This is a genomic window from Paenibacillus pabuli NBRC 13638, from assembly GCF_001514495.1.
Lineage (GTDB): Bacteria > Bacillota > Bacilli > Paenibacillales > Paenibacillaceae > Paenibacillus > Paenibacillus pabuli.
Window position 1 is genome coordinate 1 of record NZ_BCNM01000029.1, and the last position, 57,671, is coordinate 57,671.

Below are 57,671 nucleotides of genomic sequence, written 5' to 3' on the forward strand. Positions count from 1 at the left end.
ATATCATTTTGTCATGCATGAAGAAGAAATAGAGCCGATTGTGAGTAAGCTGCCAATTACGGAAGTTTCGTGGATGGATGCTATTGCTTTCTGTAATGGGTTATCGAGAAAGCTTGGCAGGATGGAATGTTACACAGTTACAAACGAAAGTGAGAACACAATATATAACAAAATAGCGAATGGATTTCGATTACTGTCAGACGCTGAATGGCAGTATGCGTGCAAAGCAGGATCAAGGGGATATCGGTATGCAAGAATTGATCAAATTGCATGGTATCAAGGAAATTCCAATGGATCTGCTCATAAAGTAGGACAGTTGCTTCCTAATCCATGGGGACTTTATGACTTGATCGGTAACGTCTGGGAATGGTGCTGGGATCTATATGATGCTGAACGATATGGGAACTATAGAGTTTTCAGGGGAGGCAGTTGGGCTGAAGTGGAGAACAATTGTGGTTCTACGAGTAGAAGGAAAAGCATGCCCAATTTCAAAATAGATGATCTTGGTTTTAGAATAGCACTTACAAATCCTTGAGAAAACGACACATCGAGTATGCTCAAGTCGTTGAGCTGACGGTAGGTGTTCAACTATGGGGAACTATAGCTTACTGATGACCCGAAGGCAGCCGACGACTAAGATCGGCTGCCTTCGCTGCGCTAACGGGGGCAGGGTAATTTAATATCTTTGTCTTCATAATGCTTATCCACTTTAACAAAGATGAGAAAACAGTTTAATGAGTAAATATTGTCAATGCAAGTCGCTAGCCCGTTAGGCAATCCTGCACACATGAGACTTATGAAAAGTAAATTTGAGGTGGGAGATAGTACCATCAGGACATTAGATTATTCACGTTAATTTTTGTTTTAATCTTTTACGACTACTTATGCTAGGATATTGAACTAACGGAAAACGTTAGTTCAATAAACCAAGGAAGCAGCTGACCATCGTGATCGGACGCTTTTGTTCAACTAACGGGTAGGATAGTTTTAAAAACATGTACAATAATTTTGATTCAAGGTTCTTGACTATGACGTTAGGTCATAGTGCATAATTCTCTCTAAGAATACATAACTAGGAGTGAGAGAGATGAATATAAAATCACTGCGTTCAGATCATATTTATCAAAAAGTTGCCCAAGCTTCGCCCGAGGAAAAGGTTGAATTATTCAGAAACGAAATGATGGCTCCCTTTATGAAACAATGGAAAATTCAACAAATCCCTTTTAGAGCTGAAGAAGCGAATGATTTTGACGTTATTACGTTTAATAGTATGATGCATCGATCCCCTGATCAGATTACCCAGCAGATTTCACCTGAGATAGAGTTGATTTCTTCAGATTCTTTTTGGTTAGAGTGTGAGCACGCTGTAAGGAAAAGCCTCCGTTTATTTATAGAACATGAAATAAGTCTCCCCGTATCTGATTATTTGTTTACCATTCAACTAGGGAATCCGGAAAACCGTGCCTTAACAATAAATGAAGGATATAGCGGCTTTGGGGGAATTCCCGGGTTTATCTGGGGTACACTCTTGCCAAATGAGTACACGGTTCCTCGAATGAAGGTTGCGCTGGCGCACGAATGCAACCATAATGTGCGATATCAATTTATTCAGTGGGATCACACCATTAATTTGGGCGAGCTCATTGTAAGTGAAGGGTTAGCTGAAAACTTTGCTACGTTCATGTTTGGAGAAGAATTGCTCGGCCCTTGGGTAACGAAAACAAATGCAGAAACACTTAACAGGTGCATTAAGCCTGTGCTCCGGAAGCAATTGCAATTAACGGGGTTTGATCAAATTGCCCCTTATCTTTACGGTGACGAGATCGCAGAACTTCAGAGCTTTAAACCGGTCAATATGCCTTATAGCGCCGGCTACGCTTGCGGATATTATTTAATTCAGTATTATTTAAGAAAAACAGGAAGAACGATCTTTGAGGCAACGATAACGCCTGCTGCTCAAATACTAGACGAAGTAAAAGGGTTTTGGGATGAAGAAACCATTATTAGCGGTTAAAGATATTATTCAGATAACAGGCATTACAGCTCGTACCTTGCATTATTACGATAGAATCGATTTATTTAAACCGACACATCTGACGGAAAAAGGGTATCGTCAATATGATCGAAGCAGTTTGGAAAAACTTCAAACCATTTTATTATTAAAGGAATTGGAATTTTCATTGAAAGATATTGCGGATATTTTAAAGCTGAACAAGCAAGAACAGAAACAAATATTAAAGAAGCAGAGACAAACTTTATTATCGAGAAAACAAAGACTGGAAAACATCATGACTGTTCTCGATGAATTCGTTTCGGGGAATGATATTAGTAATTTGAACATTTTAAACCGTTCTTCCATTTTGCCATTGAAAGAACAGTACGCCAATGAGGCAAGATTCATTTATGGCGAAACAGAGGCGTACAAAGTATATAGTGAAACGATGGGAAATTTATCAGTAGATGAAAAAGAGAAACATTTTTCCGACATTGAAGAAATATATAAACAAATTGCGTGTTGTATCCATCAGGATCCTTCCTCCGATGAAGTGCAGCGATTAATCGAAGAGTGGAAAGAAAATCTAATGCAATTCATGACATGCGATGCAGAGTTACTGGCTTGCATTGCCCATACCTACAAATTTGATGCACGGTTCAAAAGCTACTTTAATCAATATGGTCATGGGGATTTAGCAGATTTTCTTTACAGCTCAATTATGCTAAATATCAATCGGGAATCATCTCAATGAATGGTTAATGCTCGATAGTCACTCCCTATGGTAGGTTGGACCATGACGATCGTCTATGTGGCATGGTCAGCTGCCTTTATTCAACTAAAGGGCAGGGTAGCGTAATAAATGAATATATCTATAATCGACCTTTTTTCGATTTTTCTTATCAACTATTATGTTTATATAATAACTTAAAGGAGGGTGGTTTTACGTTAGTGGAAAATCCAAACATCATACTCATTACAGGAATAATGGCCAGTGGAAAATCTACCGTAGCACAATTACTGTCCGAACAATTTGATAAATCGGTGCATTTACGAGGTGATATTTTTCGAAGAATGATTGTAAATAACCGCAAAGAGGTTCGTCCAGATTCAGAAAGTGACGAGTTTGATCAGTTGAGGTTGCGATACCAGCTCGCCGCCCAATCAGCGGAGATGTATTATAAGGCGGGATATACAGTCGTTGTTCAAGATGTTGTCATCGGACCATTACTTACTGATTTCATCTCGTTTATTAAGAGCCGGCCATTTTACTTAGTCGTGCTTTGTCCAAACTCTACAGTGGTTGCAACGAGAGAGGCTACGCGGGCAAAGAAGGGTTATGGGATTTGGAGCGTAGATGAGTTGGATCGCGTATTGCGAAATGAAACTCCACGCTCGGGTCTTTGGTTGGATTCATCTGATTTGTCCCCTAAAGAGACGGTTAAAGAAATAATCATGCGACTACAAAACGAGGCGTTGATAACATAAACGATGACGCTAACGGGAAACGATAGCGATATGAAACAAAAAGCAGCCGACCAACGTGATCGGTTGCTTTTATTTCAAACTAAAAGGTTAGCCCGCCGATTCACTCCCGGCGGGCTTTATTATTGTACAGATATTCGGCACAACAAACTCAACGGAACTCAGATATACGATAGGTCAATGACCGGGAACCATCCGTGAGATAACCGGAAGTGCTTTGGCACGGTGAAGTACATGCAAATCTTGTTGTGTTTTGATGATTCTCACTTATATCCCCCTCGAATGAAAAGACCTGTAATAACCTTAAGACAACAGATGGGCGTGTTGTTGTGGCAAGAAACTAGAGCGAACTGCCATCCTTCCCGCAACAGCTCGCCATTCGTCTGGACCATTCATGACCGGCTATGCTCTGAGATTCCTTAGCATTCGCGTAGGAGATGCGCGTTGCAAGGGGCATGACCAAATTGGTAGTGAGTCTTAAAATAACTGGGCAGACAATAATGAACAACATCGCCGGTAAAACCAATCAATATGCCCAGTTCATCTATCGCCTGGCTGCAACGTTTGTCGTGTCAAGGGAAGATGAGTTGCACGGGAATGACGGCGTTCTTAGGAGAATAAATATCTTCCATTTGTTCACGTAACAGCTTTACGGCTGTTCGTGCCATTTCCTGTTCATCCTGCTGCACATAAGCTACGCCTGAAAGATGTGGATTATCGAAAGATAGCAAATCGATATTTGAGTGACCGTTCAGACGACTGATAGCGGCCGATGTAAGGCGTGCGGTTTCTTCAGTCAAGGAGAAGACTGCCGAGATTCCACTGTGGTCCTGCAAGAAGTCGCTTACATAGTCCAATGCTTGCTCGCCGCGTAGAATGTCGAGAGGGATGTGACACCACAAGCTCTTGTCAATCGATATGCCTTGATCTGTGTACGCCTGCTCGAAGCCGAGCGTGCGATCCTCGACGGCTGTATTGGCATTCTCAGGTGAGATGAGCGCAATCTGCTGATGACTCTTGGATAGCAAATGGGAGACCGCCATGTACGCACCGCCGTAATTGTCGGATGTAATGGTGTACGTCTCAATGTTGCGCAGATAGCGGTCGATGAACACGCACGGGAATTTATCGAGCGACAGACGCAGTAATGATTCGTTGTACTTCTCATCTTCTGTCGGAAAAACGATCAGCCCCTTCACACCGAGCTCCGTTAGTGTACGAATGGCATTGGATTCGATAGAGGAGGACTCGCGCGTGATGCTTAGTACCATGCTGAGGCCGGCTTCTTGCAGGAATTGTTCCGTGTAGTCAACGAGGTTCTGAATGACACGGGTTCTCATCGTCGGAATGATGAAGCCGATGAGTGGCATGGACGACGCGCTGCGGGATGGCAGAGAATTGATGCTAAAAACATCAAGACTAGAGGAGACGAATGAGCCTTTGCCTTGTACGCGTATAATTAATCCTTCGTCAGCTAGTAGGGTTAGGGCGTTCCTGACGGTTATTTTACTTACTCTGAATTCATCCATTAGTTCTTGCTCAGAAGGAATGCGGTCCGTTGGCCGAAGCTGCCCTGATTTAATTTTCTGTATGATATCTTCTCGAATTTGTTTGTAGAGCGCCAGTTTTTTCAAAAAGGTGCATCTCCCCATCAATTTTATGATTTTATAATCAATTGGTTATATAAAGCATATTTCATATATATTATAATACGGCATGTAAAGCGCTTACAATATGGAATCTGAGAAATTGTTGCGAAGGGGTCTTTTCTTTGAACGGTTAGAATTATGTTAAGGATGGTGGTGCCAAGGTAGATTGAACCCGCTTAAATTAACAGAACTAACTAGTCAGCCGACTTTTCAAATGCATAACAAAAAAAGAGAGGATGACGAACAAATGAAAAAACGCAGTACTATAATCTCCATCGTTACAGTCCTTATTATGTCACTTGTTTTTACAGCATGTGGTAATCCTTCTGATTCAAAAACCGAAACACAGCAATTAGGCGCTGATGCCGGTGAGAATGCAACAGAATTGTCATTTTGGACATTCGTAGATTTGCACGGCAAGCATTTAGATAAAATGCTGGGGTTATGGAACCAACAGAACCCAGACAAACAGATTAAGTTAAATGTAACGGTTATGCCTTACGATGATATGCACAACAAGCTCTTATTGGCAGTTACAAGCGGAAAAGGTGCGCCTGATATCGCGGATATCGAGCTTGGTCAATTCCCTAAATTCTTGGAAGGTGACAACGTTCCACTGGAATCTTTGAATGATGTATTTGCACCATACAAAGACGTTGTTGTTCCTTCACGTGTCGAGATTTACTCCAAAGCCGACCAGGTTTATGGCTTTGATTATCACGTAGGTGCTACGCTTGCTTTCTACAACACTGAAATTCTCGAACAAGCAGGTGTTGACTACAAGACAATCAAAACTTGGGAAGATTACAAACAAGCAGGCATAAAAGTTTATGAAAAGACTGGCAAGTACTTAGGTACTGCTGATACATCAGCTACGTGGCAAGCATCGCTGCTGCTAGCTCAGCAAAACGCTGATTTTACAGATGAAAATGGTAATCCAAAAATTAACTCGCCTGAAATGATTAAAGCGTATGAAATGTTAGTCGATCTGCAGAAGAACAATGTTATTCATACGATCCCTGGCGGACAACCCGACACAGAAGAAGCAAAAGGCGAATACAACAAAGGCAACTACGCAAGTGCATTGATGCCTGAGTGGTACATGTCCCGCTTTGTAAACGAAATGAAGGACCTTAAAGGTAAGTATGCAATTGCTCCATTGCCTGTATTTGAAGAAGGTAATCCTCGTTCCGTTGGCTTAGGCGGTACTGGCACAGTTGTTACTAAGAATGGTAAGGACGTTCAATTGGCCAAAGAATTTGTAGCCTTTGCCAAGCTTTCGAAAGAAGCTACTACTGAAATCTGGAATACACTTGGATTTGACCCAATCAACATGGAAGTATGGAAAGATGATGCAGTAACGAAAAACCCTGATAATGAATACGTCCAATACTTTAAAACAAATGCATTTGATACTTTGAATGAAATCAAGGACGAAATTAGAGCGATCAAGTCCGTTAAAGCTTCACCGACCATTGGCAATATATTCAATACGGTTACCTTGAATGCGATCTTTGAAGATGGCCAAGACGTGAAGGAAGCGCTGGATGAAGCACAAGAAGCAATTGAACAAGAATTGAAATAAATATAATAAGTAAATGATTTGATTAAACCTGTCGGCAGGTATAGTAGTCGGCAGGTTTAACCATAGTCAAGGGAGATTGAGAATATGATAAAGAAATTTGTATACTCTCAAAAAGTTGCGCCTTATGTTTTTGTATTGCCATTTATACTTATATTTTTGATATTCTGGTTTTTCCCGCTTGTAAATTCATTCGTAATGAGCTTTCAAGATAGGATGTTGGGACAGGATCCTAAATGGATTGGTGAAGCGAATTATTCGAAATTATTTACAGATAAAGTGTTTTTGACGTCGATTAAAAATAGCGTTGTGTACATGTTAGGAACCTTAGTGCTGTTAATTCCTTTTCCAATGTTATTCGCCGTTATGATAAACAGTAAGTTAATGATGGGAAGAGAGTTTTTTAAATCTTCGTTCTTTCTCCCTGCATTGACATCTGTCGCAGTTGCGGGTACCATTTTCCGCCTTACATTCGGTGAAATGGAAGGTTCATTAATGAACAGTTTCCTAGGTCTATTTGGTGTAGAGCCTATTAAATTCTTGAAAGACGGAGAATGGAGCATGGCAGCACTGTTAATCCTCGCATGTTGGAGATGGACAGGTGTTAATATGCTTTACTATCTATCCGGTTTGAAAAGCATTGACAATGAATATTATGAGGCTGCTTCAATTGACGGGGCATCTGCTTGGCAGAAGTTTAGAACAATCACAATGCCATTATTGAAGCCGACCACGGTGTATGTTACGACAATTAGTGTTTATGCAGGTTTAGCAATGTTTACCGAGAGCCTGATGATGTTTAACGGTAACAATTCACCCAAAAATATTGGCTTAACCATTGTTGGATATCTGTATAGACAAGGGATTGAGAAGAATAAGCTGGGTTACGCAGCTGCAGTTGGTATCGTTCTGTTAGTCATTGCTATGGTTATCAATTTAACGCAGTTGAAATTTAGTGGAATGTTCAAAAAGGAGGAGGATTAAAGTGGGCAAAAGTCAGACGAGGAGTGACTTCATTTCGAGAATAGTAATTATTTGTTTATTCATTATACTATTCGTTATCATTATGATTCCATTCTATGCAGTGGCCCTATCTTCCTTTAAACCAGGTGAATCATTAGTTAGATATGGTCTTAACCTAAGTTTGGATTTTAATATCATGAGTTTTGACAATTTCATCTATCTGTTTACTGGAGAACATGATTACTTTCTATGGTTTTGGAACAGTATGACTTTAACCATCGTTCAAGTGATTTTAACACTTTTTGTAAGCGCATTTGTTGCATATGGTTTTGCAGCATATGATTTTAAAGGGAAGAACTTCCTCTTTATATGTGTTTTGCTCATTATGATGGTGCCTTTCGAAATACTGCTGGTTCCTTTGTACAGCCTAATTAATGATTTGAAAATGGTGAATAGCTATTCGGCAATCATTCTGCCGGGTATAGCCAATGCCGCGACAATATTTTTCTTCAGGCAATATCTAAGAAGCATACCCAAAGAGATTATTCAATCTGGACGGGTTGATGGCGCAAACGAGTATGCGATTTATTTCAGACTAATTATGCCGATTATGAAGCCATCCTTTGCGGCAATGGCCATTCTGAATGGTATGAATAGCTGGAATAATCTGTTGTGGCCTTTCATGGTGCTCGGAGATCAGAGTAAATTTACACTTCCAATCGGTTTGAAAACGTTGTTAACTCCTTATGGCAATAACTATGACCTATTGATCGTGGGTTCCTTCTTCTCCATCATTCCAATTTTCATACTGTTTATTGCTTTCCAGAAATATTTCATAGACGGTATGACTGCAGGTGCTGTTAAAGGGTAGTATATATTATGATGAAACAGGTGATAAGATGGAATTCCAACAAAGAGTGTTACACGACATTCAACCATGGATTGAGCAGAAAGCTGATCCTTTTATTTACCGACATTTGGACGGTTATTATTACTTCATAGCATCGGTTCCAGAGTATGATCGGATTGAAATCCGTAGAGCCCAGAACCTTGAGGGGCTTGTTACATCAACTCCGGTAGTGATATGGAGAAAGCGCGAGACTGGTATCCTTAGTGCCAATATTTGGGCACCTGAACTGCATTTTATTGATGACAAATGGTACGTGTATTTCGCTGCCGCACGCACAACGGAAACGATTGAAGGCTTGTTCGACCATCGGATGTACGTGCTAGAGAATGAAAATGCCAATCCACTCGAAGGCAGTTGGACGGAAAGAGGGCAGGTTCGTACCGCGTGGGAAAGCTTCGCCCTCGATGCCACTACCTTTGAGCATAATGGCAGCCGTTATTACGTATGGGCACAAAAGGATCCGAAAATCGAAGGTAACTCTAATCTGTATATATCTAAAATGAGCAATCCGTGGACGCTGACTGGGCCGCAAACGATGATTTCGATGCCGGAATATGACTGGGAGATCATTGGTTATAAAGTGAACGAAGGCGCGGCATTTCTTCGCAAGGGTGATCGCGTATTCCTCTCTTACTCGGCTAGCGCCACTGATTTCAATTATTGCATGGGCCTGCTTGAAGCCGATGCGGATGCTGATTTGCTCGATGCCGCTTCATGGCGCAAGTCGCAAGCAGCGGTTTTCTCGACAGATGAGAGCATCTCGATGTATGGTCCCGGTCATAATTCCTTCACGGTGTCAGAGGGCGACGAAAAGACGCTATTTGTGTTTCACGCAAGAACGTACAAGAATATTATAGGAGATCCGCTGTACGATCCGAATCGCCATACATTTGTGACAGAGCTTTTGTGGACGGCTGACGGCAGACCCGATTTCCGCGGCTCTGTTGCAGCACTTGCACGTTCTTTACAGTGAACGAGTGTCCCAACAAGGTTGGTTGATGGATTTGAGTTCGTTTATCCAACTTGCCAAAGAGAGACAGTAAGAACATCGAAGGCACCCTACTGGGTGCCTTCGATTTCGCACTACAGATAATACGCCGAACCGTACCACAAGAGTGGTAAGTTGCCTTAAAACTTGCCGCTCCAGTTATCCCGGAAAATCATATCATAAATAAGTGAGTTCTTGAAAAATATATAAGAGGAGGCCGCTCATTTGAAAGCACTCGTATTTAATAAATTCCGGGGACCGGAAGTACTAGAATATCTTGAAATTTCGGATCCGGTTATCGGGTGACGAAACATGAGTAAGGATGAAAGCAATCGGACTGAATTTTGCAGGTATTTATAGAAGGAAAGGGAACTATCATCTTACTGGGAATTCCCCGTTTAGGTTATGAAGGGGCAGGAGTCGTTGAAAAAACGGATGTTGATGGATACGTCAAAGACTTTGACTGGTGGCGATCTTTGGAATTTCCTTACTTCGAGAAAGAATCACGATAAGCCACACACAACACACACATCTGTCTGGGGACAAGAACATACTCCCATTAAAGTCGCTATTATAGGGGCTTTTTATTTTATCGGTACAAGTTCTTGTCCTTAGCTTGGGACAAGAACTTGTACCGATTGCCGGAATGGACAAGAACATAGTCCGATTGCCGATTAGATGAATATCTAAGTGTGAGTAGTGAGTCTCTTGTGAGCGACTAACAGGCTAAAGGATGGATTATGATCAAGAGACCAACATCAATTCTGGGGAGAGTTTCCCCTGGAACTGTATTCCCATTTGAAATGGATAAAATAAACTCGTCAATAAGCACTTTAGCAAATAAAAGGGTAGGATACAGAATGCAATTTTGGATAAAGGGAGGGGAAACATATGCAGATAGATTACTTTGTGCTGATTGTCATTGTTAGGGACAAGAACTTGTTCCTAATACCGATTAGTCATATATCTAATTTGATATTTTGCCCGTTAATCCATTAAGCTAACGGGCAGGTTAGTTGAATAAATGTTAGATCAGTTAATTACTACTATTAAAATCATAAAAGTAATAATATAAATATGAGTTGCATAGTTCAAACAATATATTGAGACTATGTTAATTTCAGAGCAAATCACCAAGTTATCCGCTTTTTCAGCCCGAATTTGCGATGGATATTCTTTAGAGCCCCTCACTATTCAACTCTATTGTGTAGCATGTTCTACAAATGCTATTAAACGACAGTTATAGTTCCGTATACATATACATGCTACAATTGAATTGATATGTTCCAGGTTTCAAATCGAGATCATGTTTGATCACTACATCTGATAGTTCTGTTTTTTCATCAAGCTATGACTAACACGAAACCTAAGGTTTTGCCCAAAAGGGCAATCAAACATTACCCACGATGTAGTGAATGGATTATAGTACTATAATTAGATTGCAGGCAACTTTTCTGCAATCAAATGAAGTGGAAATCTATATTTAACTCAGTCAGCAGTTATATGACTAAAATTTTGAAGAAATATAACTATTCGATGCTTAAATACGGCGAGGATGTAGTATTAGAACTATCAGGGTACACATTAGCTGGAGGTTGGACGGGCGGTTTTACGTCGAAATGTCTGCTAACAGGAAACGATAGCTCAATAAAATCAAGGAGTCAGCTGTCGAGGGACAAGAAGATAGTTTCATCTTCAGTCGCTAAAATAGCGGCTTTTTTTATTTCGAGAACTCGTTCTTTACTTAGTTTTTATAGTGAGCATTATTATGAAGTAAATTGATAATTTCAAATTAATATTCGGAACAAACTTCCCTTTTGCAATGGAACGACAGTGTACTCGCACATTACCCTCGGCAGGAACCAAATGAAAGTAACATCAGGACCACTCCTTGTAGCCTTTGTGGACGTAACGGTCGCAAACTTTTACCTCTGCTATCAACATATATAGAAATCACTCATTTCTGAATCGATATTGTCTCGGCGAGATGCCAACAAACTTCTTGAACTGACGCATGAAATGAGTGTCATTCTCGTAGCCGCATGAGTTAGCAATCTGAGTTATTGACATCTCACTATGATCCAAAAGGTACTTCGCGCGTTCAAGCCTTCCGTTAATAATATCTATCATCACAGAACAACCAAATAACTGCTTATATATATGTTGGAAATAGGATTTACTTAGATTTAGTCGTGCAGCCAATTCCGTCACAGAAACGTTCTGATGGGGAAAGCGGTAGAGATCATTACGTAGTTCCGTAAATCGCATATAATAACGATTCAGTTGGTGAGGAGCAGTTCGTTCACGTAAATCGGTTAATTTCATAAAAAAAGACCGAAGGTCGCAATCCATAATTCGCTCACGTAACGGTCCGTCAAGCCGATAGATGTTCTGTAATTCCATGATGCACCTAGAAATAAGCAACGGATCAGATGCTTCCACGGGCGTATCCAAAGGGAAATTCAATTCCGCAAGAAATTCCGGTAAATCATCTCCATTACAATGAAACCAGTCATTTATGAAAGGGCTTTCGATTTCGCGATAAGAATGGGGGGTCCGGGGTTGAAAAAAGATAAAAGTATTCTTTTCAATGATCATCGTGTCATTCTGTAGCTTCACCTCTGCGTTGCTATTAAAAAATACAAAAGTGTAGTTACCGGAGCCATACGGACGATTCCTTATGATTCCTTCATGGTGAATAGTATGGAACCCGCATGAGAACAACTGCAGCATACTTTAACACTCCTCAGCACAATAGGTCAGTTTTTGATCATTATAGTTTATTGTAGCAGAGGTTACAACCGACTATAATTCTTTTAGACAACTGTCAGGTTAAGGGGGTAGCACGATGACGGGCGATAGGAAGTATTGGGTGGAAACCTTGGTTCGAATTGCATATCCTGTTCTTCATTCTTTATCGGAACGTCGGTTGGTTAATGATATGCCTGTTGAAGCAGGGGAGGGGGATCGGGCTAATTACACATACTTGGAAGCATTGGGGCGTACGCTTGCGGGAATTGCACCTTGGCTTGAGCATGGACCGCGTTGTGGAGACGAGGGAGAGATTCGAGCTAGAATCGCAGGTATGGCCAGGCTGGCCATCGAGGCTGCTACGGACCCTAATTCGCCTGACTTTATGAATTTCACGAAAGGCGGACAACCCTTGGTTGACGCAGCCTTTCTCGCTAACGGAGTTCTCCGTGCTCCAAACGAGCTATATGAATTGCTGGATGAGAAAGTGAAGGCTAATTTAGTTATAGCTTTGAAGGCAACGCGTATTATCCGTCCCGTATTCAGTAATTGGCTATTGTTTAGCGCCATGATTGAAGCCGCTCTGTATCGGATGGGAGCAGAGGATTGGGATCGTATGCGCGTCGATTATGCGCTAAGGCAACACGAGCAATGGTATAAAGGGGACGGGGTATACGGAGACGGTCCCGCATTTCATTGGGATTATTACAACAGTTTTGTCATTCAACCCATGATGATTGATATTTTGGATGTGATAGGAGATCAATTTGGCGATTGGAGTACACTTCGGAATAAAGTGATGAAAAGAGCAGTACGTTATGCAGCTGTTTTGGAACGGATGATATCACCTGAAGGAACGTTCCCACCAATTGGACGATCACTTGCCTATCGTTTCGGTGCATTTCAGCATCTGTCTTTAATGGCTCTAAGGGATGAGCTCCCTGATGAACTGCTACCGACTCAAGTACGCTGCGCGCTTACTGCCGTGATCAGGAGGCAAATCGAGATGCCGGGTACGTTCGATGATTCCGGTTGGCTTCGCATTGGTTTTGCTGGCAGTCAGCCTGATATCGGAGAAGGATATATTTCGACAGGTAGCTTGTACTTATGCACGACGGTATTTCTCGCCTTGGGCCTGCCATCGGACGCTGAATTCTGGCAAGGAGAGGCAGAATGGACGTCACTAATGATATGGTCAGGTAGAAACCTCAAGTTGGATAAAGCAATGTCGAACGACATATAGGAGTTCACCTAAAAGGAAGGAGCAATTATGAATGACGGTCAAAACGGAATGGGTGCAAGAAGCTTGGGATCAGACGAAGGCAAAAGTAAAGCGTATTCATCATCGAATCGGAGATGGATTCCCGCATGCAAGTATAAATGGAGAGTATCAGCTTGAGCCAGCATCTTGGTGGACCTCTGGTTTTTGGCCAGGATTGATGTGGCTTGTTTATCGAGATACGCAAGATAATGAATTAAAGGAATCATCAGAATCATGCGAAAGCCAGTTGGATATATTGCTGACCGATTCAAACAAGATTGATCACGATATCGGTTTTATGTGGACCTTAACAAGTGGAGCAAGATACAAGATTCTCGGAGCAGAGGATTCTAAACGAAGGGCGCTGCTTGCTGCAAACCTACTTGCTGCGCGCTTTAATGCCCAGGGAAACTTCATTCGTGCGTGGAATGGGGAAGAACTTGCAGGTTGGGCCATTATCGACTGTATGATGAATCTGCCGTTACTTTATTGGGCATCCAGTATAACCGGAGATCCACGATATAAGCACATCGCAATCAAGCATGCTGATACGGTGTTGAAGCATTTTTATCGGACTGACGGGTCGGTTGCTCATATCGTGGTTTTTGACCCCGATACCGGCGAAAAGCTTGGAGTGAAGGGAGGACAAGGATTCGCACCGGAATCTGCGTGGTCTCGTGGGACGGCATGGGCGATTTATGGAATGAGCCTAAGTTACCAGTACACAGGTGACCCCAAATATTTGAATGCAGCCAAACAAACAGCTCATTTCTTTATGGCCAATTTACCGGAAGACCATGTTCCTTACTGGGATTTCCGTTCGTCAGAAGGAATTCCTGCGATTCGTGATTCCTCGGCTGGAGCTTGCGCTGCTTGTGGACTTTTGCTCCTAGCGGAACAGGTTGACGGACTGGAGGCAAGAATCTATCGCGAACGCGGAAAGCAAATTCTGCATTCATTGTATACGAATTATGGAGCCTGGGATTCGGAGACAGAGGAAGGACTCATTTTACATGGGACGAGTCATTTCCCTGAAAAGCATAATGTTAATGTTCCATTGATTTACGGTGATTATTACTTTGCAGAAGGTATTTCGTTGTTAATGGGACATCAAGAACGGTTCTGGTAGTGTTAATATGTTCTGCATGATGATGTAATAAATAATCTAATGAAGCTTGCGGTGCATCAAGCAAAGCCTGAGCATGAGCTGAAAATCCCCTTCACGTAAACAGGGCGGCAAGAGATCACGTAGTTGTGAACTCTTCCTGTAACAGGGGGGATTTTTCGTTATGGTGTAGAGAAACCCTCGATCAGATACTAGAGATTCAGTGAAGGAGAAAAAGTTTGTTGCGATGTCTTACTGCGTAAATGCTTCTTATAAGGTTCCAGCTGGGGATCGGACACTCCTTCAATTCTCCATTCTCCATTTCTCGTATGAAGGGCTGTATTCAAAAGGGTCCGTGACCAGATTGGAGAGCGCATTAAAACGTTCGCTGAAACTGGCAAGTAACAGAAAATGACCAGAAGTATGATCACCGACTTTCTGAAAAGACCTCCTCTATAAATATTAAGGAGGTCTTTGTGGCTCTCTAGTGGAGATCACGATTCTTTCGGTTCCTCTTCTTGTGAGCAGAATAGGCTTAATTAGTTAAAAAAGTATTCACATTAAACTCGGTAGTAAGATTTTTTGCGCTTGCAAGAAAAGTCAATGCATGGAAATTCGCAGGAGGGTCAGCTTATTTCCGGACTTTTTCTTCTTGGTTTTCGTTAGCGCACACAAGTTATGATACGCCTTTACTTCGTTAAAGAGATTGCCGCAAAAAGCGTCGATTGCCGGAAACCGTCTCAGCCCCTATGCTGACATTAACCGCTCCGAGCATGCAGGAACACGGATGATTGGGGAACGGTAAACCAGCAGATGGAGGTGTGGGGATATGTCTTCCCAAATGGACACAGCCGCCAAAAGAAAAATAGAAAGCGTATACAAAAAGAACCTGGCTGCGGAGCGAAGACGAAATATCTGGAACGGCGTCAAGCGCGATCGCTTTTTGTATCTGCTTGCGCTACCGGGCATCGTGTTCTTTATCTTATTTAAGTATGTGCCAATGTGGGGAATTGTGATCTCGTTTCAAGATTATTCGCCTTATCAGGGCATGTGGGCGAGTCCGTGGGTCGGTTTCAAACATTACATCCGTTTCTTTTCGAATCCCGACTTTCTGATCTTGTTCCGAAACACGATGGCGATCAATTTGCTGTCGCTGATCTTTTTCTTCCCACTGCCAATTTTGTTATCGGTCATGATGAACGAGTTGCGCGGCAACAAGTTCCGTAAAACGATCCAGTCGATCGTCTATCTGCCGCATTTTCTGTCTTGGGTCATTATCGTGGGCATTACATTTCTTCTTCTGTCTACCGGCGAAGGCATTATCAATCAGCTTCTGGTGGCGGCCGGTCTAAACAAGATCGACTTTTTGACCAATCCCAATTACTTTTGGGGTCTGCTGACGGTCCAGTCGATCTGGAAAGATGCAGGCTGGGGTACGGTATTGTTCCTTGCCGCAATGGCTGGGATCGATCCGCAGTTGAATGAAGCAGCGAAGATCGACGGAGCGGGACGCTTCCGGCAGATATGGCATATTACACTGCCGGGCATCCGTTCGGTCGTAATCATCCTACTTATTCTGCGGATTGGACATATTATGGACGTCGGTTTCGAACAGGTTTTCCTGATGATGAACGGCGCCGTATCCGAAGTTGCAGATGTATTCGATACTTATGTGTACCGGCTAGGTATCAAGCAAGGCCAACTCAGTTTCAGTACTGCCGTCGGCGTGTTCAAATCGGTTGTAGGTCTGATCCTGGTTATCGGAGCGAACAAGCTAGCCAAGAAATTCGGCGAAGAAGGTGTTTATTAAAAAAGGTTCATAGGAAGTTCCAACCAGTGTGAAGAAACGAAAGGAGGCGCGAGTTTTTATGCTCCAGTCCAAAAGCGATCATCTATTCAATGCGACCAATCTATTTTTTCTGACTGTGATTGGTCTGGTCACGCTGTTTCCTTTGTATTACGTGCTGGTCGTGTCGTTCAGCGACCCGGCAGAATTCATTCGCAACAAAGCGACGCTTTTCCCGAAAAAGTGGAGTCTTGATTCTTACCGGTATTTGTTGTCCACCGATTCTTTTATCCGTGCCATGGGCAACAGTGCATTTCTGGCTACCGTCGGCACGGTGTTCAGTTTATTTGTGACATCCTGTCTCTCTTATGCCCTGTCGCGAAGACGGCTGCAAGGGCGGCGGGTGATGATGCTGTTGATTCTGCTGACGACGCTGTTCAATCCTGGTATTATTCCGCCCTACCTGTTAATACGCGATCTCAATTTGATCAACAGTATCTGGTCGCTGATTCTGCCGGTGCTGACCAGCGGGTGGTATGTATTATTGATGAAAGGTTTCTTTGATAGTATCCCGCCCAGCTTGGAAGAAGCGGCCCGTATCGACGGCTGTAACGATATCGGCGTGTGGTGGCGTATCATTCTGCCGCTGTCGCTGCCATCGCTGGCCGCATTCGGCCTGTTTTACGCCGTAGCCTACTGGAACACCTTCTTCACGGCGCTGCTCTACATCAACGATTTCAATAAGCAGCCTCTTCAAGTCCTCCTGCAAAACATGCTGATAGACTCGTCGACGGCGTCGGGAGGAACGGCAGCGGCCGAGATGACCGCCGAGCAGCAGATTCCGTCGGAAACGTTGAAAATGGCTGCCGTTGTAATCGCAACCATTCCGATTCTGATGGTCTATCCATTTTTGCAAAAGCATTTCGCAAAAGGCGCGATGGTCGGTTCGGTGAAAGAGTGAACGCAAGTACAGGCAGCAAGTATAGACAGAATGGGTTATCTATCCGAAGAAAAGGAGAGATTCAGAATGCGAAAGAAAATGGGAGCAAAATTGGGATTGGTGTCCATTATGGTACTGTCCCTGGTTACAGCGGCCTGCAGCAGTCAAAATGCAGCATCCGGCGTGCCGGAAGATGGAAAGCCGATGCCGGTCAGTATCATGTCGATGTATTTTACGCCTGAACCGCCCGGAGCGGACAATGTAATCGTTCAAGAGATCGAGAAGAAAACGAATACCGATCTCAATATCACGTGGGTATCGCCGAACAGCTATGGCGACAAGGTGAACGTTACGCTGGCGTCGGGCGATATTCCCGATCTGATGCTGGTCGACGAGCCCTTCTCGGCCCAGGTACGTACCATGGTGCAGCAGGGAGCATTCTGGGATCTGACGCCTTATATTCAAGACTACGCCAACCTGGCGAACTTTCCGGCAGAGTCTTGGATCAACACCAAGCAGGCAGACGGCAATAACTACGGGATCCCCCGGGTGCGGCCGGTCGAAGGAGGAGCCTTCCTGTTCTTGCGTAAAGACTGGCTCGACAATCTGAATATGGAAGTTCCGGAGACTACAGATGAATTGTATGAAGTGCTAAAAGCATTTACGAAAGACGATCCGGATGGAAACGGTCAAGACGATACGATCGGATTAACAGGATTGGTCAATCAAAACAACATGGGCAGCTATTGGGCAATCGTCAGCGCGTTTACGCAGACTACCGGAGATTGGAAAGAGGTCGACGGCAAGCTGGTCAACGTTAACCTGATGCCGGAAATGCGCGACGCTCTGGAATGGTTGAGCAAGGCTTATGCAGAAGGGTTGATTTCGGAAGATCTCGCCGTTCTGAAAGAGAGCCAGACCAAGGACCAGCTGAATGCGGGCCGTGCGGGCGCCGCCGTCAACACCGTCGAAGCAGCGTGGGAGCCGATGGAAGCAAATCTGAAGAGCAATCCGGACGCAGACTTCCTGCCGCTTGTCTCGATGAACGGCTACGTCAACAAGGACGGCGGATTCTTCGGTATGTTCATGATTCCCAAAACGGTATCGGAAGAAAAAATGAAAAAACTGCTTGAGCTGATGGACTACGGCGCATCGGAAGAAGGCGGGACATTGGCCGGTTATGGTCTTAAAGATGTGCATTATACGGAAGAAAACGGAATCAAGATGACGACCGAAAAGGCCAAAACGGATATTGTTGCCCAGCAGGCACTCGGCCAGATCTTTATGCCGTATGACAAGTATCTGCGCGCATATCGAGCAGGTATGCCGATGGACATTTATGAACGCAATATGAAAATTATCGATGAGCGTGAAGCGATCAGTATTCCTGACAAAGCGATTGGATTGTATTCGGAAACGAATATTTCAGTGGGACCTGAGCTGGCGAAGAATATTCAGGATATGAAAACCAAAATTATACTCGGCAAGCAGTCGCTGTCGGACTGGGACAATTATGTCGAGAAATTGAAAAACGATTCGGATCTGCAAAAAATTACGGATGAGCTAAATCAGGCTTATACCGACCGTCAAGCGGCGCAGTAAGCGGCTGGCAGAGTCATTCCGAAAAAGCAGGATGTAAACAAGAGAGCCTCCGGAAACGGGAGTTCTCTTGTATTTGTTTCCTTTTTTTTCATAAAATTATACAGACTGTTGATAGCGTTAGAAAAAAAGGGGGAACAAGAGTGACTGACATTCGAAGTTGGCGAAATTTTCGGTTGCTGAGTCGAAGCCGGGAAGTAAAAGGACGCTTTTATCGTTACAGCCTGATTCTGGCACTGTGTATGTCGAGCATCCCGACAGCGGTTATCGGTTTCTCGTGTTATGTGCTCGGTACCGAGCATATCGAACGTGAGGTGATGAGCAGCAACCGGGCACTCGTTAAACGATCGGCAGAAAGTATGGACGAACTGTTCGTGCAGGTTGAACAGTCTGCGGCCCGTTGGGCGCTAGATCCAAGACTTGATGGCGATATGAGAAAAGCAAATCTTCGTATGGAATACCAGAGAACCCAGGAGCTGTATCGCTTTCTGGGACTGATGAAAGCGTCGTATCCGGAGCTGAAAGATGCAAAGCTGCTGCTTGCTCGCAACGAGCCGCTTTTGCTATCGGATACGGACGGGTTAAGGAAGATTTCGTTTACAGAGGATAGTAAGCGGTTTCAAAACATTGTCGATGCCCCGTCTGCTTTGTATTGGCTGGATGATTTTCGCTGGACGGCTTCTGAGAACGGAGAGGTCGTATTGGTCCGGAAGCTGCCCGGTTACGGAGATCCTTATGGAGCTCTTTTATTGAACCTGGACAGAAATCAGATTGAAGAACGGATGCGCCGGGCATCTTTCGATGATAAAGGTGCTTCGTTTCTATATACAAGTTCCGGACCCCCCTTAATCCGCATGTTGGATGTGCCGTCGGACGATCCGATGCGAACCTCGACTTTCGAATCCGCGCTGCGTGAAAAGCTTCGAACTCAGGTCTCGGACACACCGGATTCATATCTGTTCAAATGGCAAGGCAAAACCTACTCCGTCTCCCATAGCCAACTGCAGCGTCCGGGGGTCGAATGGACTTATGTGACGGTTTCGCCTTTAGAAGCGCTAACTCGCCCTGTCGTGCTTCTCTCACGTTCGCTGTTGGCGGTCAGTTTGGCCGGTATGCTATTGGCGCTGCTAGTCGCCTGGTTGGCTTCACACCGGCTGCACCGGCCGATCGGTCGATTGGTAGAGATCCTCGGCAACCAGTTTTCTCCGGCGCTAGCCCACTCTTCGGCGGACGGGGCTGCGGGGACAGCAGAAACGTCTGAACAAGAAAGAGGCCTAAACCGACTGCTGCGAAAAATTCACTTAAGCCAGCAGCCTAAAAATGGATCTGACGGTACCGGAATCGAGAAGGCAGGGCATCCATACGACGAACTGGACTACATTGAGACGAGTTGGCGCGGTCTGGCTGACGCCAAAAGAGAAGCCGAAGCTCGGCTTGAACACACTTATCCTGAACTGAGATCCGCCTTTTTGATGCAGTTGATGCAGGGGCATTATCAGACGTTGAGCGAGCGGGAACTGCTATCGCGAATGGAAAGATTCGGGTGGTCGATCCATCCCGACGAGCGGCTGTCGGTTTTCTTGATGCAGGTCGGCGTGCTGTCGCCGCCGGAATCGAAGTTTCGTGAAGAAGACGAATTGCTGATGACGTTCGCCGCCGCCAATGTAGCCCGTGAATTTGTGGAACAGCGCATGATGCGTGCAATCGTAGTGAATTTTCAGGATTCGACCGCCGCCGTGCTGATTCCTTACTCCATAGATGAAAACGGCATTACGGCCGAAATGAATCGAGAATATATGCAGGGTTTGCAAAGTTCAGCCGAAAAGACCCAAGGTGATGCTGCCAATGAAGAAAGCGATGGACAGCCGCTGAACGCGTTGTGGAAAACACTGGCGGAAGAGTTGGCGGGTACGGTACGCTCTGTGCTGCGGCTGCAAACCCTGGTGTGCACAGGCAGCGCTGCAAAAATTCTGGAAGTGCCAGAGCTGCTTCATTCCCTGCGAGGTGCGTTGCGTCATATTCCGCACGACGAAGATTGTCGGGTTCTGCATCTCGACGAATGGATGCCGAATCTGGGTGAGCAGAGCGCTTATCCGTTCGAGCTCGAACGTGGGCTGCTCCGCTGCGTCAAGCTTGGCCAAATCGAGGAAGCGGGCGAGCTGATGAATGAATTTATCGATGAGCTGGCGCGCCGAGCCACCTCGAAGCCAGAATTGCGAAATCTGACTTTTCATCTGCTCGGCAGTCTGCTGCACACGATGATGGAGAACGGCGCTCAATCCGAGCACGTCGACCATATGGGACTGTATGAACGTCTTGCCACTATACGCCAGCCCCAAGCGATGGCCGCCTTTGTGCGTACACAGGTATTGGAACCTTACGGCCGCGAAATCGTCGGTGCCGAGCGGCTTTATACCGAACGTCTCGCGGAACGAGTCAAGGAGGAGATCGAACGTGATTATACGGCAGATTTCTCGCTGGAGAGCTGTGCGGAACGTTTTGGCGTTAGTTCTTATACGCTTAGTCGCTCATTCAAGCAGGCGTATGGCAAAAAATTCGTTGATTATGTGATGGAGCTTCGTCTTGAACGGGGCATGGAGCTGCTGTGCACGACCGATCTCAAAGTGAACGAGATTGCCGAATCAGTTGGATATCATCCCTCGTATTTTATCCGGCTGTTCCGCAAGCAGAAAGGCATGACGCCCGGGCAGTACCGAATGAGGAAAAACGGATAAAAAAGCGCGTGATCCAAACTTTTTGCGTGTCTGTCGTTCACCGGACATGATGGCTCGGACCTCTCGGTATGAGCTGGATACCCGTTGTTATTCGTGCCGGCTACACGGAATCGGGGTGTCCGGTTAGGCTGATGCTGTCCGGAACGGTGATGTCGGATTCGCTGCTGATTGAGATTGCCCATCGCTATGAGCGGGTTGTCTACGTGAAATACAAAAAGAAGCTATTTCTGATAAAGGAAATAGCTCTTTTTGGTATGTTTTCATTATCTTCCTCCGTCCGGATCGGAGAGAGCAGCGGCGTGCCGGTCGCCTGGGCTTCAGCTGTTCTGTGAAAATATGTTGTTAGACCGTAAAAATAAAGTTTTAGACTGGCAGCCGGCATTAGCCAACGGGCATGATAACGGAACCATTAGATGGACTTATTGTTCTCATATGATAAAATATATCCCAGAAATATCTTCGTGGGTTAATGAAAAGCGCTGATGAACTAATAAGAGACCAGCACAAAAAAGTGGTAGTTTTATGGATATGCAATAGTCGCCGAATGGAACTTGGTACTAAAAGGAGGCAGGACACATGCTAGAAGAACAGGAAATATTCGAGGGCGAAGGATATAACAGGTCGTACGCAATTGCTACGGGTATGCCGATTTTGAATCTTAGGGGTAGCATTCCGCGTGAAGGTAACGGCCAACTACCGTTTCCGTGGGTGACAACGGGCATCAGGATTGATAAAGAACAGATGTTGGAAACCGTTATGAAGCAAAAGACACTCGAGTATTTGTTTAATATGCAATTCAGTAAGGAGGAGATGACCGACCGAAATTTGGTTGTAGGCTGTTATGAATACAGGAATCCGAATGACAAGGAACAAATATTGCTATATGCCCTGGTTTCGTTGAAGGAATTTCTCGCGAGATACGGCGATGAACGGGCATCGGAGATTCTGATGCGAGTTGGCTGCACGTACGAGAAGATTATGGAGGAATGCGATGAAGCCATTGAAGAACACTTTGCAGTGTTGCGCCGGTCACTTCATTTAAAGAATTTGAGGGACAAATATGATGTCGTTTACGAGTGGAGTGAAGAGGAAGGGGTAAAGACGTACATAATCAGATACACCAAATCGAGTTATACGAAGATTAAAGCTAAATCATTCGAAGAGTTGACCAAACTCTATGATGAGCAACGGAAGAAGGATGCAAAGAAGACGTTCGCGATTCTGGAACCGTTAGAAGCATTTATGCAAGCCTAAGAAAACCGCCCCTTTACGGGGCGGTTATTCAACATTTCATCGAAAGAAGATTCGAGGAATATCCAGCGATAGAGAGGATTCTCGACAGTCGCATCGGAAATTGCTGACCCGTACGCCAGATATGGTCGAATGGGGACTGATAGAAGACGTTTTTTGATGATGAAGGAGCCCTTTGTAAAGACATTGCTCGTTTTTGGAGCTGAAGGTTGGAGAATTCATAATAACACCTTGGTAGAGAGATTAACCCAAGTCCAAATTGAAGCGCCTTTATTTCAGATGTTACGTTCAATTGATCCTGCAACGGATGGATACAGCAATACATTAGGTAGAGGATTTATATCTCCATCTTTGTATGTAGAAAACGTATCTGTAATCTATTAAAGAGGTGAGATCATGAAGGTAATGAAATCCGATAAACTCGACCTTTTCAATTGGATAGACCAGGGGGCAGAGCATCAGTGGTTTTCCGCTTCTCCGAGTATTACGGGCCGGGAGCATCAAGAGCTGCCTCCTTTACACGAAAGAAAGTCCATCTTGATCGAGCTAAAAGAGGACACATATCTGCCGGCCAAGCTGCTTTATAAGGTGTGGGATGTTTTAATTGATCCTTATATTGCAAAAAGAATTACCATTCAAAATGCCTACAAAGCTTTGCATCAGGCTCTTAAAGAGGATGAGACAGGCTGGTTAACTCCCCTTCCAGCTCACCCAATGGATCGACAATTTTCGACCAATATGGAGAAAATACTTCGTATAGCTAATGATACGGTGAGCTGTTTACTGGAGATTCGCGAGCAGACAACCGAAATACAAGTCCCCTGGATTCTATCATTAAATGTCTCTTACTTGGATAAGGTAAGTTTGATATTTTTGCAACGACTTATTTATCGGACGAAAAAACTTCCGATTGCTATAGATACGTATTACTTCTACCAAGAACACATCTCATCTAAAGATCTAGATGCAAATCAACTCATTCATATTCGTGTACGGGATTTTTATAAATCATTAGGTGTAGACCACTTAAATCAAACGGACAAGACCAGATTAAGCAATGAACGGTTCCAACTATTAAAAACACCTTTAGAAAAAGCAGTTGTTTGGTGTGACGGCTACTCAGTATTGGCACACGCAAACCAATTGCTTACTAAGGTATGCAAGGATGAAGAAGAGGCAGAGCTTTTATTTCTTGTTATGCGTGCGTACCTATTCGAGAGACAGCTCTCTGCAGCAGAATCAACACTGCAAAAAATCATTCAAACCAATAAATACTCCAGCAGTATTCGTGCAAGAGCATCGATCTACTATGCATTGTTATTAGCGAATCATATTAAACGTCCTGAAGAAGCAATTCACGTTGTAGATCAAGGGATGACGTTTCTGAGTGGAATGAATGATGAATCGGCGGTCAGAGAGATGGCTTGGTTACATAATGTAAAAGCTTTAACATATTACAGGCTTCAACAACTGCCCCAGGCAGCGAAATCCTTACAACAAGTTAAGGTATACATTAAGCAACTAGGGAAGGAGGATACGGTTCTGCTTTCATCTGCATATGCTCAGAACTCAAGCTACCTTTATGAAGCCATTGGAAAAATGGATGCAGCAATACAGACACAGCAGATATTTATCCAGAAAAACGCAGGCCAGGACGACAGTTTTTTAGTTGCACATTGGTTCCGTATTGGATTTCTAGCTGGAAAAAAAGGTGAACTTCATATGGCGCTAAGTTGGTTAGACAAAGCGTACGAAGCTTTTAACCAGATATCTGACCCTTATATGCAAGAATGGATTGCCAGAAGTACAGCATATATATTACTTCAATCAAAGGAGATGGATCGAGCAGCATTATGGCTACAAAGAAGTACAGATCTATGCAAAAAAATTCATCTCTTGCCTGAGTTGATAAGTGTATCTACAGCTTTATATGCAGTCCACCAAATGATTGGTGTATCAGAAGAGCCATCGGAATCACCAATCAGACGAGATGAGAGTTTATCTCCTTCTGAATTGAGGATTAGAAAAGAACAATTAGAACATATCGAAAGAGGGGAGATTGAAGTTTACCAAATCATCCCGAAACCGAATTCAAGATTTTTTTATCCTTTTCATCATTTTTGGTTTTAAGGGAGGAACGTCATTTGTCAGAAATCATACCTTTACGTAAAAATAGAAGTTTTAATTTTTGGGTATCCGCCCAAATTGTTTCGCCAATTGCTGAAAGTTTCTCAACTATTTTAATTACATGGACCATTTGGAAAGAGTCCAATTCAACTACACTCCTGGCTTTAACCTTAATTCTTACGACAATCCCGCAAATTATTTTTGGAATGGTTGCTGGAGTCGCAACGGATCGGTTTAACCGCAAGAAAATTGTGATGTTTTGTAATGCAATAAGAGCAGTCCTCATGGTTGTGATGGGACTCTTAGCCTTTTCTAGTCTCTTAAATGAAATCATTTTTATGCTGGCTTCGTTCATATTGGGTTTCTTGCGTTTATTTGCAATGACCGCTTACAGAGCAGCCATGCCAGGTATCGTTCATAAAGAGCAATTAATGAAAGCCAACTCTATCACCAACAGTGTAAGAATGGGCTTTTGGCTGATTGGACCGTTATTTGCTGGATTCTCATTAACCTTACTTAGTACCGGTCAAATTATGATTATGAACGCGATCCTATTTATTATTTCTGTTTTTTTACTTATGCCTGTGCAGATTAAGCAAGTGAAGGTCGAGCATAAAAACAAAAATCTCTTTAAAGAGCTAGGTGTCGGATTAAAACTGGTTTCTCAGGATCGACTTATCTTCTCCATTTTTATCACGTTTGCTGCGTTTACATGTTTCGGTAGAGGGATTGCCCATCTAGGTAATCTGATGGTTTCGAACGAAATTGGATTGGACTCGTCAGGTTTTGGTGTGCTTTCGAGTGCTGATGGATTTGGATACCTCGTTGCAGGAATTATTCTGGCTCGTCTTGCGATTAAAAACAAATATCGTACAATGATGCTCGCTTGGCTAGGCGGCGGAGTCGCATTTCTTTTCATGCCGTTTAGCGATTCCATATGGCTTCCTCTGATTCTTTTGTTCATGGTGGGGTTAACTCAACCCTTCGTCGATGTACCCTTAGTTACTTTAGTACAACAAAGGGTGGCAGATGAACATTTAGGTAAGGTTTTTGGATTTCATACGGTAACCATCTGGATTGGAGAATTCATGGCCTATGCGTTATTTGGATATTTGTTTGGGGCTTTTACCCCTACTATGGTCTATGCAACTTCCGGTTTCATCGTAGGACTTCTGGCGATCGGAATGTTGATCTTTGCTCGACTCAGGCTGAAATACACGCAAGACAACATTCAACAACCAGAGAGCATGGCGAAGAACATCAGTAATTAGGAGGTGTAGCAATGATGCTGGAGATGACAACGGATCATATACGGAAACCATTAGACCAAGGCGAATGGCGTTTCTTTCCGCATGTTATTCTTCGTAGTGCAGGGTTCCCTTTACACTGGTTACAACAACTTTCTTTTTCAAACACATCCGAGTTGATTTATGAAAAGAAAAAACATGAAGCAAAGTGTAAAGAAGCACTTCAGGATTTTAAAGTCGCACTAAGGAGTATGCCTGAATTAACGAATCGACAAAGGAAGAGACTCCATCGCCAACTGGATCTTTATACATGGCCAGAAGGTGAGGGAAGTCGCGAATTACGAAGCAAAATAGAGAATCATCGGCTCATAGAAGCACAGAAAAGATTCAATACATTAAAAGAAATATCTGAACAAATAAAGACGGTATTTGCAGATGAGTTAATGAGAAACAGGCGCCGTTTGCAGCAAGTCTTTATTGAAAATGTAAATCTTCAAGAAGCGACCTATCTTTCATCTCCAAATGCATACGAAACGGGATTACATTTGTTCATAACAAATGAGCTGGATTCATCCGCACACATAAGCAACGAAAAAAGGAAAAGATGGCAGCGAAATATTTACAGAGGTTCACTTCCAAGAATGAAACAGCCAGTTTCTATGGCCCTGCTAACTACGGCGTGTTTACATTTCAGCCTGGCCAACTGGAGATCTGTATTAACGGTAAAATAAAGCGTCAATTATTTCTTGCTTACTGGGCAGTACAAAGCCTAGCCAACAAAATTGCACATGATTCACATGTACAGCCTTATCTTAAACCCAAACTCAGCCCATTCCTTATAAGAGAACATACTCAGCTCAGACAAGCAGCAAATAACAAATTGATCCGGCTTCCGGATATATATCATCAAATTATTGAAGATAGTAATGGGTTAAAGAACGTTATTGAAATCGCACATGCTCTGAATTTACCCATAACCGAATGTCTATCACGAATTTTGAAATTAAAAGAAAAACGCGTACTTGTACTGGAAGTTGATTTTCCAACTTCGGTATTTGAAACGTTTCACGAGCTAAAAGAGTGGATCAGTCGGCTACCAAAGGACTGTGCGTCAAAGGCAACCTGGCAAGAAATTGCTGATGAATGGTCTACCCTTTTAAAGGAATGGAATCAAAGCAGCAGCTTTGAACAACGCCGCAAGCTGTTAAAGTCACTTGAAACATCCTTCGAAAAACATATTGGATTATCTTCTAGGAAAGATCAGGGAAAGCATTATAGCGACAGAATGATCGTATATGAAGAGGCACACGGAGAGTAGAAAGAAAAAGGTGGATACATCCTTTATGTTCGACATGGAGATGCAACGGTTGGGGTAGAGGCTTCCTATCGGCTCTTTGTGTTGTGATATTGTCCTGAATATGGAAGCTCAAAAGAATCGCATAGCCGCTTTTGGATCTGAAGATCAGATGGACACCGCGATTTGGCACACAATGGGTGTGCCAGGCACGTCCCTGTACGATGAAATGAAAAGCGGGGAACGTCAGTACAAGATCATGCATTTCCGAAAGCAGACGGGCTTTGCTCCTTTTCATCTGATACACGCACAGTCACATGTTACCTGCACTGTCTTTGAATCAATTCTCGAATCAATAAATGTCAAGTAGATTATCTAAACAAAATTTTTTGAGACCGTTAATATCAAAATAATTAACGGTTTTTTGTAGGTTTTTTTTGTCATTGTATGTCGCGGGACAAGAACTTGGTTCCTTTGCCGAAAAGGACAAGAACATTGTGTCATTTCGGATTAGGTAGTTATCTAAATAGTATCATGATGGAACTCCTGTGGCGAGATAAAAGCCACATTAACATAAGACTTCGCTTTAATAACGATTTTTTTGTATCACAAACTAGTTTTTTTCGACCAAGGGTAAACTTAGTACCATTTCTGAAAAGGTTAAGAAAGAATATGTTACCAATGTCGATTTAATATTTATCTGTTTCATTAAGCTCACGGGCAGGATAGTTCAATCGCTTCTCAGGTATTTTATAGTTTGAATAATTCTATGAACTTGGTGAATATAACGTTATCTGAAAGATTCGCAAATCTTATAATGTTATCAGCGCAAGTTGTTCAGGCTTATTTGTGGCTTAGGCATTCTCCAAACACAACGAGACCATGTGATTAATACCAGATATGCGGGCCTGCCTGGGAGATGGTAAATGAATGGGATAAAGAGATACCTATAGATAAATATCGTGAAATTTTGGTGTACCGTTGCCTAAAGTTTGGGAAGCTTTGTTACATAGGGAGGATTTTAATCGAAGGACCTAGCTAATGGCCAGGGTTTTCTTATGCGATAATTCCAAAAATGATTATTTTGTCCAAGCTAAAATCTATCAACTTCATACAATATAGTATCTTACAAGAAAAGGAGATGAAAGAAGCATGGTAAATCAAATCGAAAGTTACTTTGGTGTTACGGTTACGCCCGTTACAGATGGGGTGCAAATTCCTGTCCCATTAACTCCGGCAGGAGTAGGACTTGCGGAAGTCAGAGTGGATGTTCCAGCCACATACCCTAAAGTTGTAGAGTTGAAAGCAACCATTGGATTAAGAGGAGATTCAGGTTTAGGAAGTGTATTATTCCGAATTTTCCGCGATGGTCAAGTCATTTACTATGCACGACTTGGTGTTGAATCTGCCTTTGAGAAATACTATCTTCCGACAATTCAAGCAATTGATGTTAACCCACCAGCAGGATCTCATGGCTATACCTTATCTATTGAGTCATTGACACCAGGATTAACAGCTGTTGTAATAGGCCCTATCACATTGAGTGCTTTAGTTATTAACGCACTCTAACAAAGAAGCCTCCGGCCCCTCAAAGGTTTGGAGGCTTTCTTTTGACCTAAAAGTTGCCTACTTGACTGGTGGAGCGCAGCGTTTACCGTCTTCGAGAATTTTCAATGAATCTGCTGGAATAGTGCGGGAGACTCCAGATGCGAAAAGCTGGAGGAGCAGGTCATCAAGGCAATGGAACAATATTCTTGTTGTCGACGACAAAAGAAGGATGTCGAGGGACAAGAACTTGTACCGATTACCGTAATGGACAAGAACATCGTCCGATTGCCGATTAGATGTGTACTTAAGTAAAAAGTACATAAGCCCTCATTAGTACCAAATAATTTTATATAAGAACATTCACATTAAAATATATTACTTATGTAACATTTCTCAAAGAAAGACTCTTAAATTATAGTCTTTCCTTTTTGTCTCAAACTCTCAATAAAAACAGGTAGTTATCTGGATAAACTTAATTGAGCGAGCAAATGAAATAATAATTGCTTCTCGAACCTGTATGCGATATATTGCATATAAGAATAATTGTAATGAGGATGAAAACAATGCCAATACCTAAAGATTTTTTCTTACCAGTCCGTATGTCCGCAAAAGAAAGAGCCTTTTCTCAGATTCAGCGATGGATTATTGATGGAACACTGCAACCAGGTGAAAAGCTTATTGATGCGGAAATGGCTGAATCGCTTGGAGTCAGCCGGACACCGATTCGGGAGGCATTTCAGTTACTCGAAGTTCAAGGCCTCGTGTCTATGCATCCAGGAAAAGAAACAAAAGTAACGAATATTGAGAAAAACGATATTTTTAAGATGTATTCAACCATGGCTGCTCTTCAGGCTTTGGCTGCTGAAATTACCGCCAAAATTATTGTTCCAGAACAGATTGAGAAACTAAGATCACTAAATTTGGAATTTGCAAGTTCCATTAAGAATGGCCAAGTTTATCAGGCCATGGAGGTGGATGAGCTATTTCATAATTATATTGTAGAGCTCTCAGATAATCCTTATGTGACGACATTTAATACATCTCTTCAGATTCACATTCGGCGATTTAAATATGTGTTTTTAAAACAACCTATTACGGCTACACTTGCTTCAGTCGAAGAACATGATTTGATCATTAAAGCTTTTGAAGGCAAGAATAGCGACGATGCTCAGGTACTAATGAAACAAAATTTTATTCGTCCGATGCAGGAACTGAACGAAATACTTTGAAGTGAGGGGTAAAAGAACATGGGAAATAAAAAAGATCTTCGTATTCGAAGCAAGGTGATCAGTGAAGGTGTTAACCGGGTACCGAACAGAGCAATGCTACGTGCAGTTGGTTTTCAGGATGATGATTTTAAAAAGCCAATGATTGGAATAGCGAGTACTTGGAGTGAGGTAACACCGTGCAATATGCACATCAATGATTTAGCGATTCAAGCTAAGATGGGAGCACGTAATCATGGCGGTGCTCCATTAATTTTTAATACAATTACCGTTTCTGATGGGATCTCGATGGGGCATGGAGGGATGTTGTTCTCACTACCAAGTAGGGAAGCTATAGCTGATTCGATTGAAATTGTGACCGGAGCCGAGCGTTTTGACGGCATTGTTGCAATCGGTGGTTGTGACAAGAATACACCTGCTTGTTTGATGGCTATTGGACGGATGAACATTCCTTCCGTTTATGTATATGGAGGAACCATTCAACCTGGTAATCTCGACGGTAAAAAAGTGGATATCGTTTCAGCTTTTGAAGCAGTTGGTCAATATCAAGATGGAAAAATGACAGATGAACAGCTGCATAAGGTAGAATGCAGTGTTTGCCCAGGCCCAGGGTCTTGCGGGGGGATGTATACCGCTAATACGATGGCGGCAGCTGCAGAAGCAATGGGTATGTGTTTACCTGGTTCTTCTTCGACATCAGCTATCTCAGCGGATAAAGCATTGGAATGCGAAGCAGCCGGTAAGCAGGTCATCTCACTTCTTGAACAGGAAATCTACCCAAGAGACATTATGACGAAGAAAGCATTTGAGAATGCGATCACCGTTGTTATGGCTCTAGGGGGATCAACCAACGCATTTCTCCATCTGCTAGCTATTGCGCACTCCGTAGAAGTGGATTTAACCTTGGATGATTTTGAACGAATTCGCTTGCGTGTTCCTCATTTGGCAGATCTGAAGCCAAGTGGTCAGTATGTCATGCAGGATTTGAATGATATTGGTGGTGTTTCCGGGGTAATGAAGCTATTGCTCGCTGAGGGATTACTTCATGGGGATTGCCTCACCGTAACTGGTAAAACGTTGGCGGAGAATTTAGCGGAAGCTGCTCCACTTCAGAATGATCAAGAGATTATACGTCCACTCAATAATCCGCTTAAACCAAATGGACCACTGGTTGTGCTTCGAGGAAACCTAGCTCCTGAAGGCGCTGTTGCCAAAATGTCAGGCATGAAGATACAACAGTTTTCCGGACCGACAAAGGTGTACGATAGCGAAGATGAAGCGACAGAAGCGATCATGAATGATGAAATTCAAGAAGGGGACGTATTGGTCATACGCTATTGTGGACCGAAGGGTGGACCAGGTATGCCTGAGATGCTTTCCGTTACAGCACTCATTGTAGGAAAAGGTCTCGGTGGGAAAGTTGCTCTCATAACAGATGGTAGGTTCTCGGGTGGCTCGCATGGATTTGTAGTCGGCCATGTATCCCCTGAGGCACAAGTAGGTGGACCGATCTCTTTGCTCCAAAATGGAGATATTATCACCATCGATAGCGACATTCAGGAAATTAAGGTTGAAGTGCCAGAAGAAGAGTTGGCCGCTCGAGCGCAAGCTTGGGTACAACCGCCACTGAAAGTGAAATCCGGTGTACTTGCCAAATATGCTAAATTAGTTTCCTCCGCTTCCAAAGGGGCAGTAACAGATTTGATGGAATAGACAATTAAACATTGATGCTACATATAAAATGGGAGGGGAGAAGCTACTACAACGAATGCATGAAGCGCGCTAAACAAAAAAAAACGCCAGCTTTAGAGATCAAGAATGTCGCAAGAAAAAGATGAAGAATTTAGTTTCATCATTTGAAAATGAAGTGCACCCCCTAGAATAGACATTGGAAAAACCCCTGGGTTTAGCCGATGAAATTCTAGGGGGTGTATTTTTGCTTGTACCGTTTCTCGACTTTCATTAATTGGGGGTTCGCTACGAATAGCAGGCAGGCTCCGGCTAGTGCAGGAATGTTTGGATGGTCTAAATCTCGAGGATGCGAACGTCTTGGAGATAGCCTGTGGCAGTGGCGGAAGTGTAAGAGAACTTTGTCGAAGCTACGGTCTGAAAAGCGTCGTTGCTTAGATCTAACCGAAGCCAATATCACATTTTGCCAATTAAATAACCGTTTCCCCAATGCTTATTTTTGTATTGGAGACGCTGAGAAGCTTCCTATCGGTTCGTCGTGTTGTGATATTGTCCTGAACATGGAAGCATCTGATCTGTATCCCTCGATTAAGTCATTCTATCACGAGGTTTTCCGAGTGCTAAAGCCTGGTGGAATTTTCGTTTATGCCGACGATTTACCAACCTGGAAGTTTGACGAAGGTGAACGATATTGGCATGAACTGGGCTTCGCGCTGCTTATGTCACGCGATATCACGGGTGAAGTTTTGCTTTCAAGTGGTTCAAAAGAATCGCATAGCCGCTTTTGGATCTGAAGATCAGATGGACACTGCGATTTGGCACACAATGGGTGTACCAGGCACTTCCCTGTAGGATGAAATGAAAAGGGGGGAACGCCAGTACAAGATCATGCATTTCCGAAAGCAGGCTCATCACAATGTGTAACGTAACGATCGTCGATTATTCCGTCTATCTACCAGAGTCACGTATCCGTGTGAAGGGAGCGATTCAGCAGGTGAAGGCTGACGGCGTTGATTTCCAAACTAGCAAATGAATGTGCAGATCGCGGCGGTTATGTTTGAGCGGCTTAAAGTATTAGACTGGAGTCGTTGATTTAAGGCGTTTTTTTTGAATTGAAGAATCGTCAGCTTTTGAAAAATAAGTTTTAGGCTAATCCATTAAAAAAGAAGCGAACAGAACAAGACTTGAAAAATACAGTCTTAGACTGCCGCTGTTGTCGTTAAACTAACTTTTTCCGTTAGCTAAATAACAAGACCTCGTTTTGAGGTCATCTATCTTCTGAAAAAACATATTCTTTTTTAGCTTCTTGTACCTTTTGGGTACTGAGTATAAAACTAACGATTGCTGCGCCGCTACAAACATAAGGGAGCAGTGAATATCCCCAATTAGATATGACATAACCTCCAATCATTGAACCAATCGTGATACCTATATATAAAGCTGTATTATTCCATGCCATTGCAATTCCTCGTTCTTTTGAATATTCCATTGCTAATCTTGCTTGATATGATGTGAATCCTCCTGCATAACCAACAAAAGCCCATACAAACAGAAAGAAATAAACCCAATCGCCAGATGAGAAGAATATCCCTAAACAAATGAGTATAAGAGTCAAGAAAATTAGTGTAGTCTTTGAAATTTTTCTTTCTCCAAACTTATCTGTTAATTGTCCACTTGTAAGGCTTCCTACAACCGCTCCGATACCATAAAAAGTAACAGCTAATGCGATTTCTGATGACGAGAATCTATTTTCGGAGTAAAGAGCTGCTCCCAAATAAACATAAAGAGTGTACATCGAAATTGCCCAAATGGTAGTAACACTTACAGAACCTAATATTCGAAGAAGATTTCCTTGTAGTAGATTTATGGTTGAATCACTTCTTGGAATAGAAACCCATCTTTTGAAATTCACTACTGCCAATATTGCTCCTATGGCAGCCATTACAACAAATACTGAACGCCAACCTAGAAAATGCTCCAATAACGTACCGAACGGCGCTCCTGCCCAAAGACCCGTTAAGTGTCCTGAAACAACAATTGAAAGCCATGTTCCCCTCCGATTTGGTGGTGCAATATCACTAATAATTGCATAAATCAAAGGGGTAATTGAAGCGACGGACAAACCAGCTAAAATACGGCTTATAATTAACCATAAAAAAGAAGGAGTAAAAGCGGTTAGTGTATTAGAAATAGCAAACAGCAATAAACCAAACGTAATAAATAATCTCCGTCCCTTTTTATCTGAAAACCAACCAAAAAAAGGAGCTGAAAAAGCATATGTAACTGCAAAAACTGTTACCATCCATCCAGTGGTCGATGTACTAACCTGATATGCTTCCGAAATGAACGGTAATAACGGAGACACCACAAATAAGTCAGTACCCATAAGAAACAAAGTTATCCAACCAACAATTAAACTTATCTTCCCTTGTAACTCCATTAAATCCCCCCCCATTGAAATGTATATTCACAAAGGGGCATAAAAAGAGTTAGTTGGAAACATTAATGATGAAACATATCACTACAAAAAAAAGGCTGCCGAACGCAGCCCATCTTATCGAACAATCGAATCCCTTCGTTTAATAATCAAGAACTTACGCTATTGTCGTAGCATACTCTCTTATCTGCCCTTCACGAAAAGCCATTCTTCATCGATTACACTGTAATACACAGAGTCTCGCACATATCCATCATACATGATGCGATGCCGACGAAGCACTCCTTCCTTAACAGCACCTAATCTTTCAATTGCCTGTTGAGACCTAAGATTACGACCATCTGTTTTTATTTGTACACGAATTGTTCCTAGTGTTTCAAAGCAATGATTCAAAACAAGATACTTACACTCAGTATTTATACTTGTTCGCCAAACTGTCGGAGACAGCCATGTCCAACCAATTTCCAAACTCCTATTAGGTATGGATATATCAAGAAAACGAGTGCTTCCCACAACTTTTCCTGAATCATTATCATAGATAACGAAAGGAAATTCAGTTCCTTGTACTTTTGCTTGAAGCGCCCCATCCACAAGACATTTCATATCTTCAATTGAATTCATTTTCATTGGCATATACGCCCATATATCTGGATAGTTTCCCGCATCAAATAATTCCTGTACGTGATCAACTTCCATAGGAAGTATCTTAACCCTTTTTCCTATCAGTTCTACTGGTGTTATCTCCACGATAATTCTCTACTTTTTATGAATATTAAATAGTCATTTCGTCTCTTTTATGCCTTCTCCTTACGGGTGGGATACGTATCACCAGAACACTTCAGTAAAATCTTTAAAAAATACTATGGTGTCAGCCCCAGCGAACTAAAGAAGTAGAAACACTGCCATTTATTCAACGATATTTCTAGTATCTTTAATTAGATGGTACAAAGGGTCTTAGTCCTTGCTAGCATGCGATGTACGTCGACATCTTTGCAGCAATATTAAGGAATATCAATACCAAAGCTTTGTGTCATATTGCTAATAAATTCATCTTCGTTCAGTATTTCTTTCTCGCATTCACTATATAATGCACCTATGGAGTCTACCTCTGCCGCTACTAACTTTGAATAAGCGCCACGAACGCTTCCTCATTAATTCCAGTCTCGTTAAATGGGGTAAGAGGAAAAGCAGATAATCCTTGAAATAATGCCAATTTCAAATTCTGGAACAACTCAATGAAACTTAGCGACTTGAGGTTAGAGAGGGTAAAGGGATGAAGGCCAATAGCGGATTACATTTCCGACAAGTTGGAAAATGACGGGCTATACAACAGCTTTGCCAAATAAGGCCTGATTTGAAGAGGCTAGCAACTCTAACAGGGAACAAGTTCTTGTACCGAGTGGAAGACAAGAACATAGTCCGATTACCGATTAGGCATAAAACTAAACGGTTCTTTTCCTCGTTAATTCATTAAGCTAACGGGCAGGTTAGTTGAATAAGAACGTCGAAACACATATTTATACAGAAAATTCCAACCAAGCGAAATTGAGTTACTGGATGTAGAGTAGAAGGAACGAACAAGCAAACGACCGGAATGATTCGAGAGTTCACTAAAAAATGATAGGAGCGGATGTAGGTGGGGATAGCTGGCTGGGCGAATAAAATTTCCGAAATCACATTACTTGTGGAAGATCTGCAGCGGTCGAAGACGTTTTACCAAGAGTCGTTTCAACTATTAATCCAATACGAAGACGAAAACTGTGCAGTATTTGATTACGGAAATACATGCATAAACCTCTTAAATCAATCAAATGCCCGAGAATTGATTGATCCGGCTCAGTTGGGTCGTGTCGAGGATGGTGCAAGGTTCCTGTTTACAACCCAAGTGCCCGACGTTGACCGGGTATGCAACGAGTTGGAAATGCGGGGCGTTACATTGTTAAATGGGCCGATAACGCGTCCTTGGGGGCGGCGGACTGCTTGTTTTGCCGATCCTGACGGGTATATTTGGGAGATAGCGCAGGTGCTTTAACGACTATGATGTGATGGGGTGAAAACCGTATGTTAAAAAATGATTCCGTGGCTATTATCGAGCAATATAAGCGAAATCTGGCTGGATATACGATAGACCAGTTGCAGTATAAATTCCAGGAAGACGTTTGGTCGATTGGACAAATGTATATTCACGTGATCGATGTGGCAGAAGAGTACATCGATCATATCCACAATTGTACGATGGCGACACAAGAAAAACATGGAGGCAAGACTGAAGACGGAACGAAGGCGTTTATCGAAAAAGTGTGGCCCGATGTCCGTGTGAAACTTGAGGAACCAGTCAACAGGACCCGTAACCCCAATAGTAAGGAAGAGATCATAGCCGGTCTGGAGCAGGTGTTAAAAAAAATGAGATATTGGGAGGAACACGTTCGCGGAACGAATCAGGCTTGCAAGGTGCGTCATGGCTGGTTTGGCTGGCTTAACGCGCGTGAATGGTTTGAGATGATTGGCATGCACAGCAGGCATCATTTGCGCCAAAAGGCAAGACTGGACGAGAAGCTTGTGGAGGCAGGCTTTTGTAATAATTCACTAAATTAACGGGAAACGATAGCTTAATGATGACCCCGAAGGCAGCCGACGACTAAGATCGGCTGCCTTCGCTGCGCTAACGGGGGCAGGGTAATTTAATAGGATACTAGTCTTTTACGGTAAGATTATAGAACAAGAAAAGATAGTTAAAGTCTTCGTTTTTAGAATGAACAGTATGAAATTATAGGAGAGTCCTAAAATGAAAAAGAAAATGAACTATTTAATCTTAATTTTAACGATCATCTTTATGGTTGGTTGTACCAACGTAGAAGATACATTAAACCGTATTCAACTCCTCATTTTGGGGAAAATAAAATATCCCAACTATGAGGTGTTTGCATTTGATAAAGTTAATTATGACATTCGTTTTAACGCTTGGGTTAACTTCGCTAATCGAAACTCCAGTTTCGGGCAAAGAAACTCCACAAGTAACAGATACAACTCAATGTTCGTTAATTCAGCAGGCATTGATAATCGAATTGCATCCTCAAATAATGAGCACTCTTCGTCAAAAGTACCACGACAACTTTTTGTTCGCGAACGCCCATGTTTTGCCGATCCAAGGTTCGGATATTCAGGAGCTTAAGTTTATTTTAGAAATGACGGTAATGAAAGGAGAGCAACCAGAAACAATTCAAATGACTTTTCGACGAGATGGTCTTAATGGCTATAGGGTAGATGATATTAATGTTATTACTACTTAGAAACAAGATTAAGCTAACGGGAAACGATAGCTCAATAAAACAAAGAAAGCAGCCGATCATTGTGATTGGCTGCTTTTATTCAACTAACGGGCAGAATAATTGAAAAACTATGGCATATTTGTTACTATCTAAATTAGAGATGTAAAGAAAGGGGAATCTAAATTACACATGTGGAATACCTTGAAATGATTATTTAAGTGGATAAAGACAGTTGCGATCCTTGATTCTTAAGGATACGTTAATTTGTCTATCTAAAATCATTCAAGGGATATATGGTGTGGACAATTAAATTCCCATTGCCAAGCAGATACCTTTGTATATCTGCTTTTATCTATGGGTAAAAATACATCTCAATTGACATAATCATAGCGTCCCTAAATTGGGGGGATTTTAATGAAAAGTCAGTACGAAAACGAAGAAATGCTAACTGGAGGGAATGTCTCAAACGTGTATCGTTCAGGAGATTCTGTTCGACGTGAATTAAAGTCAGCCAGTACCAATATTCATAAGCTATTAAAGCATTTGGAAAATAAAGGTTTCGGTTATGCACCCAGATTTTTAGGTATTGATGAAAAAGGCAGAGAGATACTATCATTTATTGAAGGAGAAGCTGGAAATTATCCTTTAAAAGAATACATGTGGTCTAATGATGCTTTAAAAGAAATAGCGAAGATGCTCCGACACTACCATGATGCTGTGAGTGACTTTCCTTTATCAGATGAATGGAAACCAATAGATAATACTCCAAATCGTATAGAGGTCATATGTCACAATGACTTTGCCATCTACAATATTATTTTTAATCATGAGAAACCAGTAGGTATTATTGATTTTGATGTTGCTGCTCCTGGTCCAAGACTTTGGGACATAGCTTATACACTTTACACTTGCGTTCCTTTAAGCAGGTGTTATCTTGCCGCAACAGGTGAAGTAGTTCATTATAATCCATTACATGATGCCGACCGTATTAAACAAAGAGTTAAATTGTTTTTTGAATCCTACAGTTTTAAGGGAATTGAAGAAGATTATTTGGAGATGGTATTGCTACGATTAGAAGGACTATGTAAATACATGATAAGAAAAGCCAGTGAAGGTGACGTTGCTTTTCAAAAAATGATAGATGAAGGGCACCTTAAACATTATCAAAATGATATTCAATTCATTCGCAAACATGGAAAAGAGTGGATTTGAACGTGAAACTATAGCTTACTGATGACCCGAAGGCGGCCGACGACTAAGATCGGCTGCCTTCGCTGCGCTAACGGGGGCAGGGTAATTCAATAGGATATTAGTCTTTTATGGTAAGATTATAGAGCAAGAAAAGATAGTTAAAGTCGTCGTTTTTTTAGTTTAGAAAGCTTGAGCTAAGCTAACGTTCTTATTATTGTAGAATGACATAAAGTCGCCAACCAAGAAACTCCTTATAAAACAAGACTAGACCTTAATTTAGCTTGAACAGATATTACAAATTAGAATTAGTACATAAAGGAGATTACACATGAAGAAGTTGGTTATCAGTATATTCTTAATGATGACGTTATCAGTAGTGGGCTGCAACTCTCAGGAAATAGTTCCTAATGAATTGGTTTCACATAATAAAGAAGAGGAACAAACGAAAGAGAATATTCAGGTGGGTTTATCCATTACCGAAGAATATGATTCAAAAAAAGGACTTATATTCTATGGGGCTATTAATTTACCTTCAAACATGAAATTATTTTTAGAAAGTTCAAACTCAAATGGATTTACTACTCAAAACACAGTTATTATTCAGAACGGAATGTTTAGCAGCGATTGGTATAACGAAAAACCCGGTGATTATGATGTATTAGTCACTTCACCATCTCCTATAGATCAAGCCAGAGATGTTAGAAACATTATTGGTGAAAAGGGGAATCAGCTAGTAGGCGATTATGTTTTACAAGATAGCAAGGCCGATTTTTAGGATCCTTGATAATAAGACCAGACTGGCTCCATATATATCCTTTAACAATTATCTGTACAAAAGATTTTATTCAAAGAAGCGTCTAACTTTAATTAATCAAAAGTTTAACCAATACACAGACGAATTTATGGACATTCTAACGGGAAAGCAAATAAGCGAAGGGACAAGAACATAATCCCATCGAAGCCGCTAATTTAGGGGCTTTTTTATTTTATCGGTACAAGTTCATGTCACGAGCCGAGGACAAGAACATGTTACCTTTGACGATTAGAGCCAATACCTCCCGAAGGAAAATGGAAAGGACTTGTATTATTCTTTTTAATGAATGGACCAAAGAGAACGAGTGAGAGGATAGCCGATCAACATGATCGGCTATCCTCTCATTTATATTTTAAAGTTTATTAATCACAATTGATATCTTATAATTAACATATTTGTTCAAAATTGTCAAAAATTGATCTAACACTTCATTAGACTGGAATCTACATTCCAAGAGGTAACAACCATCACCACTAATTTTGTAGTTGTTTAACACAAATTTTTCTTGTTCTTTTATAAAGGAAAGATACGGCTGATGGGATGTGCTTTTTGTATAGATTGTAATCCAGGCATGTACCCAACAACCGAGTTCATTCTGATTCACTTGAATTGTATACCTTTCAATAACTCCTCTATCCTCTAGTTTTGCCACTCTAGCTGCTGCTGCTGGACCAGTCAAGTGAACCTTTCTCCCTAATTCCTTCATCGTAATTCGGCTGTTTATTGAAAGTTCATCTATGATTAGTTTATCCGTAGAATCTAACATCTATCTGTATCCTTTCCAAAATGAAGTTCATTGTTTGGAAGACTTAAGTGTCTCTGATTTATGATTACTCTTAATATAAACTAACTTCAAATTAAAGAAAAGATTTTGAATCGTAACATTGCTTGAATTTAGTTTGCCCACATTAATTTAAATTATCTTCAATTACATTGTTTCTTGTCTGTTTTTATCCAGCAAATATGACTTTCTTTCATAAATGAAGTAAACCAGTCAAAACGCTTTATTTAATCGGTGTATATGGACAGTGCGATTGGTATAAAATCAACCTTGTAAAACAAAAACAAAGGGGAATCCAATATATAATGAAGATTCAACAAATTCGAAATGCCACAATCACTGTACAATATGCAGGGAAGAAATTTCTAGTCGATCCAATGCTCGCGGACAAGGGTGCGTACTCTCCATTTCCTGCAGGGTTCAGAGAAGACGTAAGGAATCCTATAATTGATTTGCCAATGTCGGTTGACGATATTATCAAGGACGTTGATGCAGTCATTTTAACTCACTTGCATCAGGATCATTATGATGATGTAGCAAAAAAAGTGCTTCCCAAGAGTATTAAAATTTTCGTTCAAGATGAAAAGGATGCAAAACAAGTTATAAATGATGGTTTTCAACACGTGGAAGTAATCACTAAAAATACAGTTTTTGAAGGAATCCAGTTAATTAAAACACAAGGTGAACACGGAAGAGGAGAAGAATTACTAAAGGCTATGGGAGAGGTTTGTGGTATTGTCTTCAATCATCCGAACGAAAAGACACTATATGTAGCTGGAGATACAGTTTGGTATGATGGTATCCAAAATGAAATTAATGCACACACTCCTGACGTTATTGTTGTAAACGCTGGAAACAATGTTTTGCAAAGTATGGGCTCGCTTATTATGGGTAAAGAAGATGTTTATGAGGTACTGAAGGCAGCTCCTAAGTCTAAAATTATAGCTGTTCACATGGAAGCTGTTAACCACTGGACTTTATCTAGAGAAGAACTTAAACGCTATGCTGATGAAAAGGGTTTTTCTTCAAGCTTATTAATTCCTGAAGATGGCGAATCGTACACTTTTTAATAATGAATATGATGTATAAGTCACTATCAAGATTTTAACAAGTAATGAGACCCTTAAGGGTCTCATTTTATATATGATTATTCAAACAATTGCTTAGACCCGCAATACAGATTGATACATCAAGAGGTTATTATCTAACTGAGACAGGAGAACGGCTATGAACCGATCGAATCCTAAATTGTGGACGAAAAACTTTATTGCTCTATCGTCAGTCAACTTTACTATGACATTAATTTTCTTCTTATTAAATGCAACAATCATCCTATATGCAATTAATGAATTCAATGCTTCTACCAGCCAAGCTGGGATCATTGCAGGTATTTTTATTATAGGTTCATTATTAGGACGATTATATATAGGACGGCTTATACAAACCAAAAAGATTTTGATGACCTGGTTGCTTTTCTTTATTCTCACAACTTTACTTTATTTTACCCATTTAAATATTGGCTTTTTAATATTAAGTCGATTTCTGAACGGTATCACAGTAGGGGTAGTAACTACTGTCGTTAGTACAAGTGCAGTACTTAGTCTTCCTTCTTCACGAAAAGGTGAAGGAATCAGTTATTTTGCAATTAGTACTGCTCTCGCTACAGGGATTGGCCCTTTAATTGGTTTGAAAATGAGTCAAAACGCAAACTTTGATATGATTTTTTCTTTTTCTCTTTTGCTTGGGATTATTAATTTAATAATTGCAGTTTTAATAAAGTTTCCTACAAGCAAATTAACTGAGATAAAAAAAGAACAGAGACTGAAAATCTCTGCCTTTATTGAGCCTAAAGTGATACCAATAGCAACTTTAATGTTCATTATGGCTTTTTCTTTCTCTGGTATAGTTTCCTATTTGAATGTTTATGCTTCAGAAATCGGATTATTAGACACAGCAAGTTTCTTCTTTATGGTTTATACAGTGTTTGTATTGATATCAAGACCTTTTACAGGACGAATAATGGACAAGAAAGGTGCAAACATTATCATCTTTCCAGCTCTTCTTATATTCGGAGCAGGAATGCTTCTTTTAAGCTCAGTTACTACCGGTGTTTCACTCTTAATAGCTGGTGCATTAGTTGCTTTGGGATTTGGGAATATTTCATCAATATCTCAATCTATAGCAATCAGTTTAGCTGAACCCCATAGAGTTGGTTTAGCAACTGCGACTTTTTTTATATTTTATGATCTTGGAAACGGTTTTGGACCATCTATTATCGGGTTATTGATTCCAGTTACAGGCTATAAAGGTCTGTATGTAGTACTAGGATTAATTATACTAGCGTCAGTTCTTTTCTATCACCATTTGTATGGAAAGAATGAACGTAACAACAAAAAACAACTGATTAACTAAATAACAATATTTAACCGGTCTATTGGCTCTGGCCAATGGATGAGACAATTCGCGGGTTCATTAAACTGGGGACGCAAGGAGCGTAAAGAACGAATCCTCAGTCCATATCTAACGTTTTATTGCCTGAAGAACGGGTTGTTCCTCAGCTACCCGTTTCAACTGAGGGACGGACAATTACAACGTTTATCTATCGCGACGGCCATCCTGCTAGAGCAAAAACTATTCATAGCGGACGAGCTAACATCTGCACTGGACTGGATAAGCGGAGTAGGAATCTTAAACCTATTAACCCGGTTAAGGGCATAAAACGAAGAGTGGAGGAAGGAGTCTATTCAGATCTCCTCAGTTTAAAAAGTATCTATTTGAGCCAATGCAGTTCATTTAGTGTATTTCGTTCACTATACAAATTTATAAACTTACAACTTTAAAGCAAAAGCGCGAAATTACTTTATCTTCTTCATGTAACAATTGATTGAGAAAGTATACATTCAACATATACTATTACCTTCTCTGAAATTTTGTACAAATCTAGACTTTTGAGGTGAAATCATGAAAAAATTTGATATATCTGTTTTATCAGTTGCTCCATTAAGACAAGGCGAAACAATGAAAGAAGGGATTGATTCCGCAGTATCTTTAGCTAAAGCTGTAGATAAAATGGGTTATAAACGGATTTGGTTCGCAGAACACCATAATCACGATGCTTACGCAAGTGCAGCCGTCGTCTCAATTGTACAACATATATTATCAAACACTGAGAATATTCGTGTAGGTTCAGGTGGAATTATGTTACCTAATCACTCACCTCTAGTTGTAGCTGAGCAGTTCGGAACACTTGAAACGCTATATCCGGATCGAGTAGATTTAGCATTAGGGCGAGCACCTGGCACGGATCAAAAAACTGCTGAAGTGATTCGACGGTCAAACCATAATGGTGTATTTTTCTTCGAACGAGAAGTAAAAGAGATCTTGCAATATGTAGGAAACGAGAGCGTTCAAGGGGAGATTCGTGCTTATCCAGGTATGGGAACGAATGTACCAATTTTTGTGTTAGGCTCTTCAACAGGTTCAGCTAAAATCGCGGCTAGCCTTGGTTTACCTTATGCATTCGGTGCTCAATTTTCACCTCATGAGATGACCGAAGGGCTCGCTATTTATCGAGAAAACTTCCAACCGTCCGCTTATTTGCAGGAACCTTATGTGATGGCTTGTATAAATGTGATTGCAGCTGATTCAATGGAAGAGGCAACACTGATTTCTGCGAGTCATTTGCAAGTATATATCGATATTTATACAAATAATTTAAGTCAGCTTATTCCGCCGACTGAAAACTTCCTTCAATCTTTATCTCAAGCTGAATTGGAAATTCTCTATCATCGACTAGGGTATACACTCTTGGGGAATGCAGACACACTTCGTCGTGATTTAATTGAATTTCAGCAGACATATCAGGTAGATGAACTCATTGTGATATCTAATATTTACGAATCCAAAAAGGAAATTCATTCTTATGAAATTTTAAAACGCGTTGTGGATGAGTTATTTGATCAGAAGCTACATGAAGAAAGTTAATTCAGTCATCTGTAAAATAACAATGATTCCAGAAAGAAGCAGGATTAATTAAGGCCTGCTTCTTTCTGGAATCATCATGTATCTTAATATCTAATTCACTGAAAGCTGTTTAAGTGTTTAAACTGAAGGTTACTGTATAAATTAACTGATAACGCTTTAATCCCTAATATATTACTGTGTTAATTCCACCGAGCCCAGAAAACTTTCTTCATTCTTAGCGGATTTTCAGTTTCATTCACCGTTTTTCTTAAATAGTCAGTTCCCCAGTTCTGCAATTCGATCAAAATGGGTACTAGACTCTCACCCAACTCTGTCAACATATTTTCGACTTTTGGTGGGGCCTCGGGATACTCTCTGCGGCTGATTAAATTGTCTTCTTCAAGCTCGCGCAACTGGCGGGTCAATGTTCGGTGAGTAATATTCGGTAGTGCTCTTTGAAGCTCATTTAATGAAGAGATCTTTATCCGATGTAAGTGCTAGAATAATTACATAAAAAAATAGTAACGCTGATTCTTTCAAACTCACTAAAGCCTCTAACGAAGTTTGTGAGGGCATTCTATTTATATATAACACTAGGGGAGTATAGAAATACAATTTAGAAAGTAAATAAAAGCTCATGTTTATTTAGGATTTATTAAGTCGGCACAATAGCATGTATAAAAAATCAAAAAACTCTGTATTAACCGTTGAGCGGTGGGAGCAGAGTTTCGCATTTATTTAATGTTTCTTTACTTCTCCCAACTTTGTAGAATCTGGAGTGCGGCTCCAGTAACCACGCCTTCCTCTTTAAGAATACCCGGGGTAAAATCGGGTTGTATTTAGGATAATGGAGGAGCATCAAGCCGATCAAATTTTCATTCCCGTCGAAAACATTAAAGTCAAAGAGTTTCTTGGTCTTCTGGATACCATTTCTCCAGTGTTTGTGGAACTATCACAAAAGATCGTAACGTATGCGGAGAAAGAGCTTTCGGTTACCCTTAACGCAAGTGTTTATTTTATGCTGATGGACCATTTGAGTTTTGCGGTGGAAAGGCACAAGAAAAACATCAATATAACCAATCGGGTATACTGGGAAATCAAAACGTATTATCCCAAAGAATACAAAGTGGGCGTGTTTGCTCTTCAACTAATGAATCAAACTCTGCAAACGGATCTGCCTGTTGAAGAAGCCGCGAATATTGCATTTCATTTAATTAATGCTCAAGGGGAGCATAATGATTCGCCAGATGGGATGAAATTCGCCAAGATGATCGGAAGCATTGTTAACCTGGCTAAGTATACATTTAATATTGAGATGGACGATGATAATGTTCATTACAGTCGGTTTATCACCCATATCAAATTTTTTGTGGAACGATTTTATTCAGGTCATATGTTGAATGATGAGAGCAACGTTCTATTCGAGCATATCGCTAGCTTGCATCCTGAGGCCATGTCAGGTGCATTTAAGATCCGAGAGTATATTGAGCAAGTTTACGGAAAAGCTGTGCCAAACGAAGAGTTGGCATACCTCGCAGTACATCTGTATAGGTTAATTAACTACAATCAGCTCGGGTGACTGAATTTTCAACTTCTGTGTGACCACTAAATCGTACTGCCGATTTAGTGGTTTTTCGTATGTCTTTCTGGGAGAACCCAAAAACTTCATCGGATCCCAAATGGCTTTCAGAAATGTGGCAATCCACTGCGAACCGGCAAAAGCAAGGCTACCTGTACTCACACCTTCTAGATAGAAACGACCAAGTGAGAGAAAAAGTCCAATTAAACTCCAGATCATTTCATATAAAAATGTGGGGTGATAATATTGTGATAGTCATGTTGATTGTCGTTCAACTAAAGTATAATTCAGAGGGATTAGCTCTTTGGTAGTGGTATCAATCATGTTTTGTATAATAGTGAAAGCATTCTCTGCTTGCTGATCAACTGGATAATGAATTGTCGTCAAATCCAGTAAATGAGCGACCTCGGTGTTATCAAAGCCTATTATTCCCACATCTCCTGGAACTGAAAATCCTAATCTCCGAATTACGGTAATGAAACCGGCGGCCACTTCATCATTTGCGCAGAAAACAGCATCTGGTCTGTTTATCTGTGAAATCCACCATCTTGCAAGTTCTTCTCCATCACGAACAAGGGTCTTTCCTTGAAAAACGGGAAACTTTTCTGCGGGTATACCATATTTTAGGACAAAATCAGAATGCGCACGCATGCGTTCCTTCGTATTCAAACCATTAGGCATCGGATAAATACTGAGTATTTTTCTGTATCCCTTAGAATATAGGTGCTCAAGCCCTGTACAGTATGCCTCGTATTGATCCATAAATACAGAGGGGATATTACTATTTTCAAGCCGCTGCCATGTGACGATTGGGCCATATTTGGTATAGGATTCGATAACATTCCATTCATTGCTTCGGAGCACGCATACTATTGCGTCCAGTTGTTTCCGTTTCAGCATTTCGAGTGCCACCAGTTCTTTCTCTGCCTGGCCATTCGTAATGAATAGAGTAATGTTGAATCCGTGTTTCTCGGCAGACTGGGTGAAGGCCTGCATGAATCTGATAAGAAGCGGATTGAATGCGACTGCAACAATTCCAATCAAACAGGTAGCGCCCTTTTTTAGAGATATTGCATTGCCGTTAGGTACATAATCCAGTTGTTCTATGAGTTCAATTACTTTCTTTCTGGTTGATTCGCTTACGTGCGGATGTCCATTAATAACGCGTGAAATGGTTGCTGTAGATACGCCTGCCAAACGAGCGATTTCTTGAATATTTGCCATTGGAATCCACCTCATTGTTGTATTTTTGCCATCTCAATGAGCTTATAAAATAAATCGTGTAATGGATGCTTGACATGTAATGCATTACACAATTTACGATACAACTATGATTCAGAAAACACTTACATCAGGAGGAAAAGATATGAAAAAAGGATTAAAGATTGTAACAATCGGCGGTGGTTCCAGCTATACACCGGAACTCATGGAAGGTTTTATCAAACGCCATCATGAACTTCCTGTCAAAGAATTATGGCTTGTGGACATCGAGGCGGGGAAGGAAAAACTCGAGGTCGTTGGTGCCATGGCTAAACGAATGGTAAAAGCCGCAGGAATCGACTGTGAAGTTCATTTATCGTTAGATCGCCGGGAAGCATTAAAGGATGCTGACTTTGTAACTACACAACTTAGAGTAGGGCAGATGGATGCACGTATCAAGGACGAAACCATTCCCAATAAATATGGAATGATTGGACAAGAAACAAATGGGGCAGGAGGCATGTTAAAAGCTTTTCGAACCATTCCGGTCATTTTAGATATTGTCAATGAAATGAAAGAACTCTGTCCGGATGCATGGCTCATTAACTTCACCAATCCTGCAGGCATGGTGACGGAAGCGGTTCTCCGTTACGGAAAGTGGGACAAAGTGATCGGACTATGCAATGTTCCCATTATGTCCGCCAAAATTGAATCAGCCGTATTGGAAAAACCGGAAGAAGAATTGTTCTTCAAATTTGCGGGCATTAACCATCTGCACTGGCACAAGATTTACGATAAGTCAGGACAAGATCTTACTCTTGAAGCAATCGATAAAATGTACGGACCGGAAGCCAAAGCGGATAAAATGGTTGAGAATATCAAAAATATGCGATTTTTGCACGAACAGGTTCTCCAATTGGAAATGCTTCCTTGCCCGTACCACCGTTATTACTATATGACGGATGCCATGATCCAGGAAGAGCTGGAAGAAGTAAAGACAGTAGGTAGCCGTGGTCAAGTCGTTAAACAGTTGGAAGAAAGCCTTTTTGAACTTTACAGGAATCCGACGCTGGATTACAAACCGAAAGAGCTGGAAAAAAGAGGTGGTGCGCATTATAGTGATGCTGCATGTGAGATCATCAATTCCATTTATAACGATAAAGGGACTCGAATGGTTGTAAGCACTCGGAACAACGGGGCAATCAGTGATCTGCCGACTGAGAGTGCGATTGAAATTACAAGCATGATTACTTCTCACGGTGCAGAACCTGTTCATTTCGGCTCATTCCCTTCCGCACAACGAGGATTGTTGCAAGTAATGAAAGCAATGGAAGAACTCACTATAGAAGCAGCAGTGACAGGCGATTATGCTACGGCATTACAAGCATTCACCATGAATCCGCTTGTTCAAAGTGGCGACACAGCAAAGGCCTTGCTCGATGAGTTGCTTGAAGCCCACCGAACTTATTTGCCACAGTTTCATCAATAAAGTAAGAATGGTTAACAGGAGCACAAATATTCATCAGCACTAGTCACCTGATCACATAGAATATCCCTGAATTCCACGGGCTGGATTAATTCGTACCGAATTCAGGGATATTCTGATTAATTGCGTACATAAAAAAGTAAACCTAATCGTATACGTTTGCTCTTATTGCAATAGCATGTCGAATAACAGAGTCACATCTTGGGACGAGCTTACAGATATTATTTTTGTTTCTGAAGATCCAGCTTTCTTTTTTACAACTTCCACCATTTCGTTCACGGTCACTACCACATCCGCTTTTTGTATAGCTTGAAAGAGCTCCTCGTCTGGTGATGAAATATCAATCGATTGAATGTCTGCCGATGAACGACGCTGGATTTCCTCCAGATAAAACAGGCAGGCCATAGTTTTGCATTCAATGAAAAGGTAACGCTTCTTCTTCTCGTGTTTGGCTCCAAATAATTGTGTATATGCAAATCCTGACAACATGACATTTTCTATATTGAAACCTTGTTCAAATGCGTCTTTTACAGTCTTCTCCACGAATGAAAAATAAGGATTTTGCTGCTTGAATTCCTTAATCCGGTCTTCATTAGCTATTCGAGTTCCTCGCCCTTTTTGCATGACCAGTAGTCCTTCTTCTTTTAGCTGTGAATATATCCACTGTATCGTATTTCTATTTATAGAGAGCTGCTCCGCTAATTCATTCGTTGAAGGCAAAGCATCATCTGCTTTCAGAAATTCTTTACTGATCAACCATTTAATTTGCTCTTTAACTTGCACATTAATTGGCAGTGGTGATTGGGGATCAGTTTTAAAAGGCAAACGAAAATGTTCCATATAATCATCCAACTTTCTGGGTTAACTAGTATTCTAGATAAGCATAATATTAAAACAATCGTTCACAAAAATCAATGTAGGGCGTAACACAATAGGAATAATGGTTTTATATGAGAACGGATCATCTTGACAAATAAAAATCATTCAAATAATATTAACCTAGTTAACTAACTAACTATGTAACCAAACATTAAAAAGTGATTATTCTACTAAGGAGTGATTTTGTTGAACTGGAAAGAGATATCGACACTGGACCAATGGAAAGAAGTATTAGAACAGTCGGCTCAACGCGGAAAGATAATACTTAAGCATAGCACTACATGCCCAGTGAGTGCGAATGCACTAGCGGAATGCGAACAGTACATCAAAGAGAGGCACACTGACGACATTGATTTTTATCTTGTTAAGGTCTTTGAATCGCGACATGTGTCTAATCAAATTACTCAGGATCTTGATGTTAAACATGAATCTCCTCAAATTATATATGTTAAGAGTAAAGAGAAATTCTGGACTGCTTCTCATTGGTCGATCACAAAAGAACACATAGCCGCTGTTTTAAACTAATAACACAACTTTATAAATCTATAATGAAGGATGGTATACAATGGATTATTCACAATTTGCCAAACAGTTAGATATCACTCGCGGAAAATTATATAACGTACTGGAATCGGTAACCGAAACCAGCGCTGACAAACAACCGGCCGGATTCAGTAATACTATACGTTGGAATGTTGGACACATTCTTACAGTAGCTGAAATGTTCATTTTCAACAATCGCCAAATTTCTGCCCTGCCTAAGGAGTATAACAACTTGTTCGCTCCCGGCACCAAACCGTCTGACTGGACAGGTGAACCCATTCCGTTGTCGACATTGCTTGCGAAGTTGCAGGATCAGGCTGTACGCATTAAACAACACGTCGAGATTCATTCTGATGAAACCTTGCCGGAACCATTGAAATTGGGACCTGTTCTCCAATTGAATAACATGGGGGAAGTATGCAACTTAGCCCTTTATCACGAAGCGATGCATACGGGATTCATTCATGCCTTAAAACGCATCGTCTAAGAGCGACTGACTGGAGATGAATATTTCATCAATATTCTAACAAAAGGAGCGGATCAACATGGCCGATATGAAATCTAATTTGAATACTGTATGGTATAAAGACACTAAAGGTAGCGGTAGACTGAGGGCGGATTATCTTAAAACGAATATAGCGATTCCCGAATCTTCGGGAGGGAGTGGGGAAGGAGCCAATCCTAAAGAATTATTGGTGTCCTCTGCCACGACTTGTTACATCATGACACTCGTGTATATGTTGGAACAGAAACAACTGTCAGTTACTGGAATAGTGATGAACACAGAGGCTGTAAATTCCAAAGAAGAAGGATTTCGAATTGTCCATCTTCCTCAGGTTATTTTGTCCGCAAATTCCACTGAAGAGCAGCTTCAGTCTGTGCGCAAAATCATGATTAGCGCGGAGCAGGTGTGTGAAGTAGGAAATCTGCTCAAAAAAGCAGGCGTTCAGATTGAAGTTGAAGGCAAAGTAGAGATTGAAACCGATGCAGATGTGGTAAGCCAATACGTTGAGGAAAAGCAACTGGACTGGGATTGACGTTCATTCATAATGCAGGTTCGTTAGTGGGGATACAGATATGAAAGAAATGATGGAATTAGCTTCGCTGGATATGGTGGAACGGTTTGTTAGTGAACATGAATTAAGTTTTTTATATGTATCTCAAACGAATTGCAGTGTTTGTCATGCATTGCTCCCTAAGATCAGAACACTATTAGAAGAATATCCTTTGATTCAATTGGGGCATATCGACATTCACAATGTAGAGAGCATAGCAGAGAAATATATGATTTTCACAGCTCCGATCATGTTGCTTATCATAGAACAGAAGGAATATGTCAGAGCGGATCGATTTGTTCGCTTTAACGAATTGAAGCATAAACTTGATCAGATATATGAACTGTACACCCAGTCCATGTAAACCCAATGAATCTGAACTCTTAAGATCAACAGCGGGCAAAAGTCATACTTAATCAAGCTGGCACCCATCCAAATTGGAGCCAGCTTGATTCATTTCCCTTTGATTACTTGTGCCGACTGTGCACTCGAATAGGAGATACGCCTTGGAGTCTATTACAATTGGTCCTTTCATATTAGCTGGAAATGTTGATCGGTAGTGCTTCCGTAATTGCAGGTTATTTTGTCTTAAAATGGCGTTTGCGTGTAATGCGAAATAAAAACAGCAGTGAAATCCATGAATTGAAACGCTTTTGGTAAGAAGGATCTCTGGCCTTGTCACGTAGCTTGGGAGAAAGTTCAAGCAAGTTTCAGGTCTTGCAATTTTGTGGAGGAAGGGAAAGTACGATGACATTGATTTATATCTTATTGGGGCTGACGGGTATATGGGGACTGACTCAACTATGGCCTCTGCGTTCCCTTGCTTATATTAATATCGAGGACTTGGACCTCACTCAAGAAGGTTGGGGAAAGGTGAAAATCCTGGATGTCAGAGACGCGAGCGAGTATTGGACTGGTCATATTCCGGGCACAATAAATATCTCGGTTGGCAGACTGCCTGTATTGTGGAGCAAACATATTGAGCCGCATGATGAAGTATTCATCTTTTCCCGCAGTTGGATTCAGCGAAAAAAAGCTGCCAGAATTCTGGCACGTCGGGGCTTTCGGCAGTTGTATGCTGTTAGAGGTTGTTTTCTTTCAACTAATAAGGGAAACGTGGCATCTCCGTGTCCATGTATGCAATGAAGCGTTTCATTAATGCCTGTGCAACAGATTTAAGGCAAAAACAAGCAGTTGAACAAATTAAAATGGTTATTGCTAAATCTTTCGGCCGCGGCTATAATGAGAATGCGAGTTAAGGATAGTGATTGTTTAATTACAAGCTAGACCTGCTTGCACATCGTGAATTTGCGCTATATTTAGCGTTTATTTCGAGATGTGCGGGTGGGTCTTTTTATTTGTATTAAGGGGGAAATGAGATGATTATTCTTAAGATCCTTAACAATAATGTGGCGGTTACACAAGATAAATTGGGCCAGGAAGTCATTGTGATGGGCAAAGGAATTGCTTACCAAAAGAGAATAGGCGATGCTCTTGACGAGCAAAGCATTGATAAAATTTACTCCCTTTCTACCAAGGAGGCATTTATCAAATTCCAGGAACTTCTGACGGAAATCCCTTTAGATTACTTCGATGTTGCGGATAGAATCATAAATTTCGCAAAAATGACGTTAGGCAAAAAACTGAATGATAGTGTATATATATCGCTCAGCGACCATATTTTCTCAACCGTAAGCCGTTTTAGAGACGGAATCTCCCTCAAAAATGCTTTACTTTGGGATATTAAACGGTTTTACGCGGATGAGTATAAAGTTGGTTTGAAGGCGCTTCAATTCATCAAGGAGTCTTTTGATATTCAGTTTCCGGAAGATGAGGCTGGTTTCCTTGCTTTGCACATCGTTAATGCGGAGGATCGCCAAGAAAGTCAGGATATCTACAGAGTGACCAAAATCATTCAGGAAATTAGCGACATTGTCAGGTATTATTTTCAGATTGAATTCGATGAGCAATCCGTAGCATTCTATCGATTTATTACGCATCTGAAATTTTTTGCTCAAAGATTAATCAGTGGCAAGATGCATGAGAATGAAAGCGATCAGGATCTTCTGGATGTGATAAAAGGAAAACATCAGAATGCGTATCGTTGTGTGGGGAAAATCGAAATCTACATCAAAAACAACTACAATTACAGCCTTACGAGTGAAGAAAAGCTGTATTTGACGGTCCACATTCAACGTGTGGTGTATAAGACAAAATCATAACGTAACCATGAAAGGAGGTGAGGGTTTAAAAGCAAGCCAGGATGGTGACATTAAGTTGGCCAAACCCTTCACTATGCTGTTTCAGCTAGAATATGGAGGAGAACATAATGGGAAAATATCAACAGTTAGCGGAAGAGATTGTGAGTCAAGTAGGGGGATCAGATAACATTGGTGACCTCACTCATTGCGTTACAAGGTTAAGATTTCATCTGAAGGACGATTCCATACCCGATGATGAAGTTATGAAAAAGCTGGACGGGATAGTAACAGTCTTACGTTCAGGTGGGCAATATCAAGTCGTTATTGGAAATCATGTTTCTGAAGTTTATTCAGAGGTCAGCTCACTAATTAAACTGAATCCAGACAATACGAGTTCTTCAACCGAAAAAGTTGTTAAAAAGAAAAAGCCACTGGACGCTTTCATTGATGTAATATCAAGCCTGTTTCAACCTATTCTCGGCATTCTGTTAGCTGCGGGGATGCTGAAAGGCTTCAATACATTGTTCAGCACACTAAATCTTTATACAACGGATAGCGGGGCATATATGATCATTAATGCCATGGGGGATGCTTTGTTTATGTTCCTCCCTGTATTTTTGGGATATACATCTGCTAACAAGTTTAAAGTACAACCTTTTATCGGCATACTCATTGGATTAGCTATGTGTTATCCAGCTATTCAGTTGGATGCCTTGGCAGGATCCAGAGAGCCACTTTACACGCTATTCAGCGGATCTGCCTTCAGTTCTCCAGTTTATCTGGATGTGTTCGGCGTTCCATTGATCAGTATGAACTACACATCCACTGTTCTGCCAATCATCATCGTTGTTTACTTTGCATCTAAAGTTCAACGTACGCTGGATAAGATTGTTCCGAGTGCGATTAAATTTTTCATGGTCCCGATGGTGACGGTGCTGATTTCCTTATCCTTGGGCTTCTTATTGATTGGACCTGTTGCGAGTTATGCGTCTGAATTAATTGCTCAAGGCATACTGGTGGTACGAGACGCAAGTCCATTATTTGCAGGATTCCTTTTGGGGCTCTCATGGCAAGTACTTGTCGTGTTCGGACTGCATTGGGGACTCATCCCTTTATATATTAACAACATTACGAGCATGGGATATGACACTATCATGGCCTCCGTCTTTGCAACTTCATTTGCGCAGTTGGCCATTGTGCTTGCAATTATCGTGAAAACCAAGGATAAAAAGCTTAAGGCTCTAGGCTTCCCTTCGGCCATTTCTGCATTGTTTGGCATCACTGAACCGGTCGTTTACGGTATTATCCTTCCGCGCAAGAAGCTGTTTATTATGAGCTGTATCGTTTCGGGCGTTGCCGGCGGATTTTATGGACTGTACAACCTTAGAGAGTTTACTTTTGGTGGATTTGGTGTATTTGAGTTTTTGACGATGTTCGACGCTAATGAACCAGGCACGTCTAATATTATGATTGCCATTATTGGTGTAGTGTTTGCCATGATTGTCTCATTTGCATTAACACTCGTCATGTTCAAGGATGATAAGACGGAAGCTGACTCTGCTACATTGTCTGTAGATCCACCTAAATCAGTGTCTAAGATTGGAAAAAAACATACGATGCTCAGTCCGATGAACGGGGAGATCATTCCGATTAAAGACGTTCAGGATGAGGCTTTCTCCCAAGAACTATTAGGTCGAGGGATTGGAATTCGTCCTTCTACAGGCGAACTGTTTGCCCCCTTTGCCGGAAAAATCGTTACGCTCTTTCCGACTAAACATGCCGTTGGAATAATTTCGGATGAAGGAATGGAAGTATTGATTCACATCGGTTTTAACACCGTTCGATTGAAAGGAAAGCATTTTGAAAGTTTCGTGCAAGAAGGGGACATTGTGCATCAAGGGCAGAAACTGGTCGAATTTAACATTGCCGAGATCGAGAAAGAAGGATATTCCTTAGTAACGCCAATGATTGTTACAAACACGGAGAATTATCTGGAAATCGTCGAGACCAAAGAAAATAAAGTGAACGCAGGCGATGTGCTGCTGACAGGCTTGTTGTAAGAGAATAACTATATAATTTATAAATAGAAGGAGACGATAAATTTGGGATTTAAAGATGGGTTCTTATGGGGAGGAGCAACCTCGGCTAACCAATCAGAGGGAGCTTATAATGCGGACGGCAGAGGGCTAGCAAACGTTGATTTGAGCCCGACTGGCGACGTGCGAGAAAGTGTTCTTATGGGGAAAACTAAAATGTTTGACTTTGACGAAAATTATTACTATCCTGCCAAAGAAGCAATCGATATGTATCACCATTTTAAAGAAGATATTGCCTTGTTTGCCGAAATGGGTTTCAAGGTATATCGCTTGTCTATTGCTTGGAGCCGTATTTTTCCCAAGGGGGATGAGACAGAGCCTAATGAGGCTGGGCTTCAATTCTACGAAGACTTGTTCAAAGAGTGCCAAAAGTATAATATTGAACCCCTCGTCACCATTACTCACTTTGATGTTCCAATGCATTTGGTCAAGGAGTACGGTTCATGGCGGAACAGAAAAATGGTTCATTTCTATGAAAGACTGTGTACGGTGATATTTAATCGTTACAAAGGGTTGGTTAAATATTGGATTACTTTTAATGAAATTAACATGGTCCTAGAAGCGCCATTTTTAGCAGCGGGTCTGTTCATTGAAGAACATGAAGATGCGGAAGCTGTAAAGTTCACAGCCAGTCACCATGAACTGGTAGCCAGTGCGTTGGCCACCAAAATTGCCCATGAAGTTGATCCGGAAAATATGGTAGGTTGTATGCTTGCTGCCAATGCTCCGTATCCTAGAACATGCCACCCACAGGATATATGGAAAGCAAAGCAGGTTGAGAACCAAAGCTACTTCTTCATTGACGTTCAGGTGAGAGGTGAGTATCCTGCGTATACACTCAAAGATCTTGAGCGCAAAAATATAGTTCTTCCATTCGAAAAAGGGGATCAGGAATTACTAAAACAGCACACCGTTGATTTTATCGGATTCTCGTACTATTCTTCCAGTGTGGTTAGCGCTGATCCTACACAAACGGATACGATTGGAGGCAATTTGTTCCCCAGCTTGCCTAACCCCTACTTGAAAGCTAGTGACTGGGGCTGGCAAATTGATCCACTCGGTTTGCGGATTACGATGAACAACATTTATGATCGATATCAAAAACCTTTATTCATCGTAGAAAATGGTCTCGGTGCTGCAGATATAGCAGATAAGGACGGATATGTTGAAGATGACTATCGAATTGCTTATCTAAGCGAGCATATTCAAGCCATGAGAGATGCTGTCGACTACGATGGCGTTGATTTGCTTGGGTATACTGTCTGGGGACCGATTGATATTGTGAGTGCAAGTACCGGCGAAATGAAAAAAAGATATGGATTCATTTATGTTGACCGGGACGACGACGGTCAAGGAACATTAAAACGCTCCAAGAAAAAATCATTCGAATGGTACAAGAAGGTTATTGAGTCAAATGGTCAGAATCTGGATGTCTAATTCATAATAAGGTCAACATAAACAAAGGTCACTCCCACTTTGCTTGACAGAGTGGAAGTGACCTTATGTTTTCTACTTTTATTATTTTACAATAAAATAATTTTGCAACTGGTTTCGAAGTTTTTCACCTTTAACTTTAATCTGAACTATTGTGTTCTGTAATATCGTGTTAATTTCTTATTGCGATGTGAAATCTTCTGTCGATTTCACATCGCAATACATGCCATTAAGTGCGCCGACAAAGGCATAATGGACCTGTTCAGCTGGTACGACCTTATTTTGATAGGATAGCTCTCTCGTTGCACATGCATCTTCAATAAGTGTTGTTTCATAGCCGAGATCCACTGCAGCTCTAACTGTTGCATCAATACACATATGTGTCATCATCCCTACAACCACTACTTTGGTTATTTCTTTCTCTTTAAGTTTGCTTTGTAATTCGGTATTCAAAAAGCTGTTAGGAAAATGTTTATTAATAATACTTTCATTTTCTAATGGTAGAACAGCCTCATGTATTTTCACACCTTCCGAATCTGGAAGAAAGAAACCAATCGCTGGGTCACTTGCGATATGCTGAACATGGAAAATATTATCCTTGTGGTTTTTTCTGA

Annotated in this window: 52 protein-coding genes and 2 pseudogenes (1 of these 54 running past the window's edge); 45 read left to right on the forward strand and 9 right to left on the reverse strand. The window is 41.5% G+C overall.

Annotated elements, in window-relative coordinates; all coding sequences use genetic code 11:
* The 4 genes from PPA03S_RS28460 to PPA03S_RS28475 form a co-directional block, all read left to right on the forward strand.
* On the forward strand, positions 1 to 535 hold a 535-nt coding region (locus tag PPA03S_RS28460), incomplete at its 5' end, for a formylglycine-generating enzyme family protein (RefSeq protein WP_062328854.1).
* Positions 536 to 1,087: 552 nt separating this feature from the next.
* On the forward strand, positions 1,088 to 2,014 hold the full coding sequence (locus PPA03S_RS28465; protein ID WP_062328857.1) for a DUF2268 domain-containing putative Zn-dependent protease: 927 nt from the start codon (positions 1,088 to 1,090) through the stop codon (positions 2,012 to 2,014).
* Positions 1,989 to 2,747 carry a MerR family transcriptional regulator gene (locus PPA03S_RS28470; RefSeq protein ID WP_062328861.1) on the forward strand — a complete coding sequence of 253 codons (759 nt, stop codon included), beginning with the start codon at positions 1,989 to 1,991 and terminating at the stop codon, positions 2,745 to 2,747. The genes PPA03S_RS28465 and PPA03S_RS28470 overlap by 26 nt, the downstream gene beginning before the upstream one ends.
* A gap of 197 nt (positions 2,748 to 2,944) precedes the next feature.
* Positions 2,945 to 3,481 (forward strand): AAA family ATPase, encoded by a 537-nt coding sequence (locus PPA03S_RS28475; RefSeq protein ID WP_260870995.1) that lies wholly within the window; start codon positions 2,945 to 2,947, stop codon positions 3,479 to 3,481.
* Positions 3,482 to 4,050: 569 nt separating this feature from the next.
* On the opposite strand, the gene PPA03S_RS28480 is transcribed toward PPA03S_RS28475, so the two are convergent.
* Positions 4,051 to 5,112, reverse strand: coding sequence for a GntR family transcriptional regulator (locus PPA03S_RS28480; RefSeq protein WP_062328864.1), 1,062 nt, complete (start codon positions 5,110 to 5,112; stop codon positions 4,051 to 4,053).
* A gap of 262 nt (positions 5,113 to 5,374) precedes the next feature.
* On the opposite strand from PPA03S_RS28480, the gene PPA03S_RS28485 reads away from it, so the two are divergent.
* The 5 genes and pseudogenes from PPA03S_RS28485 to PPA03S_RS34105 all read left to right on the forward strand — a co-directional run.
* Positions 5,375 to 6,712, forward strand: a complete 1,338-nt coding sequence (locus tag PPA03S_RS28485; RefSeq protein WP_062328867.1) for an ABC transporter substrate-binding protein — start codon at positions 5,375 to 5,377, stop codon at positions 6,710 to 6,712.
* 84 nt (positions 6,713 to 6,796) lie between these two features.
* Positions 6,797 to 7,693 (forward strand): carbohydrate ABC transporter permease, encoded by an 897-nt coding sequence (locus PPA03S_RS28490; protein ID WP_062328870.1) that lies wholly within the window; start codon positions 6,797 to 6,799, stop codon positions 7,691 to 7,693.
* A gap of 31 nt (positions 7,694 to 7,724) precedes the next feature.
* Positions 7,725 to 8,543 (forward strand): carbohydrate ABC transporter permease, encoded by an 819-nt coding sequence (locus PPA03S_RS28495; protein ID WP_411835396.1) that lies wholly within the window; start codon positions 7,725 to 7,727, stop codon positions 8,541 to 8,543.
* Positions 8,544 to 8,571: 28 nt separating this feature from the next.
* Positions 8,572 to 9,555: a glycoside hydrolase family 43 protein gene (locus tag PPA03S_RS28500; protein WP_062328878.1), complete on the forward strand. Its 984-nt coding sequence runs from the start codon at positions 8,572 to 8,574 to the stop codon at positions 9,553 to 9,555.
* A 240-nt stretch (positions 9,556 to 9,795) separates the two neighbouring features.
* Positions 9,796 to 10,013, forward strand: a pseudogene (locus PPA03S_RS34105) (quinone oxidoreductase); the annotation flags it as partial.
* 1,510 nt (positions 10,014 to 11,523) lie between these two features.
* On the opposite strand, the gene PPA03S_RS28505 reads toward PPA03S_RS34105, so the two are convergent.
* Complete coding sequence (locus tag PPA03S_RS28505; protein ID WP_062328881.1) at positions 11,524 to 12,303, reverse strand: helix-turn-helix transcriptional regulator; 780 nt, start codon at positions 12,301 to 12,303, stop codon at positions 11,524 to 11,526.
* 115 nt (positions 12,304 to 12,418) lie between these two features.
* Here PPA03S_RS28505 and PPA03S_RS28510 point away from each other — a divergent pair, with 115 nt between their 5' ends.
* From PPA03S_RS28510 to PPA03S_RS34300, 17 genes are all read left to right on the forward strand, one after another.
* Complete coding sequence (locus PPA03S_RS28510) at positions 12,419 to 13,564, forward strand: DUF2264 domain-containing protein (RefSeq protein WP_062328884.1); 1,146 nt, start codon at positions 12,419 to 12,421, stop codon at positions 13,562 to 13,564.
* A gap of 31 nt (positions 13,565 to 13,595) precedes the next feature.
* Positions 13,596 to 14,711, forward strand: coding sequence for a glycoside hydrolase family 88 protein (locus PPA03S_RS28515; RefSeq protein WP_062328886.1), 1,116 nt, complete (start codon positions 13,596 to 13,598; stop codon positions 14,709 to 14,711).
* A gap of 805 nt (positions 14,712 to 15,516) precedes the next feature.
* Positions 15,517 to 16,497, forward strand: a complete 981-nt coding sequence (locus PPA03S_RS28520) for an ABC transporter permease (protein ID WP_082704343.1) — start codon at positions 15,517 to 15,519, stop codon at positions 16,495 to 16,497.
* A gap of 58 nt (positions 16,498 to 16,555) precedes the next feature.
* The gene (locus PPA03S_RS28525; protein WP_062328889.1) at positions 16,556 to 17,434 is read left to right on the forward strand and encodes a carbohydrate ABC transporter permease; all 879 of its coding nucleotides are present in this window, start codon (positions 16,556 to 16,558) and stop codon (positions 17,432 to 17,434) included.
* Between the two features lie 66 nt (positions 17,435 to 17,500).
* Positions 17,501 to 19,015 (forward strand): extracellular solute-binding protein, encoded by a 1,515-nt coding sequence (locus PPA03S_RS28530; RefSeq protein ID WP_062328893.1) that lies wholly within the window; start codon positions 17,501 to 17,503, stop codon positions 19,013 to 19,015.
* 140 nt (positions 19,016 to 19,155) lie between these two features.
* Positions 19,156 to 21,747 carry a helix-turn-helix transcriptional regulator gene (locus PPA03S_RS28535; protein ID WP_062328896.1) on the forward strand — a complete coding sequence of 864 codons (2,592 nt, stop codon included), beginning with the start codon at positions 19,156 to 19,158 and terminating at the stop codon, positions 21,745 to 21,747.
* Between the two features lie 68 nt (positions 21,748 to 21,815).
* Entirely contained in the window at positions 21,816 to 22,079 is a 264-nt protein-coding gene (locus PPA03S_RS28540; RefSeq protein WP_157284400.1) for a hypothetical protein, read from the forward strand.
* 244 nt (positions 22,080 to 22,323) lie between these two features.
* On the forward strand, positions 22,324 to 23,001 hold the full coding sequence (locus PPA03S_RS28545) for a hypothetical protein (protein WP_245683759.1): 678 nt from the start codon (positions 22,324 to 22,326) through the stop codon (positions 22,999 to 23,001).
* Positions 23,002 to 23,130: 129 nt separating this feature from the next.
* A complete protein-coding gene (locus tag PPA03S_RS33590; RefSeq protein ID WP_174532169.1) occupies positions 23,131 to 23,382 on the forward strand; it encodes a hypothetical protein in 252 nt (83 codons plus the stop codon).
* Positions 23,383 to 23,394: 12 nt separating this feature from the next.
* Positions 23,395 to 25,128 carry a tetratricopeptide repeat protein gene (locus PPA03S_RS28550; RefSeq protein ID WP_062328902.1) on the forward strand — a complete coding sequence of 578 codons (1,734 nt, stop codon included), beginning with the start codon at positions 23,395 to 23,397 and terminating at the stop codon, positions 25,126 to 25,128.
* Between the two features lie 14 nt (positions 25,129 to 25,142).
* Positions 25,143 to 26,396: an MFS transporter gene (locus tag PPA03S_RS28555; RefSeq protein WP_062328905.1), complete on the forward strand. Its 1,254-nt coding sequence runs from the start codon at positions 25,143 to 25,145 to the stop codon at positions 26,394 to 26,396.
* An 11-nt stretch (positions 26,397 to 26,407) separates the two neighbouring features.
* A complete protein-coding gene (locus PPA03S_RS33760) occupies positions 26,408 to 27,103 on the forward strand; it encodes a hypothetical protein (RefSeq protein ID WP_062328907.1) in 696 nt (231 codons plus the stop codon).
* Positions 27,052 to 27,690 carry a hypothetical protein gene (locus PPA03S_RS33085; RefSeq protein WP_217998974.1) on the forward strand — a complete coding sequence of 213 codons (639 nt, stop codon included), beginning with the start codon at positions 27,052 to 27,054 and terminating at the stop codon, positions 27,688 to 27,690. The genes PPA03S_RS33760 and PPA03S_RS33085 overlap by 52 nt, the downstream gene beginning before the upstream one ends.
* A 1,128-nt stretch (positions 27,691 to 28,818) precedes the next feature.
* Complete coding sequence (locus tag PPA03S_RS28575) at positions 28,819 to 29,235, forward strand: hypothetical protein (RefSeq protein WP_062328916.1); 417 nt, start codon at positions 28,819 to 28,821, stop codon at positions 29,233 to 29,235.
* Positions 29,236 to 29,777: 542 nt separating this feature from the next.
* Positions 29,778 to 30,443 carry a GntR family transcriptional regulator gene (locus tag PPA03S_RS28580; protein WP_062328919.1) on the forward strand — a complete coding sequence of 222 codons (666 nt, stop codon included), beginning with the start codon at positions 29,778 to 29,780 and terminating at the stop codon, positions 30,441 to 30,443.
* A gap of 18 nt (positions 30,444 to 30,461) precedes the next feature.
* Complete coding sequence (gene ilvD, locus PPA03S_RS28585; RefSeq protein ID WP_062328922.1) at positions 30,462 to 32,153, forward strand: dihydroxy-acid dehydratase; 1,692 nt, start codon at positions 30,462 to 30,464, stop codon at positions 32,151 to 32,153.
* A gap of 299 nt (positions 32,154 to 32,452) precedes the next feature.
* The gene (locus PPA03S_RS34300) at positions 32,453 to 32,923 is read left to right on the forward strand and encodes a class I SAM-dependent methyltransferase (RefSeq protein ID WP_281189093.1); all 471 of its coding nucleotides are present in this window, start codon (positions 32,453 to 32,455) and stop codon (positions 32,921 to 32,923) included.
* Positions 32,924 to 33,396: 473 nt separating this feature from the next.
* On the opposite strand, the gene PPA03S_RS28595 is transcribed toward PPA03S_RS34300, so the two are convergent.
* Together PPA03S_RS28595 and PPA03S_RS28600 are read right to left on the reverse strand one after the other, a co-directional pair.
* Complete coding sequence (locus PPA03S_RS28595) at positions 33,397 to 34,569, reverse strand: MFS transporter (protein WP_068964280.1); 1,173 nt, start codon at positions 34,567 to 34,569, stop codon at positions 33,397 to 33,399.
* 180 nt (positions 34,570 to 34,749) lie between these two features.
* On the reverse strand, positions 34,750 to 35,313 hold the full coding sequence (locus PPA03S_RS28600) for a GNAT family N-acetyltransferase (RefSeq protein ID WP_082704345.1): 564 nt from the start codon (positions 35,311 to 35,313) through the stop codon (positions 34,750 to 34,752).
* 48 nt (positions 35,314 to 35,361) lie between these two features.
* Between PPA03S_RS28600 and PPA03S_RS32605 the strand changes: the two are divergent.
* From PPA03S_RS32605 to PPA03S_RS28625, 6 genes and pseudogenes are all read left to right on the forward strand, one after another.
* Positions 35,362 to 35,460, forward strand: a pseudogene (locus PPA03S_RS32605) (helix-turn-helix domain-containing protein); the annotation flags it as partial.
* Between the two features lie 742 nt (positions 35,461 to 36,202).
* On the forward strand, positions 36,203 to 36,598 hold the full coding sequence (locus PPA03S_RS28605; protein WP_062328933.1) for a VOC family protein: 396 nt from the start codon (positions 36,203 to 36,205) through the stop codon (positions 36,596 to 36,598).
* 29 nt (positions 36,599 to 36,627) lie between these two features.
* Positions 36,628 to 37,161: a DinB family protein gene (locus PPA03S_RS28610; protein WP_062328937.1), complete on the forward strand. Its 534-nt coding sequence runs from the start codon at positions 36,628 to 36,630 to the stop codon at positions 37,159 to 37,161.
* Between the two features lie 190 nt (positions 37,162 to 37,351).
* The gene (locus tag PPA03S_RS33090; protein ID WP_157284406.1) at positions 37,352 to 37,738 is read left to right on the forward strand and encodes a hypothetical protein; all 387 of its coding nucleotides are present in this window, start codon (positions 37,352 to 37,354) and stop codon (positions 37,736 to 37,738) included.
* A 511-nt stretch (positions 37,739 to 38,249) separates the two neighbouring features.
* Positions 38,250 to 39,047 (forward strand): phosphotransferase, encoded by a 798-nt coding sequence (locus PPA03S_RS28620; RefSeq protein ID WP_062328942.1) that lies wholly within the window; start codon positions 38,250 to 38,252, stop codon positions 39,045 to 39,047.
* Between the two features lie 307 nt (positions 39,048 to 39,354).
* Positions 39,355 to 39,801, forward strand: coding sequence for a hypothetical protein (locus tag PPA03S_RS28625; protein ID WP_062328945.1), 447 nt, complete (start codon positions 39,355 to 39,357; stop codon positions 39,799 to 39,801).
* A gap of 391 nt (positions 39,802 to 40,192) precedes the next feature.
* Here the strand turns inward: PPA03S_RS28625 and PPA03S_RS28630 are convergent, their stop codons facing one another.
* Complete coding sequence (locus PPA03S_RS28630) at positions 40,193 to 40,606, reverse strand: Lrp/AsnC family transcriptional regulator (protein ID WP_062328947.1); 414 nt, start codon at positions 40,604 to 40,606, stop codon at positions 40,193 to 40,195.
* 320 nt (positions 40,607 to 40,926) lie between these two features.
* On the opposite strand from PPA03S_RS28630, the gene PPA03S_RS28635 reads away from it, so the two are divergent.
* From PPA03S_RS28635 to PPA03S_RS28645, 3 genes are all read left to right on the forward strand, one after another.
* Positions 40,927 to 41,691 (forward strand): MBL fold metallo-hydrolase, encoded by a 765-nt coding sequence (locus PPA03S_RS28635; protein WP_062328949.1) that lies wholly within the window; start codon positions 40,927 to 40,929, stop codon positions 41,689 to 41,691.
* A gap of 157 nt (positions 41,692 to 41,848) precedes the next feature.
* Positions 41,849 to 43,033 (forward strand): MFS transporter, encoded by a 1,185-nt coding sequence (locus tag PPA03S_RS28640; RefSeq protein WP_062328951.1) that lies wholly within the window; start codon positions 41,849 to 41,851, stop codon positions 43,031 to 43,033.
* 549 nt (positions 43,034 to 43,582) lie between these two features.
* Entirely contained in the window at positions 43,583 to 44,605 is a 1,023-nt protein-coding gene (locus tag PPA03S_RS28645) for an LLM class flavin-dependent oxidoreductase (RefSeq protein WP_062328953.1), read from the forward strand.
* Positions 44,606 to 44,784: 179 nt separating this feature from the next.
* On the opposite strand, the gene PPA03S_RS32610 is transcribed toward PPA03S_RS28645, so the two are convergent.
* Positions 44,785 to 45,009 carry a winged helix-turn-helix transcriptional regulator gene (locus PPA03S_RS32610; protein ID WP_245683761.1) on the reverse strand — a complete coding sequence of 75 codons (225 nt, stop codon included), beginning with the start codon at positions 45,007 to 45,009 and terminating at the stop codon, positions 44,785 to 44,787.
* Positions 45,010 to 45,431: 422 nt separating this feature from the next.
* Here PPA03S_RS32610 and PPA03S_RS28650 point away from each other — a divergent pair, with 422 nt between their 5' ends.
* Entirely contained in the window at positions 45,432 to 46,163 is a 732-nt protein-coding gene (locus PPA03S_RS28650; protein ID WP_082704347.1) for a PRD domain-containing protein, read from the forward strand.
* A gap of 255 nt (positions 46,164 to 46,418) precedes the next feature.
* Here the strand turns inward: PPA03S_RS28650 and PPA03S_RS28655 are convergent, their stop codons facing one another.
* Positions 46,419 to 47,387, reverse strand: coding sequence for a LacI family DNA-binding transcriptional regulator (locus PPA03S_RS28655; protein ID WP_062328955.1), 969 nt, complete (start codon positions 47,385 to 47,387; stop codon positions 46,419 to 46,421).
* Between the two features lie 142 nt (positions 47,388 to 47,529).
* Here PPA03S_RS28655 and PPA03S_RS28660 point away from each other — a divergent pair, with 142 nt between their 5' ends.
* Positions 47,530 to 48,852, forward strand: a complete 1,323-nt coding sequence (locus tag PPA03S_RS28660; RefSeq protein ID WP_062328957.1) for a 6-phospho-beta-glucosidase — start codon at positions 47,530 to 47,532, stop codon at positions 48,850 to 48,852.
* A 162-nt stretch (positions 48,853 to 49,014) separates the two neighbouring features.
* Here the strand turns inward: PPA03S_RS28660 and PPA03S_RS28665 are convergent, their stop codons facing one another.
* Positions 49,015 to 49,689, reverse strand: a complete 675-nt coding sequence (locus tag PPA03S_RS28665) for a GntR family transcriptional regulator (protein WP_062328959.1) — start codon at positions 49,687 to 49,689, stop codon at positions 49,015 to 49,017.
* A gap of 225 nt (positions 49,690 to 49,914) precedes the next feature.
* On the opposite strand from PPA03S_RS28665, the gene ytxJ reads away from it, so the two are divergent.
* From ytxJ to PPA03S_RS28705, 8 genes are all read left to right on the forward strand, one after another.
* A complete protein-coding gene (ytxJ, locus tag PPA03S_RS28670) occupies positions 49,915 to 50,253 on the forward strand; it encodes a bacillithiol system redox-active protein YtxJ (RefSeq protein ID WP_062328961.1) in 339 nt (112 codons plus the stop codon).
* Between the two features lie 40 nt (positions 50,254 to 50,293).
* Positions 50,294 to 50,758: a DinB family protein gene (locus tag PPA03S_RS28675; RefSeq protein WP_062328963.1), complete on the forward strand. Its 465-nt coding sequence runs from the start codon at positions 50,294 to 50,296 to the stop codon at positions 50,756 to 50,758.
* 58 nt (positions 50,759 to 50,816) lie between these two features.
* On the forward strand, positions 50,817 to 51,308 hold the full coding sequence (locus PPA03S_RS28680) for an OsmC family protein (protein ID WP_062328966.1): 492 nt from the start codon (positions 50,817 to 50,819) through the stop codon (positions 51,306 to 51,308).
* Between the two features lie 40 nt (positions 51,309 to 51,348).
* Positions 51,349 to 51,690, forward strand: coding sequence for a thioredoxin family protein (locus PPA03S_RS28685; RefSeq protein ID WP_062328970.1), 342 nt, complete (start codon positions 51,349 to 51,351; stop codon positions 51,688 to 51,690).
* 383 nt (positions 51,691 to 52,073) lie between these two features.
* Positions 52,074 to 52,472, forward strand: a complete 399-nt coding sequence (locus PPA03S_RS28690) for a rhodanese-like domain-containing protein (protein WP_062328973.1) — start codon at positions 52,074 to 52,076, stop codon at positions 52,470 to 52,472.
* Between the two features lie 233 nt (positions 52,473 to 52,705).
* Positions 52,706 to 53,548, forward strand: a complete 843-nt coding sequence (licT, locus tag PPA03S_RS28695; RefSeq protein WP_062328976.1) for a BglG family transcription antiterminator LicT — start codon at positions 52,706 to 52,708, stop codon at positions 53,546 to 53,548.
* Between the two features lie 107 nt (positions 53,549 to 53,655).
* A complete protein-coding gene (locus PPA03S_RS28700; RefSeq protein WP_062328980.1) occupies positions 53,656 to 55,587 on the forward strand; it encodes a beta-glucoside-specific PTS transporter subunit IIABC in 1,932 nt (643 codons plus the stop codon).
* Between the two features lie 42 nt (positions 55,588 to 55,629).
* The gene (locus PPA03S_RS28705) at positions 55,630 to 57,060 is read left to right on the forward strand and encodes a 6-phospho-beta-glucosidase (protein ID WP_062328983.1); all 1,431 of its coding nucleotides are present in this window, start codon (positions 55,630 to 55,632) and stop codon (positions 57,058 to 57,060) included.
* 177 nt (positions 57,061 to 57,237) lie between these two features.
* On the opposite strand, the gene PPA03S_RS28710 is transcribed toward PPA03S_RS28705, so the two are convergent.
* Positions 57,238 to 57,671 carry the 3' portion of a cysteine hydrolase family protein gene (locus PPA03S_RS28710; RefSeq protein WP_062328986.1) on the reverse strand. Its footprint extends 115 nt past the window's final position, so the window shows 434 of its 549 coding nt (coding positions 116-549); its start codon lies off the right edge, out of view — the gene reads right to left on this strand; the stop codon is at positions 57,238 to 57,240.

Bases quoted from the DNA above. Each gene is read 5' to 3' on its own strand.
- PPA03S_RS28550 (WP_062328902.1), top strand. From the start codon at position 23,395: ATGAAGGTAATGAAATCCGATAAACTCGACCTTTTCAATTGGATAGAC.
- PPA03S_RS28700 (WP_062328980.1), top strand. From the start codon at position 53,656: ATGGGAAAATATCAACAGTTAGCGGAAGAGATTGTGAGTCAAGTAGGG.
- ilvD (WP_062328922.1), top strand. From the start codon at position 30,462: ATGGGAAATAAAAAAGATCTTCGTATTCGAAGCAAGGTGATCAGTGAA.
- PPA03S_RS28635 (WP_062328949.1), top strand. From the start codon at position 40,927: ATGAAGATTCAACAAATTCGAAATGCCACAATCACTGTACAATATGCA.
- PPA03S_RS28470 (WP_062328861.1), top strand. From the start codon at position 1,989: ATGAAGAAACCATTATTAGCGGTTAAAGATATTATTCAGATAACAGGC.
- PPA03S_RS28620 (WP_062328942.1), top strand. From the start codon at position 38,250: ATGAAAAGTCAGTACGAAAACGAAGAAATGCTAACTGGAGGGAATGTC.
- PPA03S_RS28610 (WP_062328937.1), top strand. From the start codon at position 36,628: ATGTTAAAAAATGATTCCGTGGCTATTATCGAGCAATATAAGCGAAAT.
- PPA03S_RS28490 (WP_062328870.1), top strand. From the start codon at position 6,797: ATGATAAAGAAATTTGTATACTCTCAAAAAGTTGCGCCTTATGTTTTT.
- PPA03S_RS28540 (WP_157284400.1), top strand. From the start codon at position 21,816: ATGAGCTGGATACCCGTTGTTATTCGTGCCGGCTACACGGAATCGGGG.
- PPA03S_RS28510 (WP_062328884.1), top strand. From the start codon at position 12,419: ATGACGGGCGATAGGAAGTATTGGGTGGAAACCTTGGTTCGAATTGCA.
- PPA03S_RS34300 (WP_281189093.1), top strand. From the start codon at position 32,453: ATGTTTGGATGGTCTAAATCTCGAGGATGCGAACGTCTTGGAGATAGC.
- PPA03S_RS28660 (WP_062328957.1), top strand. From the start codon at position 47,530: ATGAAAAAAGGATTAAAGATTGTAACAATCGGCGGTGGTTCCAGCTAT.
- PPA03S_RS28505 (WP_062328881.1), bottom strand. From the start codon at position 12,303: ATGCTGCAGTTGTTCTCATGCGGGTTCCATACTATTCACCATGAAGGA.
- PPA03S_RS28465 (WP_062328857.1), top strand. From the start codon at position 1,088: ATGAATATAAAATCACTGCGTTCAGATCATATTTATCAAAAAGTTGCC.
- PPA03S_RS28500 (WP_062328878.1), top strand. From the start codon at position 8,572: ATGGAATTCCAACAAAGAGTGTTACACGACATTCAACCATGGATTGAG.
- PPA03S_RS28645 (WP_062328953.1), top strand. From the start codon at position 43,583: ATGAAAAAATTTGATATATCTGTTTTATCAGTTGCTCCATTAAGACAA.
- PPA03S_RS28485 (WP_062328867.1), top strand. From the start codon at position 5,375: ATGAAAAAACGCAGTACTATAATCTCCATCGTTACAGTCCTTATTATG.
- licT (WP_062328976.1), top strand. From the start codon at position 52,706: ATGATTATTCTTAAGATCCTTAACAATAATGTGGCGGTTACACAAGAT.
- PPA03S_RS28515 (WP_062328886.1), top strand. From the start codon at position 13,596: ATGACGGTCAAAACGGAATGGGTGCAAGAAGCTTGGGATCAGACGAAG.
- PPA03S_RS28580 (WP_062328919.1), top strand. From the start codon at position 29,778: ATGCCAATACCTAAAGATTTTTTCTTACCAGTCCGTATGTCCGCAAAA.
- PPA03S_RS28625 (WP_062328945.1), top strand. From the start codon at position 39,355: ATGAAGAAGTTGGTTATCAGTATATTCTTAATGATGACGTTATCAGTA.
- PPA03S_RS28525 (WP_062328889.1), top strand. From the start codon at position 16,556: ATGCTCCAGTCCAAAAGCGATCATCTATTCAATGCGACCAATCTATTT.
- PPA03S_RS28530 (WP_062328893.1), top strand. From the start codon at position 17,501: ATGCGAAAGAAAATGGGAGCAAAATTGGGATTGGTGTCCATTATGGTA.
- PPA03S_RS28685 (WP_062328970.1), top strand. From the start codon at position 51,349: ATGAAAGAAATGATGGAATTAGCTTCGCTGGATATGGTGGAACGGTTT.
- PPA03S_RS33760 (WP_062328907.1), top strand. From the start codon at position 26,408: ATGATGCTGGAGATGACAACGGATCATATACGGAAACCATTAGACCAA.
- PPA03S_RS33090 (WP_157284406.1), top strand. From the start codon at position 37,352: ATGAAAAAGAAAATGAACTATTTAATCTTAATTTTAACGATCATCTTT.
- PPA03S_RS28575 (WP_062328916.1), top strand. From the start codon at position 28,819: ATGGTAAATCAAATCGAAAGTTACTTTGGTGTTACGGTTACGCCCGTT.
- PPA03S_RS28690 (WP_062328973.1), top strand. From the start codon at position 52,074: ATGACATTGATTTATATCTTATTGGGGCTGACGGGTATATGGGGACTG.
- PPA03S_RS28545 (WP_245683759.1), top strand. From the start codon at position 22,324: ATGCTAGAAGAACAGGAAATATTCGAGGGCGAAGGATATAACAGGTCG.
- PPA03S_RS28640 (WP_062328951.1), top strand. From the start codon at position 41,849: ATGAACCGATCGAATCCTAAATTGTGGACGAAAAACTTTATTGCTCTA.
- PPA03S_RS28595 (WP_068964280.1), bottom strand. From the start codon at position 34,569: ATGGAGTTACAAGGGAAGATAAGTTTAATTGTTGGTTGGATAACTTTG.
- PPA03S_RS28655 (WP_062328955.1), bottom strand. From the start codon at position 47,387: ATGGCAAATATTCAAGAAATCGCTCGTTTGGCAGGCGTATCTACAGCA.
- PPA03S_RS28665 (WP_062328959.1), bottom strand. From the start codon at position 49,689: ATGGAACATTTTCGTTTGCCTTTTAAAACTGATCCCCAATCACCACTG.
- PPA03S_RS28520 (WP_082704343.1), top strand. From the start codon at position 15,517: ATGTCTTCCCAAATGGACACAGCCGCCAAAAGAAAAATAGAAAGCGTA.
- PPA03S_RS28675 (WP_062328963.1), top strand. From the start codon at position 50,294: ATGGATTATTCACAATTTGCCAAACAGTTAGATATCACTCGCGGAAAA.
- PPA03S_RS33590 (WP_174532169.1), top strand. From the start codon at position 23,131: ATGGGGACTGATAGAAGACGTTTTTTGATGATGAAGGAGCCCTTTGTA.
- PPA03S_RS28630 (WP_062328947.1), bottom strand. From the start codon at position 40,606: ATGTTAGATTCTACGGATAAACTAATCATAGATGAACTTTCAATAAAC.
- PPA03S_RS28650 (WP_082704347.1), top strand. From the start codon at position 45,432: ATGGAGGAGCATCAAGCCGATCAAATTTTCATTCCCGTCGAAAACATT.
- PPA03S_RS28680 (WP_062328966.1), top strand. From the start codon at position 50,817: ATGGCCGATATGAAATCTAATTTGAATACTGTATGGTATAAAGACACT.